The 57,671-nt window shown below is 36.6% G+C and carries 29 protein-coding genes (1 of these 29 running past the window's edge); 9 read left to right on the forward strand and 20 right to left on the reverse strand.

Translation table 11 applies throughout. The annotated features are described in order from the left end of the window. Positions 1–593: 593 nt before the first annotated feature. The 19 genes from K350_RS0112655 to K350_RS0112745 form a co-directional block, all read right to left on the reverse strand. Positions 594–1,031, reverse strand: a complete 438-nt coding sequence (locus K350_RS0112655; RefSeq protein WP_028980224.1) for a hypothetical protein — start codon at positions 1,029–1,031, stop codon at positions 594–596. Positions 1,032–1,045: 14 nt separating this feature from the next. Continuing rightward, entirely contained in the window at positions 1,046–13,639 is a 12,594-nt protein-coding gene (locus K350_RS0112660) for a DUF8202 domain-containing protein (RefSeq protein WP_081670990.1), read from the reverse strand. Positions 13,640–13,643: 4 nt separating this feature from the next. After that, positions 13,644–14,393 carry a hypothetical protein gene (locus K350_RS0112665; protein ID WP_156027026.1) on the reverse strand — a complete coding sequence of 250 codons (750 nt, stop codon included), beginning with the start codon at positions 14,391–14,393 and terminating at the stop codon, positions 13,644–13,646. Further along, positions 14,390–20,281, reverse strand: a complete 5,892-nt coding sequence (locus tag K350_RS0112670) for a hypothetical protein (protein WP_028980227.1) — start codon at positions 20,279–20,281, stop codon at positions 14,390–14,392. Before K350_RS0112670 ends, K350_RS0112665 begins: the two co-directional genes overlap by 4 nt. Positions 20,282–20,287: 6 nt before the next feature. Further along, positions 20,288–20,923: a hypothetical protein gene (locus tag K350_RS0112675; RefSeq protein WP_028980228.1), complete on the reverse strand. Its 636-nt coding sequence runs from the start codon at positions 20,921–20,923 to the stop codon at positions 20,288–20,290. Beyond that, positions 20,920–21,474: an OmpH/Skp family outer membrane protein gene (locus K350_RS0112680; RefSeq protein ID WP_028980229.1), complete on the reverse strand. Its 555-nt coding sequence runs from the start codon at positions 21,472–21,474 to the stop codon at positions 20,920–20,922. The genes K350_RS0112675 and K350_RS0112680 overlap by 4 nt, the downstream gene beginning before the upstream one ends. Next, positions 21,474–25,220 (reverse strand): flagellar hook assembly protein FlgD, encoded by a 3,747-nt coding sequence (locus tag K350_RS0112685; protein WP_028980230.1) that lies wholly within the window; start codon positions 25,218–25,220, stop codon positions 21,474–21,476. Before K350_RS0112685 ends, K350_RS0112680 begins: the two co-directional genes overlap by 1 nt. A 96-nt stretch (positions 25,221–25,316) precedes the next feature. After that, on the reverse strand, positions 25,317–29,648 hold the full coding sequence (locus K350_RS0112690) for a beta strand repeat-containing protein (protein ID WP_028980231.1): 4,332 nt from the start codon (positions 29,646–29,648) through the stop codon (positions 25,317–25,319). 97 nt (positions 29,649–29,745) lie between these two features. Next, positions 29,746–33,483 (reverse strand): T9SS type B sorting domain-containing protein, encoded by a 3,738-nt coding sequence (locus K350_RS0112695; RefSeq protein WP_028980232.1) that lies wholly within the window; start codon positions 33,481–33,483, stop codon positions 29,746–29,748. Between the two features lie 841 nt (positions 33,484–34,324). Next, positions 34,325–34,534: a hypothetical protein gene (locus tag K350_RS0112700; RefSeq protein ID WP_028980233.1), complete on the reverse strand. Its 210-nt coding sequence runs from the start codon at positions 34,532–34,534 to the stop codon at positions 34,325–34,327. Between the two features lie 2 nt (positions 34,535–34,536). Beyond that, positions 34,537–35,115, reverse strand: coding sequence for a hypothetical protein (locus K350_RS0112705; RefSeq protein ID WP_028980234.1), 579 nt, complete (start codon positions 35,113–35,115; stop codon positions 34,537–34,539). 503 nt (positions 35,116–35,618) lie between these two features. Further along, a complete protein-coding gene (locus K350_RS0112710; RefSeq protein WP_028980235.1) occupies positions 35,619–37,205 on the reverse strand; it encodes a DHA2 family efflux MFS transporter permease subunit in 1,587 nt (528 codons plus the stop codon). A gap of 46 nt (positions 37,206–37,251) precedes the next feature. Then, entirely contained in the window at positions 37,252–38,400 is a 1,149-nt protein-coding gene (locus K350_RS0112715; protein WP_245598636.1) for an HlyD family secretion protein, read from the reverse strand. A 27-nt stretch (positions 38,401–38,427) separates the two neighbouring features. Continuing rightward, complete coding sequence (locus K350_RS0112720) at positions 38,428–39,747, reverse strand: TolC family protein (protein WP_245598638.1); 1,320 nt, start codon at positions 39,745–39,747, stop codon at positions 38,428–38,430. Between the two features lie 15 nt (positions 39,748–39,762). After that, the gene (locus tag K350_RS0112725) at positions 39,763–40,389 is read right to left on the reverse strand and encodes a TetR/AcrR family transcriptional regulator (RefSeq protein WP_028980238.1); all 627 of its coding nucleotides are present in this window, start codon (positions 40,387–40,389) and stop codon (positions 39,763–39,765) included. A 250-nt stretch (positions 40,390–40,639) separates the two neighbouring features. After that, a complete protein-coding gene (locus tag K350_RS0112730) occupies positions 40,640–41,098 on the reverse strand; it encodes a hypothetical protein (protein ID WP_028980239.1) in 459 nt (152 codons plus the stop codon). A 12-nt stretch (positions 41,099–41,110) separates the two neighbouring features. Beyond that, a complete protein-coding gene (locus K350_RS0112735; protein ID WP_028980240.1) occupies positions 41,111–41,488 on the reverse strand; it encodes an iron chaperone in 378 nt (125 codons plus the stop codon). A gap of 12 nt (positions 41,489–41,500) precedes the next feature. Then, entirely contained in the window at positions 41,501–41,959 is a 459-nt protein-coding gene (locus K350_RS0112740; protein WP_028980241.1) for an SRPBCC family protein, read from the reverse strand. Positions 41,960–41,983: 24 nt separating this feature from the next. Then, entirely contained in the window at positions 41,984–42,187 is a 204-nt protein-coding gene (locus K350_RS0112745) for a 2-hydroxymuconate tautomerase family protein (protein WP_028980242.1), read from the reverse strand. Between the two features lie 391 nt (positions 42,188–42,578). Between K350_RS0112745 and K350_RS0112755 the strand changes: the two genes are divergently transcribed. The 9 genes from K350_RS0112755 (at position 42,579) to K350_RS28605 (ending at position 56,148) form a co-directional block, all read left to right on the forward strand. Further along, positions 42,579–44,996: a mechanosensitive ion channel family protein gene (locus tag K350_RS0112755; protein ID WP_028980243.1), complete on the forward strand. Its 2,418-nt coding sequence runs from the start codon at positions 42,579–42,581 to the stop codon at positions 44,994–44,996. A gap of 254 nt (positions 44,997–45,250) precedes the next feature. Next, positions 45,251–45,736: a YidH family protein gene (locus K350_RS28595; protein WP_081670991.1), complete on the forward strand. Its 486-nt coding sequence runs from the start codon at positions 45,251–45,253 to the stop codon at positions 45,734–45,736. Between the two features lie 222 nt (positions 45,737–45,958). Then, positions 45,959–46,855, forward strand: a complete 897-nt coding sequence (locus K350_RS0112765) for a helix-turn-helix domain-containing protein (RefSeq protein ID WP_037575522.1) — start codon at positions 45,959–45,961, stop codon at positions 46,853–46,855. Positions 46,856–46,935: 80 nt separating this feature from the next. Further along, positions 46,936–47,379, forward strand: a complete 444-nt coding sequence (cynS, locus tag K350_RS0112770; protein WP_028980245.1) for a cyanase — start codon at positions 46,936–46,938, stop codon at positions 47,377–47,379. Positions 47,380–47,555: 176 nt separating this feature from the next. Further along, positions 47,556–49,208 (forward strand): tetratricopeptide repeat protein, encoded by a 1,653-nt coding sequence (locus K350_RS0112775; RefSeq protein WP_028980246.1) that lies wholly within the window; start codon positions 47,556–47,558, stop codon positions 49,206–49,208. A gap of 230 nt (positions 49,209–49,438) precedes the next feature. Continuing rightward, positions 49,439–50,542 (forward strand): phytase, encoded by a 1,104-nt coding sequence (locus tag K350_RS28600; protein ID WP_425423912.1) that lies wholly within the window; start codon positions 49,439–49,441, stop codon positions 50,540–50,542. 41 nt (positions 50,543–50,583) lie between these two features. Further along, positions 50,584–53,379: a TonB-dependent receptor gene (locus tag K350_RS0112785; protein WP_028980247.1), complete on the forward strand. Its 2,796-nt coding sequence runs from the start codon at positions 50,584–50,586 to the stop codon at positions 53,377–53,379. Positions 53,380–53,420: 41 nt separating this feature from the next. Next, positions 53,421–55,004: a hypothetical protein gene (locus K350_RS0112790; protein WP_156027027.1), complete on the forward strand. Its 1,584-nt coding sequence runs from the start codon at positions 53,421–53,423 to the stop codon at positions 55,002–55,004. Between the two features lie 178 nt (positions 55,005–55,182). Next, positions 55,183–56,148, forward strand: a complete 966-nt coding sequence (locus tag K350_RS28605; protein ID WP_051313107.1) for a purple acid phosphatase family protein — start codon at positions 55,183–55,185, stop codon at positions 56,146–56,148. Positions 56,149–56,745: 597 nt separating this feature from the next. Here K350_RS28605 and K350_RS0112805 read toward each other — a convergent pair. Then, positions 56,746–57,671: the 3' portion of an LLM class flavin-dependent oxidoreductase gene (locus tag K350_RS0112805; protein WP_028980249.1), read on the reverse strand. It continues 67 nt past the right edge of the window; 926 of the gene's 993 nt are visible here — the last part of the coding sequence; its start codon lies beyond the right edge, outside the window; its stop codon occupies positions 56,746–56,748.

The raw sequence follows: 57,671 nt of genomic DNA on the forward strand, positions 1-57,671 counted from the left end.
TTGCTGGTGATTCTTAAATCCATAGTTGTCTGACATAGCTGGTTTTTTGCCTCAAAATAAACAAAATAGCCCGTTCATTACAAACTGGCTATTTAAAATCTTATCTCAAACACTCGCATTACAAATGCGAATGCGCTTTATTCAATAAGCATATTTACTTTCTGAACATACCCTCTATCACAAATTTCACGCGATACAATCGCGCGACAGCCCCCGAGGACTGCAAATGCGGGACAGCTGAGGGTAACAAAATAGATGCCTTGCTGGTGATTCTTAAATCCATAGTTGTCTGACATAGCTGGTTTTTACCTCAAAATAAATAAAATAGCCAGTTCATTACAAACTGGCTATTTAAAATCTTATCTCTGACTCGAGCATTACAAATGCGAATGTGCTATATGCAACATGTAGCCTAAACTATCTAAACAGGTCCTCTATCACAGATTTCACGCGATACAATCGCGCGATAGCCCACGAGGAGGACAAATGCGGGACAGCTGGGCCTACCTTCATCTTTTATATAGCATTGAAAAGCATTTATTTAATGCCGCTTTTCATTCTCGGCACACTGCGCGCTAGCTGGATCTATAGCGTTAGCTCCCCGTAAAACAATCCTTTACAAACATATAAAACATTTTAATCTTTTTTACCATTGGGATTGATGGCCTTTTCTTACATTTCTTCCACCATCTAAGTCCTTTCCAAGCCTCTTCCGTCCAAGATGGCAAAAACATTTTTTCAGTACCTTCCCCGTTAAATTTTCTTATCAAGATATTACTTATTATGCCTTCAAAATAACCTAAATCTAGATATTCACAAATAATGATAATCATATTTGATTCATAAACAACAATAACAGAATGACTATTAGGATCATTTAAAATTCTAAATCCTTTTGCGCCAGGAATTACACTTTTTGAATCTAACTCCTTCCATTCAACTTCTAGGCCTGAAACACATTCCATTTCTCTAACAATTAAAGAAATGGAGGGAATAGGATGTTTTGAAAAAAATATTTCTGTTTCGAACATATTTGAGATATCTTTTATTTAAATCTACCAGGGGCATATTGGGTTTGAATTAACCTTTCCATACCCTCTGGAGTAATTGAAAATATATTTGCATTTTTAAGTGGAGCCCCCGTTGTTCCTTCAATTACATTTTTCGCGCATGTAACACAACTCCTATTATAAATATTATAAGTATTAGGTCCCTTCATATCTCGCATTAAAGCCTCACCCACATCAGCTTGTTTCTGAGTAATCGGAATTTCGTAAATTATATGAGTCTCTTCGTTAGGAATATCCCTTGGGCCCGTTATTTTACCTGGTCCGTAAAGGGGTTTTTCTGTGATTGGCATTCTAGTTGTTTCTTTTGTTGGAATTTGATGAATCCATTTAGCTACTTCATCTTCTTGTTTTTGAACACCCACTAAAACATGCGATTTATCTCTTTTAATCGCAAATAACAATTTAGAATCAAAAACATCATCGACAGCTTGACTAACTTTGCCAGCAGCAGGAGCTGCTGGTCTCGCAGGAAATGGCATGTCTTCTCCCCCTAATAAATTATATATAAATGCTGCAATCTCAATTGGGATGGTGGGATCATGAATGATTTCAACCCAGTTATTTCTAAGGTAAGTTAAGCCAACTCCTCCTGAAAATATTATTCCTCCTGTAAATATTCCTAATTTAGCTCCTGTTGCTCTAGCCTGATTAGATTCCTGATGAAATTGTACACTCTCCTCTGTGGTCATTCCTGCAGCCTTTCCAGCCGCCATGTCTGCATTTCTTTCTACACTTGGCGAATCTTCTAATCCATCGACATCAACGCAAAAAATTGGCTTATTACCAGCAAACTGATATGGAGTATAATAAGGATATTTACCTGTCAATGGATCCACACTGAAAAACTTCGCTATCCTCGGATCATAGATTCTAAATCCATAGTCATACATTGCTCCACCGCTATTCCACTCACCATCTTTCTCCTTCCCGTTGAAGCCATACCTATACGTCTTAGCACAATGACTTCTACCAGGCATCTGCATACCAAATGCATAATAGTTGCTGTATGTTCTAATTCCTACACTATTAGTCAGTGTCGAACCACTGATTTCAGTTTCAAGCCTGTCGCTGAAGGTAACCGTCACGTTACCCAAATGATCACTTAGCTCATAAACTTTTCGATCTACATAACGACCAACTATGTTTGTTAAATCTGCCTTGGTATAGATCCTGTGGTTTTGCAAAGGAAAGATTCCACTTTGTTTTGAACCGGTTAGTCCTACGTTCAGTTGAGCATCAGCTGTGCTTTGTCCTGTCGAATTTTCAAAATATCTGGAAATGCCGTCTGCATTTCTGTTAGAGAGGAATAGCCTGTTGCCACTTCTTCTCAAATCTCCATAAACTCCATTTTGAACATCTGCGGTATTTCCGTTCCTGAATTCATACCTTGATAGGAAATCAGCGCTATTAGTACTGTTAAATGGATAGTTAACTGTCAGGTTTCTGGTGTAATACAGTAATCTATTGTCTTCAGAAAACTCTACACTTGCTCCTTTGAAAGATTCACCAACAGGTATAACAAGTGAATTAACAAGGTCATTTTCTGCCACTTTATAATCATATCCCAGGTTAAAGACCAGAATTTCTGAGTCCTGGTGGTCAAACCAACCTATGGTATTTTTATGATTATATAAAGCCAGTTTCTTACCATCAGAACTGATCTGCATTTCGCTGAATCCTCCTGCGCTTACTGCTGGTCTTACAGCTATAACGACAGGCTGCTGGCTTATGACATCCTTATCTGTGATTTCAAACTGTAAAAGCCTTAGGACACCAGTCGGAGCTCCCGGAACATATTCCGTGGCATAAATATACGTTTTTCCAGTGGAATAATCCTCAACTGCCTGAAATGCACCTGTATATTTATTGGATAAAACATCAGCATCCAGTAGATTGTTTTTGCTGACCACATCACCTTTCGGAGAAGAAACCCCATTGCCGTTTTGAGCAAGATCGATCACATGGTAGTATAACTTTCCACCATTGGCTGTTACCAGATAATATAGGTTGTCTTTTCCAGGCCTTTTCACAATCACAGACTGCGTTTTGGCATCTGAAAGGACATTGTCACTGTTAGGCATTAAAAGCCCATCAGCATCATAAACCAGGCAGGCTCCTGTATTTCCGAAATAGGTTTCAGGAGTTACTGACACTATCTGTAAAGTACCAGTCTGAGTTTCCACAGAGCTGATGTTATTTTTCACCTTTCCTGCAAAGTTGCCAGTACCTCCGAAATTTCCGAATGGAGCAACCGAAGTTCCGTTGCTGATTTTGTAAAGATTGCTGAGGGTAATATTTACCGGTGAACCTAAAGAATTCGTCAACGTTTCTTTTTGATGAGACACCGTCAACAGGTTCTTATTTTTGGATACACGCTCAAGAATACTATTCTCAAGTGTCACCTTGTCCATATCATCTTTATGGAACAATACAGTAGCTACAAGGGTATTAGGTTCAAATAATCCCAATCTCGAACTTCCATAAATTGACTGCTCTATTAGAGTAAATTTCGCATGGTAGTAATTGCCTTCGAATAATTCGTTTTCCCTTTTATAAACAGCCATTGTATTACCAGAAGCATCACGGACATAGTAAGTTGTGGTAATATTTACAGGATCTCTGGAAGGGTTGTTGCCATTATAAGGCGCTCTGTTTTGTTCCTTTTTAATCCTGTTGCCGGCAGCATCATAAGCAAAAGTGATGTAAGGCTTTGGCTTTACCGTATTGGCCTCAGATGGACTGATAGTAGCAATCTTTCCATAAACATTCCATGTAATGTTTATTTTTTCAAACTTATCATGAGTCAAGTTACCGATTGCATCATATTCGTAATTATCATCATCCTGAGACTCTATGTCTTCAGTATACGATCCGGTTAAAGCTTCGCTTGCTTCCTTAACATGTCTCAGCTGATTTTTGCCTTCCTTGTATGAATAAGTCAATCTGTCCATTGGCAGAGCAGCATCTGCCTTATCTCCATTACGATCAAGGGTTATTATATTACCATTCGGATCGTAGGTGTATTTGGTTTTGTAAGCTTCTGCTACACCAGTTATACCCTTATTCTCGAATTGTCCTGTCGTTGCATCATAAGAATAAAAATCAGACTGCTTAATTCTGTTAAGCTGATCATACTGAAACTTCTGCCCAGTGGTGAACTTTTCAGGTGCTATGCCTGAATTTCCTTCAGTTTTTGAATAATCTCTGTACTCCTGCTCTATCCTGCTTGTCCAGGAGGAAATATTTCCATTAAACAGATCCTTGTCTGAACTCGAAAGATCGTAAGTATTCCCAGCAACGCTGCTGAAAACAGACCCTGTCCTGTTGAAGTCCCCACCGTAATAACCAAGCATCATTCCATATTCGTCTTTCTGGAACTCACTTCCTGCCAGGCCATCTCCTCCCGGATCCTGAGTTGCATCCAGGTTAGGTGTATTTACGCCTTTCAACCAGCCTTGCAATGTATAAACATAGTCCACTCCCTGGATCTTGTCTTCACCGATTTCTGTACGCTTCAGAGGACCATGCAGGTAGTATTTATATGCAGCATCTTTGTCCCAGATTCTTCCGTCTTTGGATGTAAATACTTCTGTTATCCTGTTATCTGCATCATAGCTATATTTATGGAAGAACTGATCTGATAAGGTTTCATTATATTTTACTTTCAATACCTTATTGCTGATCAGGTCATATTCGTAGGCAATGGTATTTTTACCTATGCCCGGAATTTCCTGCACAATCCACTCCACATTTCCGTGCGGATCATAGCTGTAGTAGGTTACAGCTCTTTCTCCATTAGAGTTATAGGTATAAGTATAACTAACTCGGTTCCTCAGATATCTCTGACCTTCGCCAAGGTAATTGACATGAGCAGCCTCTGAAGTATAAACAGTGTGTGTGCTGTTAGATGTACCTGTTGAAGGCCAGGTCATATCTGATGCATTAAGCTGACCCAATGTTGTAGGAGCTGATAGATTCGCTTGTCCTACCTCGGTTACCCTGCCCAGGTTGTCATATTTTGTGTAGGAATATTTATTGTCAACAAGTTGCTGAGCATTCTGGCTGTATCTCAGTTGTCCAATGTCGTTATATACAAATTTAGTTATACCCCCATCAGGAGTTTCCTGTTCAGTAAGCTGCCCAAGGCTATTGTATTTGTACTTGGTTTTTAACTTATGATCAGTTTCCTGCTGACGTGTCACTGCTGTTGCCGTTCCTGATGGCACCACCGGAACAACACCGGCAGGGGGCACAGTTTTCACAAGATTACCTGCCCTGTCATAATAGTACAGCGTGTAATGTCCTTGTTTTATTTTATAGGATATCGTTAAATTGTCATTGATGACTGAGTTTAAACACTTGTTGTTATATTCATCAAGTCTTTCTGGCATATTGTTAAGCTTGCATTTGCCTAACTGTAACTCCAGTTTATTTTTGATCTCTTTAACAACAATCTCCTTCAGTTTAGGCTGCTTTACGACTTCCTCATCTTCAGGAGGAGTAACCTCCAGAACCGGAGGTATCCAGCGGATGCAGATTTTTTGAGGAGTGCATTGTTTGTTGGATGCAAGGCCAAATGGTAAAAAGAAATAGCTCGGAGCATTTGGAGCATTAGGACTACTTACATCTAGTTCAATAACCCCACTTGCTATAAAGTTATAATCGTCAATTACAACAAGACCATTCAAATCAAGCTGATCTCCTCTATCAATAACCTTGTCGAATTCGAAATTTCCCTGAAAGTCTAATTTAAGGATCCATCCATCGGAACGATAATTTAATTGATTCCACTCTGGCCATACAGCCGCATTTGGCATCTTAGCAGAAACTACTACATAACCATCATTTATCCTTTTAATTGAAGTATTTAGTTGCATGTTAAACCCAACATCCCTGCGGGAAGGGTTTCCAAATGTCTTTTCCCAGATAATATCACCATCAGATTGATCAATTTTCACAATCCAAAGATCAATAAGGTCAAACTCGGAAGAAGAGGCATCGCCTCTCATTGAAGAACCGCTTACTACCAGATTGTTATCTTCTGATATTGTTGCATTATAAAAAATATCCTCTTTATCTAGTCCATACCTCCTTTTCCAAACTAAAGACAAATCAGCATTTACTTTGATAACCCATCCATCTTTTCTTCCATGAGGAATGTCTAAAGGATCTGCAGAATTGGGCTCCTGAGAATCCGAAAATCCAACTAGAAAATATCCACCGTCATTAGATGGAATAATTTTATAGATAAAATCATCTCCAGCCCCACCAAAAGAAACATCACTAATTTTATTAAAATTCTGATCTAATTTAATAAGCCATCCATCCCAGCTACCATATGCTGGGGATGTTTTATTTCCCACTCCGGAAATATTGACAGGGGCAGAGCCTGATGCGCCAGCAAGGAAGAAACAATTATTTCCTTTTTGAATGTCGTAAATTCTATCACCTACAGAGCCCCCAAAAGACAATTCTTTCACATAGGAGCCATCTTCATAGTCTGCTACAACCACATAACCATCAAGGGCTCCGTAATTCGGCGCTTGTTTTATAAATGAAGGATCAATATTACCATTTGACTCCGGAACGGAAGATGAAGCACCGGCAATAACAGCATACTTCCTACCATTCAGATTAATTTCATCAACTGAATATCCCCAATCTGTATGACTTCCGCCAAAAGCCTTCTGCCAAATAATATTCAACTGAGGATCTAATCTTTGTAATTGAAAATCCCCATATGTTGCGCCATTGTCATTAAAAGCGACTCCTCCTGTTAATAAGCTTCCGTCAGAACCTTTTTCAAAGCTTTCAAATACATCCTGTTTAAGAGGTTTTTCAAATGACACTTCAGACTTAAAGTATTCAGGATATATTTTAAAATGATCCGGAATAAGACATTGATCAGGAGTTTTTCTCTTATCTTCAAAATAATATTCTGAATACAATTCGTTTATTCTCGTCTGATCGAAAGCGCATTCAAATATCTGCACCTGATCTATAGTTCCCTGGAAATTATAAGGAGTCCCGCTCATGTTTGCATTTCTGCCTATCACAAGAGACGATGTACAGTTAAAGTCACCATCAGTTCCCGGAAATCTTTTTTCCTCCTTAAGTTTCCCGTCAATCCAGATCTGATAAGCGCCTTTATTATATACTCCTGCAAGGAAATGCCAATTTCCGTCCATCAGGTTTCCACCAACAGATGGTTCCGAAGTTCTTAGTACCCCTGAACCGTCTCTTCCTTCAAAAGCGGCTTCTCCTCCAGGCAATATTTTAAGATGGAATCCTTTGTTTTCAACTGCATTTTCACGACTTATAATATATTGTTCATTCAGCCCTGTTGTTTTTATCCAGGATGCAACAGTGAATTCCTGATAAAAATTGAAATTCGTTCCCGCATCAATATAAGAGCTTCCTGATCCGGTAAACTCATATGCTGAAGATGCATTATTATTTTTATCGGCCCCTGTTGTTACATTGGAGAGTGTTCCATTGTGTCCGTTTCCGGATATATCCTCAGCGTTATTGGTAAATGAAAAAGCCGCAACCTGGCACAGATCATTTCTGTTAAAATCCTCCAGCCCCATACAGGTATTTGATGAAGCATCGGTAGGTTGCAGCTCAAATTTGCCAAACATAATAGCCTGAATTTTATCCATCTCCTCTTTTGTGCCAACCCTCATAACTTTGTCTTCACCAAGATCTTCATACAAAGGCTCGCAATCTGTCTTTACAATAGTAAGCTGGCACTGATCTTTGCAATACTCAACCAGGTTTCTTGCCGTGCAGCATAGATCCTCATAATTCAGCAGAGACTGATCCGGCTTCCTATAATGTCCGCTCCCATCTGACGGGTAAACAGATATCAGCGCAGCCATAAATTGCTCGTACTTATCTTCGCACGAAGACTGGCATTCAGTTTCAAGCTTTACTTTATTTTTTAAGAGCGACTCCTTTACTTTTTCAGGATCTAAATCCTCTCCACTCCCAAAGGCAGAGGATGACTTAATACACATTGCAAAAGCCATGTAGTTAGGATGTTCACCTTCCCAAAGGTCAAATTGACCAGGAGTGGCGTTCTCAACTTTTATCTGATAATAATTACCGTTAGGTACCTGATTAAAAAGACACATCTGCTGGTTACATGGAGATTTATAACCTGGAGCACCTTCTTCTAATAAGACAGGATTATTGATATCTGCATTTCTTACATTACAGAATATATTCTCACAAGCTGGGTTATCGTGGAGCGTATATTTGAAATACTTATAAGCATAAATTTTGTGCTGTTGAGCATTCTCGACAAAACCAATATAATGGCGACCTGCACAATCCAAAAACTGCTCGACAGAAGATGGTAACTGAGGTGAATTTACAGCTGTATTACCAGTTGCCCATTCCGGAATACCAGCACCGGTGTTGTTATCCGGCTCTGTTATTGCCAGATTCTCAGTACTCAACCCTTTTGATTTCCCCGTTGAACTATTTGTTTCCAACGTTTGCAAAATCCCCAGCCAGCAGTTTATCAGGTCCTCGCAGGTAAACATAGGAATCGGATCACCTGAAACCGGGTCAGTTTCTGTTCCGACCTCTGACCTCATATTTTCAATTAGCTGATTAAATTTAGCGGCGTCATACTCATTGTTACTCAGCCTGGCAATATTGTATGGAATGCCATTTTTATCCTTAATCTTGCCGAGTTCACTTAACATATAAGGGCCAAGATTATTGGGTCCGTTTATATCCGGATTTTCACAAGGCTCCAATGGAATAATGATGATAGGTATCCTTATTGAGCAGCAAGAAGTTGTCAATGCCACCTCATAACCATTATCAAAACTAGCAGTCTTAGCTATGGATTCGCCTAATTCATTATAGCCTTCAACAACAAGCCCTGGAGTAGTACCTGCCATAAGTCCTTGAAGATATGAATTAAGCGACTCTATATTTCCTGACTCCAAACGGTTTTTTATTTCGTCTACATACTGCTGCAGACCATTACCTGCAATTTCGGCCACTCTCTCTGCATAGGTATTTGCAGCATTTACATCCATTTCAATAACTTTATCAATCTGATAATGTCCTGGAGGAAATGTCAACGAAGTAAAGGTCAAAATATCATCTATAGCGGCAGCAGTACTGCATGATTCAAGAGATGGGATTAATTTGGTCACTTCCTGATTAATATCGGAATCCGGATCATCAAGATCTGTTATCTTTATTGTAAGCTTATAAGCACATGAAGTACAAATTGTGGTTCCTCCGCAAATAGCGCTGAATGCCTCAGGTGTAATCTCATAATCAAATTCCACCTCTGTTGCTTCTGTGAAAGTAAGTTCTTTGGAAGATATCAAACCATGCTCTCCATACTTTTTATTGTCTTTCAAAACTTCCTCAACCACTAACTCATCTATGGTCAAAGCATCAAGATTGGTGACTCCCCCTTTGCTTACTCCTGTTGCAATAATTTTTCCGCTTTTGTCTGTAAAAGTAACACTTACCACTTTATTCTCGTCTGTTATAGTGCTCTTCAAAACAGTACCTGCATTGGGTGCTTCATCACCAAACAGTCTGATAAGCTCCTGCTCACTGGCATTCCCGACAGACATTTTTACGGTATGGTCATTTTCTATTCTTATTCTGTGTTTATCGCCCACGCTGCCTTCTTCAATTACCTTACCGCTTCCTGTTTGAAATATTGATCTGCTATATGGATAGCCTTCTGCATTAGGAATAGTTTTATCTGCATTGCCATCACTATAAAAAGTATTAAGTGGTCCTCCAGTGACTGGATCAGGATTGGAAATTTTATCATCAGCATCAAAATTTGATGCACCATATAAATTGCCGGAATTTGTTAAAAATGATTCTTTGTAACCAAATTCATTTTTATTTAAAGCTGATTCGTCATCCATAACAGGGGCCGGCATAGAGTTTAATGCCGGTCTTCCAGAATAATCATAAACAGTCTGATTGACTATTATTTTCCCTGTTGAAGAAGCGTCTCCGTTAGATGGTACTTTTACCTGATTCTGTTTTACCTGTAATAAACCGTTTGCATAAGATATCGACTCATGAATACCTGTATTTTCAGTAAAGGTTCTACTATATATAAAGTTCAATTCGTCATCAAACTGCTTATAGTAAAAAACTGTGCCCTTATAATCTTCAAGACAGGAGGTCTGATCATCCTTATTGCAACTCAGGGAAATCGTAGAAGGGATATCTATATCTGCAGTACTCCAGGTACCCCAGTTACGGCTATTGGCCACTCCGCCTTCATAGGTATTTCCGATAGGTCTGACTCTCCATGCATAAAAGCCTGTACCTTCAACCATTGTAAGAGAAATATCATGTTGAGAAGTTTCAAGCGTGAGTGCCTTTGACCAATCTACGGAAGCGTTGACGACATACTCGCTTGTAGAAACACTGCTTTCATTAAACAGTTTTAACAACTGAAACTGATAAAGTGGTGCGGCACAATGTTCATCTACCCACTCAAATTTCTTTATACTTGTGCCTGTTACTTTAAGACCATGGACAATAGCTCCAATTGTAACCGGCACCTGCATTTCATTTTCGATGATTACTTTTGTCTCAACTTCCAGTTGACCATTTACCAATGTATTAGCAGAAGGATCAAAATCAGTCACCTTTATTTTATATAACTTAATACCTGTTACCTCCAGGTCTTTGGTAATTTCCTGGTAAAATAGTTTTTCAGGCTGATTTAAGTCTATAGTAATACTTGTCGTATAAGTAACCGAAGGAGTCGAAGAAGTAAAATCCTTAAAGCCTTCAATAGTGATGTCAACTTTAGCCGGATCGGTAAATTCACCTCCTAACTTGTAGAATTTACCAGTATTGAATGTAACCTGTAGTTCTGCTCTTTTAACCTTTTCTATACAAGGATGCGCAAATTCAAAATTTTCAACCTGCCTTGGCACAATTGTGCTATTAGCAAGCAAAACGTTAGATAGCTGGCTGGCGCTTTCTTTCAGGACACTGCTGGTAACTTTATCATGAGTCACCACATGACCAATAGCACCAACTGCAACAAGCTCTCCATCCGATAAAGGAATATAATATGCTTTATAGAAGTCACCTTCACGAACCATACCATAAACTTCGGCATCTGAGAAGTCTCCATCGGGAGCGTTTCCTTCCTTAACCTTGTCCACCAGAAGAACAAAGTCTTTATTAGCTACTTGTTCAAAAACAGATTTATGAAAATAAATAACACCTTTTCCAGTCTCGCCATATTCTTTTACTTTCCACACAAGCGAAGTTCTTTTTCCGGAAAGAGGTGCATTACTGTTGTTAAGTTCAATTGAACCTCCATTATTACCGACAAGCAAGTAACGTTGAGCTTCAACTTCAGAAAAATCTTCAAATCTCAAACCTGAGGATATCAGACTTTTTACATCATAATTGATGTCTGCTTTTCCAAGTGCTTTAATATCTCCTGAAAAATCAGTCGAATAGGTATATTGATTTAAAACAGCAAAAGTAACAAACTGATCAGGCGCAATGGAAACATTTGAGGCTGTATAATCAGCACCGACAAGATCCATTACATGCACAACAGCTCCTGAAGAAAAATTGCCATCACTGTCAATCAGCATAGCCAGCTTCTGATATGGTAACAGAGTAAACTTTTCTGCAGGGAGATAAAAATTCAAAAGCCCGCTACTTCCGTTTGATTTATATTGCCATACCCTGTCGACTCTTACTGTGTTAACTGCCGATGATAGCCCCGAGAAGACTGTCGTTCCGGGCAAATGATTGAAAAAAAGATAATCTGTATTGGTCTGAACTTTTGAGTATGCTAAAACATCTATCCCAATAGCAATTTTATTGCCCTGGTCAAGGTTTACATTATATGCTTTGAACACATTCCCCTCTTTAACCAAATCTATGATCTTATTAGGACTTGTCGTGTTTTCTCCATAATAAACCAAGATGTTAAAACTTCTGAAGTTTGAAGGCAAAGCAGGAAAATCCGCAGGATTAATCGTAATATCAACTCCCCCTACTTCCCCTACCTCTGAGACACACCAGGTTGTTGTAGTTCTCAGAAAATCCGTAGATGCTACTGCGACACTATAGTCTAATGCTATATTGTCTGCTGCAAGGCCCAAATACTCTTTATTCTCGAGGTTTCTAGGATTGCTTATCTCCAGACCACTTGAGTTCAATGCATTACCATCATAATTGTCAGTCTTTCCAAAAAATGATTTAGCTGCATTGAATGACGGGCAACTTCCCGGATCAAGCACACCAAAGCTTATATAATCATTATCATTCAAAGTCAATCCGTTAACCACATACCCACCATTTCCATTGTCTTCCATGACCATGATCTTTCCATTTCCATCAGAAAAATCACCATCTGAATCTATGAGCATTACAGGCCTTTGACCTGGCAGCACAGTAAGGTTACTTTTATTCCATATTGAAAAATCAAGAATTCCTGTAGTCCCGGTCAAATCAATCCTCCAGGTTTTAAGCATTCTTTTTACAAAGGGAGGATTGTCCTGATTGGGATCGTCATTCGCTAATAAATTGTTTGACTCAACATTGTTCCTTCCCACAAAAGCAAAACTTCCAAATTGAAGAAAGTTTCCTGTCATACTCATGATATCAGACTTTGAGGAAGTGTGTAAAGAACCATCTGCATCCTTACCTATACCTGCTACATCTTTGTTAAAACCTGTTTCAAGTCCGTAATAATCATTGGCTACTGCAATAGCGTATTTAGATGAAAGATAATTTTCAACGATTTTTTTCTGTGCACTATTTATATTTTCAAATGATACAACTTCAGCAACATACCCAAGATAATCGCCTCTACCAATAGTGAGTTTATCGTACTCTACATGATCATTGTAACAACTTAAACTTTGAAGATAATCAACGTTTTCTCCATCCGTACTATTACCGTTATAACCAGCTTCAATGCTTACATTATTTCCTACTTTAGGTAGGCGAGCCAAATAAAGAATATTAGGTGTAGAAGAATTATTTCCTGTTAAGGCCAGATTTTTTGCAGCATCACTTGCACAAACACTGTATTTGTCAGTTGCAAATATTATGTTAGCGGGTCCGTTTTGCCTATAGCATATAAATCTTCTATCCCCAATAGCAGATGACTCTGACGGAAAAGGACTTGAAATTCCAATAAGATTTTTATCAAATGCTGTCGACTTAAATGCTACGAATATAAAATGACTGTTCTGAAGATTATGTCCTAAATTTTCTTCCAGATAGTTGGTATTTTCAAAATATACAGAACCTATCCCAGAGGCAAAACCATTTGTAGAAAACTTAGGTGATGTCACTGATTGACCAGAAGGAGTAATCATCTGCCTATCTCCCTTGTGCGCTGCCCAGGAAGACACCGTTGCATTATCGCTTAGATTTAAATCATCAGCTTTATACCACGAAAGCGGATACCCTGAACCTCCAACACCACCTGGTCCATCCTGCCCTATCACGGGTATTGTGCATACTCCTGCAAGAACTACCAATGCCTTCTTTACTATTGAAAAAAATCTCGATGACATAAAATTATTTTTTATTCGCTCTAACGTCTACTAACTTATATCCTTTAAATGCCGGTTTTAAAGTACCATCTGCATTTAAAAACTTATTCTTGAACGGCTTCACCGAAGCCTGTCCTTTATGGTTAAAATCTATATTCCTGTAAGTAAGTAGTACAGATTGAAACTTATGGTTTGATGGATAGAATATATTTGTCTGATATACCTTTTCATTTTTTGAGTCCACCAGAAAATCCACTCTATTCATATTTAGCTCTTTGCTGATTCTAGGATCAAGTTCAAGATGTATTTCTTTGTCAAACCTATGCTCCTTGTCTTCAACATCTTTGCATTCCTTTACCTTTGCCTTCTCTAGTATTATTTTTTGTAATCCAGCAAAATTTTGCTGATCCTCAGCAGATGGTTTCTTATTCAATTGTGAATCACTTAAATAAATCACCTTTCTTGATGGAATCACAGAATAACACTGAACTTCATCCTGATACACTTCCATATCCTTAGAGATTACCTCTGTATAGTTAGTCCCTGCAACAAGTCTGATATCAGACGAAATCACACCGTTATGGTAGCTTTTATCTTTCAATACTGTTTTAACATTATATTCAAACAGATATACCTTCTTTGTTTCAGGGAGTGTTTTTGTATTCATTTTATCAAACACATGCTCAAGCAAAGCTATACATGGATCCGTTGCAATAGCAGACATTAATAGGATCATTGATCCTATACAAAGGCAGACGTATTTTATTGGTCTCATTTATCTTTTACAGGAGTGTTATACTGTGTCTCAGCTATGGTCTTTAAACCTCTTTCCGTTTCTACCAGCTTCCTGATTAGTTTACCTTCCGCATTGTATTGATAATAGAGACCAAAGTGTTGATCATCAAAGCTTGTTAGCAGACGTAAATTATTGCTATCATATACATAACAAACCATTTCTGCATCCAATGGCTGTATTCGCAGGTCATCTATCCAAACCTTAGCACTTGTATTGTTCTTTAGCTCAAATACTAAAGAGGAATTTAAAGCGATGGCATCTAAACCATTGTTAAATGTAAAATCTACAAGAGTCCATTCGCCTACTCTGGCCACTTTACTTACTTTACCAGTGATGTGCGCATTGTCAGTATTTAAAGTTGCAACCAGGGAATTTAAAAGGTCTGCCGATTCATCTGTTACTTTGATCCAGGTCTTCGCTGAAATTCCATTTGCTTTTACCTGACCTGTTGCCTTCAGTTGTGGTGTTTTACTCAGATTCTGATCCTTAGTAGCAACAAAGGATGCATTTGCATTTATTTCAACAGCCTTCTTGCCTGAATGAGCAGCGACACTTGAAGCTTTTGCTTCATCCTCAAATGAAAGGAATAACACTGAGTTATAATGTGCATTTTTTGCAACAAGAGCCGGTACATTTTCATTATGTGCAAATTTTGCAGTGCTCATAATTCCAAGTGCATTCTGTTCGAGTAGAGCATTTCCAGAAGGGCTGTATGCAAGTACTTCATTTGTTTTTATCCAGTTTGCATTTGTTGCTCCAGGACTATAATTAAACCCACGGAAAGAATTATAAGTACCGGCACCGTTATAAATTTTATTTCCTTGGCTTACAGCATCCTTAAGGTCAGTTTTATAAACATAATTCGATTGCATTCTCCACTTACCTATTCTGCCAGCTAAATAATCATTCGTAACATTGGTAAGATCAAATTCATCATTGAAATTCAAATCATATTTATCTTTCCAATCATCTGAAAATAATGTAGCAGAAGCCCCTACGACTTTTCCACTTACCTCAAAGGTCCCATCTGTCTTAAAGAATGATGTATTGGCTGCCCCTTCTCCATAAGTAGTTATTTTGCCGGCCACCTGATTCAGCTGATTAGTATAGCCACTGTTAATAATTTCTAATGTAGTAAAAGTACCTCCGGAGTTACCCGATACTACTGGTTGTACTTTAATTTTATTCTCGCTTGCGTTTATATCACTTATATAGAAAAGCCCAAGAGAACTGGTAGCATTAGACAATCTGATCAAATCACCCGACACTAAGTAGCCGTCTGAAATATAGGATGAATTCCCGGCAGTAATGGTTAATTGTCCGTTGTTAACTTCACCTGCTTTTTCAACTACCCTTCTCTCATTTTTATACATCGGTCCCATGTTCGGATATACATAGTGAGCTGGAATACTATAATTTGTATAGATGCCTTTATGGTTAGCAGAACTCACGGGACTTAAGTTATCAAATCCATCTCTGGCAATGGTTACTATAGGCGAACCGGAAGACTTGTCGAATACAAGGTTTTCCTGAATGTCAACAATATTATTCTGTTCTCTTATCGTTTTCTTTTCAAGGCATGTATAACTGATCACCTTATTCGTTACATGGCTTCTAAATTTCTTTTCAACATAACTATAGTATGGAAAAAGTGAAAAAGATGGAAAAGGAATAAACAGTGCAACAGATAATTCAAAATCGACCTGCACAGCTGCATCGTGGTGAACATCATCAACGGATCGCATCTCCATGGTCACCTCAGATTCTTTGCCCAGATAATCTTGTTTAATCGTTCCGTCTTCTTGAAGTACATCTACCTTTTCTCCTGGTGCAAAATACTCATGTCTTTCTTCAGAATATTTTTTGTAGTCTTTATCCGGAGTGCCGCTGATATAATTTCCACCATACGTAGCAATTCTGTTTAACTTGCCATGCATGTCATTCAAAATAAAGCTGTAGCCTTGAGAAACCCACCTGTTGTCAATGAGCACGTTTACCCAGATTGCAGGAATCGTTACATAGTCTTTAGCATGATCATCTACAGGAGTGTTATCAAACTTCATAGGATATTGCTTTGCTGTATAATACTCATGAACAGTGAAGCCTGGGGAAGATTTCCCTTTATGGATATTTTTCACCACCACTCTTGAATAACCTATAGATGCTCCAGGAAGTAACATTTCTCCGATAGGACCTTCAAACTGCTCAAGATCAATACCTGATATAGCTTTTTGATACAACTCCTGACGTGATCGCTTTAATAAAAAATTAACCAGCGTATTTTCTTCCCTGATCCCACCACTTTCATTGGTTGCTACGCCACTGCTCGTACCATCCTGACGTTCATACAAATATTCACTTCCATATAAACTTTCATCTCCTTCTTCGATACCTGAGTCATACATGAGCAATCTTTTTACTCTTACACCTCCGCCTATTTTCTTCTTAAGCACAGGAATACGGATATATGACTGAGAATAAGAAACCCTTTGACATCCACCTCCTGTCGAGACAAGCGTTTTTGCAGCCTGGAAAACACTTTTAACCATATCTACAGAACTGCCATTAAGAGGAATTTTTACCGGATCAATATTACAACTGCTGCTGATATTCATGCCGGATTTGTTTCTCTTAAGATGATTTAAACACACCTGATGTGGAAGAGAATACTCCCCGCTTTCAAATTGAATAGCCAGTTTATTATTAATCACTACCGCTTTACCATTAGCATACCCTGTTATATAATCTACATCACAATTATTTACCTCAGGTGTAGCAGATCCTGTTAAAGTGTATAAAAATTTAAAATACAATTTATTATTTTTTGAATTAGGACCTACGTATTGATTGATAGTATCCTTTAATGCATTCAGTTCAACAAGCTTATACTCGCCATTTTCCTTCTCAAGCCCAAGGTCTCCCGGGTTCAGATAATATAGATTACTGGTTTCATTGTCAGATTTAGAGCCGCTTACATTTCCTGAGGCATCGGTTAAACTAACCATAGCAAGCGCGCGTTGATCTTGCACAAAGAGATAATCTTTGTCTTCATACTGAACAAGTATTTCTCCACCTGAGGGTAATATTATACGTTTTAATTGCCAGGCAGCAGGATCATATTTTTGGGCAGCATCTCTTTTCCCCTGATAAACCCATGGTATCAGTTTATTTTTTCTATTGGCTCCATCGTAAGCATAGTTACCACAGCCATCTATTTCATAAGGAGAGTAGTCCGGGTTTTCATTCAAATTGTTGCCATAATTAACTATATCAGCAGAAGGATCATTTGCATCAGTGTATAATTCTGAAACAGGTCCATCGGATATGTAATCTTTCTTATATTCATAAATAAATTCGTAAGGAGAGATCCTTGCATTATTTATTCCCTCATACTCAAACCAAACTCGCTTAAGCGTTAATTTTCCTCCTCTCTTGGAATTTGAAAAAGTATGTTCAGAGTTTGGAAGGTTCTTAGCTAAAGATTTACTAGCATCATAGCTGTCGGTCTCACCATAGTATTCAAAATGAACTATTTTTAATGCCTTTCCAATGGTTTTTGTCGGATCAGAAGGATCTTTGGCGTATAATTCTATTCTGTCTAACTTCCTAAGTTTATTATTACCTTTAGCTTCAATATTATTAGAAGCAGCCTCATCTTCGTCTGAAGCACTAACTCCATCTTTCCTTTCGCTGGTTATATAAAGTGCTATATGAGTTTTAGTCTCTATCGATTTTAAATAATATATTTCTTTTTGCCCATAAGATATAGTTCCTCTGTCATCTCTAGGATCAGACAACGCTCCTCTTTCATAAAACAAACCGGAATATGGTCTTCTATGCTCATACCAATCATCATCCGTACTACCCGGCTTCTTTATTTTTTCGCCCCAAACTTTTTCATAATTAAATTTTGTCCATCCTCCGAAATCATCAGAACTTATGCCATTCAAAGTTCTGTCAATATAATCTGGTGTAGTGATCTGAGTAAGCAAATAAGAAGTTGCATAAGCATTATCTCCATTTGCCTTTTCACCTATAATCGTATTAAAATTGCCTGTATTCGTAACATCCCTGTATACCAAAGTATTATTTTTTATCTCTGGCATATTGCTATATGGTTCCTTTACACTATAAGACAGATTACTCTCTCCTTTGGCATAAACAGGTAAACCATAAACATATTTATTTCCATCTTCATTGATCGTAGCAAATTCACCAATACCATGATTATGATTCCCTCTTTCAAGAAAATTATCATAGTTTGACTTATCGTATGCCAGGTAATTAATATTCTGGTCCTTTTTAACAATGTCTTTGTTATAATTAAATCCTACATAAGTGGATCTTCGGGCTCTTTCATCTGTCAGAGTGCGCTTTACCTGAGTTTCATCAATCACCGGTTTAAATTTCTTAAGTCCAGGAACGTAAGCACCTTCTGACTGAATCGCTACTCTATAAGGAGCATCGTTATCTGAAAATTCCAGATTTGATCCAGGATCATTTGTAAATTTTGGAAAGTATCCCTCATCTCCTAAACCACTAAAAAGGTACATATTTCCTTTATCTTCCCAGTTTCTAACATTCATTTGATGATAACCTATCCCCACGTAAAATCCTCCACCGTTTGTCAATCCTGCGTCGATATCTCCTTTATAATTGGAGATGACCATATCACTTTGTTTGTTGACTGGCAAGTATGTTCCTGTTGATCTGGAAAAGAATCTGAATCCTCCACCTAAACCTTCTCCGGTAACAATAAAATCATCAGGTGCATTGTGTGGAATCGGCAAATACTGATCTCTTTTGGCATACATGCTTTCTTTCTCAACGGAATAATCCATCATATAGGATCCCTCTGTCTTAGTTCTAGTGGCTTCACCTTGATAAAGATATCCATAAACAGGGTTTGGATCCTCTGCTAAATAATTTTGCATGGTAAAACTTCCATTGATCCCCACTTTAGGTTCTAAGTCAAGCGGCAATGGAGTTGGCCCGAGATTTATTGCAACATTATGAGAATGTCCACTATAACTTGATACATTCATTGGTCTGAATTCATCTTCCATTGCTCTCATTCCATATGTGCTTGCCATTCCTTTTACAAAAGATGCCGAATTACTAGCGCCTCTTTCTGCCCTATCCGAATTTGTTTTTGCGGCATCTTTTGCTTCCTCATTATCAGTTTTATTTGCTTCATCTAATTTTCCCTTAGCATTTTTCGCATCCTTATTATTTCTCGCAACTATACCCGATGGATTAAGATCAAAAGAAAAACTTTTTCCATCCTGAGCAGACACACTGTAACCCACATTAACAAGCCCATCAAGAGAGGCAATATTTATTCCATAGGAGGTACCAAAACCTCTGTAATTATTATACTTAAGAGCAGCACTTACCGTCAACCCTACTACATCCAGATCTGTACTGTATATTTCGAAACTCCCACTAATACCCGTAGTGACTGTGTAGTTCGCTGGCATCTTATTCATGTACTTAACTTCCTCCCCGTTAAAATCATCCGGGAAACCTTTTTTGCCTCTGTTAATGGCACCAGGATTTAATGTCCATCCATATCCTACCCATGAAGCATCTTCTTCCATTGAAGAACCGCTGTGATATGAAAGTGACATTGCATAGCCGCCACCATTAGGACCAGGCACATTTACCAAAGGAAGATTATAGGTAAAATCACCGGTAAAGGGATTTACCATATTGGTAGTTGCCACCGGCTCGAAACTGGAAAACTCTGGTTGTCCAGGCCCCGAAGTAAGTGCCCACGCTACACTAGGAAATATAATCTGAGTTGTTATGTTGACAGTTAAAAAAATCGCAATCGATTTTAATACTTTTATTTTAAACCTGCTCATAAATGTCTAAAAAACAAATTGTGGTATACTTGCTAAATGTTCTTGTTTAAAAAGAAAATGTGTTCGACCTGAATTAAAAAACTCGTCATCAAAAACCAAATCCATCTCTTCACTTTGATCCAAACCTTGCTGACCTTGCTTTTCTGAAAATACTAGATAGAACTCTTTTTTATTTGTTAAATCATAACCATTGATCATTCCGGATAATACAGGCTCATATACTTCCTTGCCTGCAATAAGCTCGACATATTCCTCCAGATTAAAATTCAGATCAAAGACCCTTTCTTTATACTCCCTATAATTACTGACACCTGTCAGCATAAGATCTCCCTTCTTCTCTCCCTCTCGCTCATCCGGAGCTATAGTTATAAGAAATGTCTTACTTTTTGAATATAAATTAACAAGACTATCTTTTGTATTTTCTTCCCGCGACTCCATACGTTTCATCTCTTTATGTGCAAGAAAATCAGGCGGGAGATATTTTACGCTGATCTTAAGACCAGACACATATTTTTCTTTCACAAGCCCATGTTCAGGATTATTGATCCACTTCATGTATTCAGTAAAATTGCTGATCTTACTTTTGCTGCAAGAGATCAACAATGGTAATAAAAGAAAAGGTATATAAAATCTTACTTTCATTTTTGCTCTTCCTTATTTTTATACCAGTCATTAATCCCTTTAAGAAGATCTTCTGTAATATCTTTGGAGTCATTTCCATAGAGGACATTACCTTCCTGTGTCAATCCAAGAATCACATCGTAACCATGATTCTCACCATATTCTTTTATGTAAGAATTGATCTGATTCAAAACAGCCTGGGTCATTTTTTCATCTTCTTCTTTTGCCTTCTCCTCAAGTGATTTGACATAATCCCTTATGCCCTGCTCCTGCTTGCCAAGGTATAATTCCCTTTCTTCTTTTTCTTTTTTGCTTAGGCCGGGAAGATCGTTGGTATACTTACTTACTGCACTTCTGTAGTCTCCCTGAAGTGTATCTATATTGGCCTGCCATTTTTCCATTTTGGATTTATAGATATTCTTGGCTTCCTTCATTCCTTCGAAGTTCTTTACCAGTTCTCCGGAACGGACATAACCGATTTTAGGACTTGTAAATTTGGAGACTCCATAACTAATAATTCCTGAAAGAAAAATTACTAAAGAGAAAATGATGATGTAACTACGCTTATTCATTAATTTTTTAATATTACTTGTCCCTGGTAAATTACGCTGCCATTTATTTTAAGATTGAATCTATAGGTACCACTTGCACACGCACCTCCATTGGTATCCTTCCCATCCCATTGTAAAGAAGTATTTTCAGGATATACCGTAACTCCTGAGGCATTAATCACTTCAAGTTTTGTGTTACTAAAGTTTGGTACTGTTATCTTAAATACATTATTAGGTGCTGGATTAGAAGGCTTAAAGACAAGGCCTCCTTCAAGATTGGTTAAGACGATGAGTTCTGACTCATTTGATGGAGTGCCATCTTTATAAAAAGTAATTGTATTGTTATTTATTGTATAGAGCTTATCTGATAAACTATAGAATGTCCCATTCTTCTTACCTGAAACTTTTGTAAAATTAGATGAAGCATTTGTTTGAAGTTCGAGATTATAGGATGCATTTGTAGTTCCTTCATTTATATCTACCAGGACAGATGTTGAATTTAAATCTGGGTGAATTTTTACAACTCCGTTATTCGTTCCATTATAACCACTTGTAAAGTATGGCACTTTAAACTTCTCTGCCCCTGCCGTTACTTTGTAGGTTGTTGCATTAACATTGTAAGTATTGATAAAAGCTTTAGATCTATAACCTAAGGTAAAATTATAATTGCCTAAGAAATTTGCTGCATTGGAAGTAACTGTTCCGATATCATAGTTTGCTGTAACGTTGTTATTACCTTCGCTTTTCCAGGCGCCTGATACATAGCGGGCAACAGAGATCACATTCGGATTGATTGGTGTGCATGCATCTGCATCCCAGCCGAGGGAGATAGCGTAGGGTGTGTAATTTCCAATTGGTGTTATAGTGTTTACATTCCAATATTCACATTCACTTACATCCATTAGTGGAGAAGTAAAAGTAGAACCGACTGGAGACTCATTAAAATACTCCAGATAAATATCGGACACAATCGTTACCGGATCACTTATCGTTACAGGTCTGTATTTACCGTTTTTACCAACTGGAAAGGTAAAAATACCAGCTCCATACCTTCTAACTTTTCCATCAATATAGCTTTGATTGGAAGCGCCTGAAATACTTACTGGATTATTAATTCTGAAATAAAAATTGGGAGTAGTGATAAAATTCCCTTTAACAAAGGTTATAGGGCAGCCAACATTCAAAATGGTATTTAATGTCACATGGTTATTTTCCTTATCAATCTTAACTCCTCCCCAGAATGAAAGGGTACCAAAATTACTTGATATTACCTGCTGATTACTACCTTTAAAAACTGTAGTTCCTCCCTGATAGCCAAAATAATCCGGACTACCAGATAAAACATTGTACGTTACATTTCCATAATATTCAGAGATACCCTTATTTGACGGAAAAATCGTACCAGTGCTAACATTCTTATTAAACACTACATTCCCATAATAAATATCCCCCGAATTAGAGCCTAAATAAAAATTTCTTCCTCCGGCATTAGTTAATGTATAATCTTTATCGAAAACAGACCCGCCGTAACTTATATTGTCATTGCAACATATGTTATTAGTAACAGTAAATGTAGTGACATTATGAAATTGTGTAAGGCTGTAACTCATATTATTACAAACCACAGTCAGTTTACTTTTAATATCGGATGATCCAATAGAAAATCTGGCACTTGGAAGAGAAAGGTTTATATCAGGATACACTCCCTCTTCCATTTGTTTTAAACTGCTAAGAGAAAGATACCCTGATGGAAAAGATTCTATGTTAATATGAGAATCTGTAGAAAGGTTTACAACCGATGGGGTATAAGTACCAAAAGAGACAAACCCTGAAGATAGATTTGTAATCATTATATCAGCATCAACATTAACTGGACCATTTAATCCTAAATTAAGACTGCCAGACTGAGCATTATACAGTCTTATTAATTTATTAGATTCTCCATCCTTAGGTTTAAAAGTTGATGTGCCGTATTGAGATATATACAGTGAGCCTGCACCTAAATTATTGAAAGTACAATTGCCTTTGAATGTATAGTTACCAGTGTTTACAGATCCAATGCCTATAGTACCTTTATTATTTAGTAAAAAATCTGATTCAAAAACAACGGTACCATTGCTGTTATTAGATGATATTCCAGATTTAGTCAGCTCCACAATCCCATTAAAGGTTCCATTATTAATATATAAATCGGGACTTTCAACAACAATCTTCCCCTTATAAATACCATTTCCGTAAAATATAAATTTACTTGTTCCAGTTAATTTAATTTCCTGGTCTGTAGCATCCTTCTGTATGACGTTACCCAGATATAGTCCCCCCGAAATATAACTATCTTCCGGAACTAATAATTTTACATTATTTTCAAGGTTGATTGTCCCATTGTACCCGATGAAAATATTTCCTGGTGAAGAACTTCTTAATTCTACATCACCATTTAATTCAACAGTTCCAGCATTTCCTAACCTAATATCACCAGCAGTTCCCTTATTTTCAAATTTAGCCAAGCCTGAAAAAGTTGACATACTACCTGGGTAATTTGATACTTCAATGTAACCTTTATTGGAATTGATAAAAGTAGTAGTTCCACGATAAGTATAGTTATTTCCTGAATTTGTGCTTAGATAACATGTACCAGTTCCTTGATTGTCAAAGGTAAAACTTCCATTAAACCTTGCAGTACCTGTAGAGGTTGTATTACCTGAACTTTTACTAATAATGTTAACATCAGAGTTATAAACTCCCCCATCTATCCTTACTACAGATGCTGTGCATGCTAATATGCCATCATAGACAGAATTTACTCCCAGAATTATACCAGCTTCTTCCGACAGACTTAAGGTCTGAGAAGTTGACCCCTCCTGATTAAAATTGGCAAGCATTAAATATCCTTTTGAAAAATTTTGTATAGATATTACTTTACCTGATGCTAATTTTGATAATCCTTTTGCAATTGTAGCAGTCCCAAACCTTATACCAAAAGTACTTGCGGTGTTTTCAAGAATTAGATTACCATCAAAGTAACATATGTCTGTATACGTATCAAATCCTCCACCAGTTGAAGTAATCTTTATTGTTAAATCTTTGACGAATCTTTCTGTCAGGCCTGTTATATTAGTGTTGGCTATTCTAAAAAGACTCGATCCTGCAGATTCAAAAGTAGTTGCTTCTGAATATGTATTTCCTCCTGTATTAGTAGTACCTATTCCTCCATGATGTTTAATCTTTACTAAACCTTTAAAACTATTCCTATAAAGATTAAGTATATTTACATTCAAGTCCAAAAAAGATTCAATCGTAGTTTCAACGCTGGTATATCCTATGGAAACCAAAACTGGAACGGCCTGGCTGCCTGCAGTAATAGTTCCTCCTATACCTAAAACAGAAGTTCCTCCTGCTATGATCAAATTTCCAGAGACATTCAAATTAAACTCATTATTAATCCTTAAACCTCCAGAGTTAACTCTGAATACTCCAACTGTCTGATTTGAATTAAGAACTGGAATATTATTAGATAATACGATGATGACTTCGTCTGTAGGAATAAACGCTACCTTATTATTTACATCAACGGGTACAGTAGACCCGACACTTCCCGACCAGTTTAGCGGATTTTCCCATTCACTGCTAATAGAAGGATTTCTCCATGTAAAAGTACCAGCATTGCAATATCCAGTAAATGCCCAAAAAATACTCGCAAAAATAATTCTTAAAAAAAAGAATGATTGCTTTTTGCATGAATCAGATAGTACCAGAAAATTTAACATTGAACTATAAAAATATCCCTTTAATCAAATTTACTTCATTTTATCAGCAAGAGAAAAACTATACATATATTCTTTTCCACAATCTTACTTCAATTCTTACATCCTTTTAAGAATCAACTGTCCCTGATAAACAACAGTGCCATTTATATTAATATTGAACCTGTAAGTACCATTGACACAGGCATCTCCATTGGTATCCTTTCCATCCCATTGAAGAAGGGTACTTTCAGGATATACAGTAGTTCCTGAAGCATTAATCACTTCAAGTTTGGTATTACTGAAGTTTGGTACTGTTATCTTAAAGACATTATTAGGAGCTGGATTAGAAGGCTTAAAGACAAGGCCTCCTTCAAGATTGGTTAAGACGATGAGTTCAGACTCATTTGATGGGGTACCATCCTTATAAAAGGTAATTGTATTGTTATTTATGGTATAAAGTTTATCTGATAAACTATAGAACGTCCCATTCTTCTTACCTGAAACTTTAGTAAAATTAGATGTACCATTCGTTTCAAGTTTGAGATTATAAGAAGCATTCGTAGTTCCTTCATCTATATCTACCAGGACAGATGTTGAATTTAAATCAGGATGAATTTTTACAACTCCGTTATTGGTTCCGTTAAAACCACTAGTAAAGTATGGGATTTTAAACTTCTCTGCTCCCGCTGTTACTTTATAGATTGCTGAGTTAACGTTGTAAGTGTTTATGAAAGCTTTAGATCTATAGCCTAAGGTAAAATTATAATTGCCTAAGAAATTTGCTACATTGGAAGTAACTGTTCCGATATCATAATTAGCTGTAACGTTGTTATTGCCTTCGCTCTTCCAGGCACCTGATACATAGCGAGCAACAGAGATCACATTCGGATTAATTGGTGTGCATGCATCTGAGTCCCAGCCGAGGGAGATAGCGTAGGGTGTGTAATTTCCGATTGGTGTTATAGTATTTATATTCCAGTATTCACATTCGCTCACATCCATCAAAGGGGAAGTGAATGTTGAGCCAGATGGAGATTCATTGAAATATTCCAGATAAATATCGGAAACAACGGTAACAGGATCACTTATCGTTACAGGTCTGTATTTACCGTTTTTACCGACAGGAAAAGTAAAAACTCCTGCCCCATATCGTCTTATCTTTCCATCAATAAAACTTTGATAAGATGCTCCTGAAATTGTAACAGGATTATTAATTCTGAAGTAAAAATTGGGGGTTGTGACAAAATTTCCTTTAACAAAGGTGATAGGACAACTTGTCTGAAAAATGGTATTTAGAGTCACATGATTAGATTCTTTATCTATTTTAACACCATTCCAAAAAGCAAGGGTACCATAGTTACTTGATACAGTCTGAGAATTGTTTCCTTTAAATACAGTGATACCAGTACCTCCATAGCCAAATATATCCGGAACGCTGCCTGATACGCCAACATCATAAGTAATACTGCCATAATATTCATTCACTCCATTTTTTGATGGAACTATTCCTCCGCTACTATTTTTGTTTAGTATTACATCCCCTCCATATATGTCGCCATTGGTATTGGCTAAAGTGACAGATCCTGTAGAATTGTTTGTAAAAGTTAAACCCAGTTTGAAATTATTACCACCTGTCCATGTATCATTAAAATTACCAGTTTTAATTCCAGTAAACAGCATTTCAAATACTGATCCTGTTACGGATAACCTTGGAGTAAGACAGATAACCTCACCATTAAAAGTACTTTTGTTAAAGCTTACTACAGAAGAGCCCGTCAATTCAAGGTTTTGAAGGGTATTGCCCTTTTGAATGAAGTTATTGAACACTAGAGATCCTGAAGTAAAGGCTGATGCAGATATAATCTTACCTTCCTTCAAAAAAGAAGTTCCTGTACCTCCAAAGCTAACAGCGCCAGAACCGGAATTTTTACATTGAATATTTCCGTCAAAATAATTATTCCCTGACCACGAAACATAAAATCCACCAGAGGAAGTATTTTCATAAGTTACGTTCCCACTATAATAGTCAGCACTTGTATTTCCCATAAGAAAGTATCCTTGTCCTCTATTTATAAATGTTACATCCTTAAATAAATTAGATCCGCCAGAAGCTGTATTAGAATTTCCTGTCTTTTCAAAAGTTGAGACTCCATTGAAAGTACCACCATTCAGCTGAACATGGGATGCCTTCACATTCAAGATTCCATTAAATACAGTTCCTGAATTAAAAGCAGCTACTGTACTTTCACCCAGAATTAAATTTTGAGGAGACTCGCCCATCTGGACGATATTCCTAAAAAATAAGTTTCCATATGAAAATGTATTCTCAGTAGTTGTTATCGTTCCATTAATGGCACTGCCTGTAGCAGAACCTCCAAATGTAATTCCGGCAATGGCATTATTGTATAATTCTACATTTGAATTTATAGTTACAATCCCATTTGTACCTAACGTCAAACTACCTGCAGCCGCATGATTTACCGAAGATATATTGACTGACAATTTTTTATCTGCTGCAGCAAATAAGGTCGAGCTATTAGGGAGGTAACAAATATTAATACTCCCTGTACCTGAAATGAAGAAGCTTGTATTTGCACCAAATGTCATAAGAGGAGCACCGCATCCCAGATTCAAATGAGACTTACCTGTATTTCTGATATAAGAATCACCAACAAAATTAATAGGTTCTAGATTTGTACTGTTCAGATTTGAAGCCGGTTCATCATTTGAGCACATAGTAAAATCTGTAACTTTTTGAAATGTACCTCCCTGGAGGAATAATTTAGGGACTATAACAGTTAGATTGCCTGAAAAATCGCACCCTCTATTCAAATTCAAAATGGCTGAACCACTAGAATTAAAGCTTAAAACTTGTTCAGTACCTCCAAGTTGTTTAAAATTTCTTAAAAGCAATGTCCCATTTGTGAAACCAACATCTCCGACTTTTATTGTTGTTTCTGCTTTTAAATTAACTGTACCATTATTAGCTGAATAAATCGAGGAATTTGTTAGCGAATTCACTTCCACATCAGAGTAAAAATTAGTTATCCCATCATAACTCATAAATATGTAAGCTCCAGAAGCTCCATTAACAAACACTACTTTTGCTTCAGAGGAATTAAAATTTACAATGGAAGTTGCTGTATTAGCCAAGACAATAGAGCCCGTTAATATATTTTCAAATTTAACATCACTCTCAAAATTCACAGTCCCAATATTACCAATGCGGAGAGTACCTAATCCTGAATTTATAAAAGTTACTTTGCCATAATAATGATCTCCATCGAGAGAAAAATTTGAGTTTGATGACGCTCCTGTATAATTAAATTTGGTAACTCCATCATATCGATTACCTCCGGTTGATCCCGTGCCACCTGCAATATTAAATGTAGCCTCTTTTTTAAACCATCCCCCAGATAGAGTAATAGTGGGTGCACTAACAGTTATATCCGATTCAAATATGGTCTGTGGATTTGAATTCAATGGTGTAGATATAAATACTAAAGTTGAAGTTGTTCCGCCCAAAGTAATAATTTGTGGAGTTGTCGTACCTGACTGGATAAAGTTATTCAATGTAAGGGTACCAGCAGTAAAACCTTGAGCAGTAATAGTTTTAGAACTAACCAACTCAGAAGTTGGAGTCTTGGTTACATTATTACCAAAATATATTCCTGAACCAGACGACTTAACAACTATATTTCCATAATACTTGGTATTAAAGTTATAGGAAACATATATTAATCCGGTTGTAGATATTAAAGTTAAATCATTGTTAAACTTATCTTCCCCTAAATCGGATAGTCGCAATCCTGTAGGTCCTGCTGCTTCAAAGGTTGTAACTCCATTAAATTCATTTCCTCCAATTCCATAATTTGCTCCTCCTGTTGTTATTTTAAAATAGGTTGAAGTATTACTTCCAAAGGTACTTTTTTTCAAAATAAGTGCACCGACTATTGCATTAACCGAACAATTTATAGTTGCTCCTGATTCATCACTACCTATCGTTGTCCCTAAAGATGAAGCCTGGTTAATATTCAACTGCCCCTGACCATTAATTGTAGCTCCTCCGGATATACTAACTGTGCTTGTGACATTCAAGGAAAATCCTCCATTTATTGTCAGAATTCCCAAAGTAACTGTAAATGTTCCTATTGTCTGATTGGAATTTAATTCAGGAGCATTATTATTGGTAGAAGTAACAATTGTAATATTATCAGTAGATCTAAAAACAACCTTATTATTTGCATCTACAGGAACTTGTGCATTGATGGGATTTGTTGCATTCCAATTGGCAGGATTTTCCCAGTCCTTATTGACTGAATTAGCCTTCCATGTAAATGAATCAGCATAAGCGCCAGTCCATACAGTTAATAAAAATAAAAGTGTAACAATTCTGAAAGTTAATTTCTTACTATTACAAATAAAACTTAATCTATTTAAATTATACATTGATCTTTAAAAATAATCCTATTAATCAAATTTACTTCATTTCATCAGCACAAGAAAAACTCTTCAAATATTCTTTCCCACTATCTTATTTCTATTCTTACATCCTTTTAAGAATCAACTGTCCCTTATAAGTAACAGTACCGTTTACTTTTATAATAAATCTGTATGTACCATTGACACAGGCTTCTCCATTGGTATCTTTTCCATCCCATTGAAGAGAATTACTTTCTGGATATACCGTAACTCCTGAAGCATTGAGCACTTCAAGCTTTGTATTACTTAAATTTGGTACTGTTATCTTAAATACATTATTAGGTGCTGGATTAGAAGGCATAAAGACAAGGCCTCCTTCAAGATTTGTTAAGATATTGAGTTCAGACTCATTTGATGGAGTCCCATCTTTATAAAAGGTAATTGTATTGTTATTTATGGTATAGAGCTTATCTGATAAACCATAGAATGTCCCATTCTTCTTACCTAAAACTTTAGTAAAATTAGATGAAGCATCTGTTTGAAGTTCGAAATTATAGGAAGCATTCGTACTTCCTTCATTTATATCTACTAGGACAGATGTTGAATTTAAATCAGGATGAATTTTTGCAACTCCATTATTAGTCCCATTATAACCGCTGGTGAAATATGGAAATTTAAACTTCTCTGCTCCTGCCGTTACTTTGTAGGTTGTCGGATTGACATTGTAAGTATTGATAAAGGCTTTAGATCTATAGCCTAATGTAAAATTATAATTGCCTAAAAAATTTAACACATTAGAAGTAACTGAACCAACGTCATAGTTTGCTGTTACATTGTTATTGCCTTCACTCTTCCAGGCTCCTGATACATAACGAGCGACTGAGATTACATTAGGATTGATCGGAGTGCAAGCATCTGCATCCCAGCCGAGGGTTAGGGAGAAAGGATTTCCCACAGTTGTATTGATATTCCAAAATTCGCATTCGCTAATATCCATTAAGGGAGAAGTGAATAAATTACCAATAGGCCCTTGATTGAAATATTCTACATAAATTTCAGTATTTGAGGACCCGCCTGGAGCACTAATTTTAACTGGCCTGTATTTACCGGATTTGCCAACAGGAAATGTAAATGCACTTATACCAAGTCGCCTCACTTTGCCTTCCACAAAGCTTTGATTGGATGCTCCTTCACCAGTCTGATTTGTTCCACTAAAACCAAAGAATGTTGTTGGTACCGTTAAGAAATTCCCTTTTACAAATTCAACAGTTCCCATTACATTCAATGGAATATTTAATGTAACATGATTGGATTCCTTCTCTATCTTAATTCCACCATTAGAAGAGAATGCTAAATTTGTATAATTTCCATTTATAGCCTGAGCATTGCCCCCATTAAAGACTGTTTTGCCTCCTCCATTGCCAAAAAGATCTGGTATTTTTCCCAAAGCAGTATTATAAGTTATATCTCCATGATATTCAGAAATTCCTAAATTGGAGGGATAAATTGCGCCAGAATTAATTTTATTAAGAATGAAGTGACCTTTAAATATATCTCCTGAATTTTCAGCATTTAATCCAAAGGAAAAATTCCTTATAGAATTATTAGTTAGGTTAAAAGTTGATTCAAAAATATTTTTACCCAAGCTGAAGCTTTCATTGGTACTTAGATTTCCTAACATTGTAAAATCAGCTGTATTATGAAATACTGTACTGCTAAAAGTCAGGTGAGAACATGTAACATTAATATTACTATACAATTCACTGCCTCCAATCGCAAATCTAGATCCTGTAAGATTTAGATTAATTTCAGGATAAGATACACCTTGTTGAGTTTGCTTAACATTGGACATCGAAAGAAATCCTGAGTTAAAAGATTCTATGTTAATATGAGAATCGTTAGATAAATTTATAGTAGCTCCGCCTAAAGATATAGTACCAGTAGATAAATTTGCTAATAATAGATCTGCATCAACATTAACAATGCCACTCCATCCCAGATATAGACTCCCTGTTTGTGCATTATATAGTTTTATTAATTTATTTGATTCACCTTCTTTAGGTTTGAAAGTTGATGTACTACCGTATAGAGTTATATATATTGTACCAGTACCTAAATTATTGAATGTACAGTTTCCTTTAAAAGTATAGTTACCAGTATTCACAGATCCAATACCGATAGTCCCCTTGTTATTTAGTAAAAAGTCAGATTCAAAAACAACTGTCCCATTGCTGTTATTTGATGATGTTCCTGATTTTGTTAGTTCAACAACCCCATAAAATGTTCCATTATTAATATTTAAATTGGGACTTTCAACAACAATCTTCCCCCTATAAACTCCATTTCCGTAAAATACAAATGTACTAGTTCCTGTTAATTTAATTTCCTGGTCTGTAACATCCTTCTGTATGACTTTTCCCAGATATAGAACTCCGGAAATAAAACCATCTTCCGGGACTGATAATTTTACACTATTTCCCAAATTGATCGTCCCGAAGTTTCCGATGACAATATTCCCTGAAGATGAACTTCTTAATTCTATATTACCTTTGAAATCAACATCTCCAACATTTCCTAACCTAATACTACCCAAAGCCCCCTTATTTTCAAATTTAGCCAGGCCTGAAAAAGTTGACATGCTACCACTATTATATGAAATTTCAATAGTGCCATTATTTGAATTAATAAAAGTAGCAGTTCCTATAAAAGTATAAATATTGCCCGAATTTGTGCTTAAATTACATGTACCAGTTCCTTGATTATCAAATGTAAAACTTCCATTAAAATATGCAGTACCAATACAGATGGTACCGCTTGAACCTTTATTAATGATGTTAACATCAGAGTTATAATAGCCCCCATCAATTCTTACCACAGATGCTGTGCATGATAATATTCCATCATAAAGGGAATTAACTCCAAGGATTATACCGGCATCACCTGACAAATCTAAGGTCTGAGAAGTTGACCCTACCTGATGAAAATTAGAAAGCCCTAAAAATCCTTTTGAAAAATTTTGTACAGATATTATTTTACCTGATGCCAATTCTGATACACCCTTTGGGGTAGCTGCAGTTCCAAACCTTATGCCGGCGGTACTTACAACATTGTCCAATAATATATTACCGTTAAACTTACAAATGTCTGTATAAGTATCAAATCCTCCTGAACCTGTAACATTTATTATTACATCTTTTGAAAACGTTTCTATCAGACCTGTAATGTTAGAATTTCCTACTCTAAAAAGACTGGTCCCTCCAGATTCAAAAGTAGTTACTTCTGAATAGGTGTTTCCGCCTGTTATTGTACTACCTGTTCCTAAATATTTGACATAAACTGAACTCAGAAAGGTATTTCTATAAAGTGCAACTGAATTTACGTATAAATTCAACTTTGGCTCAATTGAGGAAGCAGTATTGCTTCCTCCAAGTGATACTATTACCGGAATACTCTGACTTCCCGCATTAATTATCCCACCTGTTCCCGTAATTGAAATACCAGCTGCGGCAATAAAATTACCATTGATATTCAGTGCAAAACCACTACTGATAGCTAAACTTCCGGAGTTAACTCTGAAAACTCCAACTGATTGATTTGAATTAAGATTCGGAATATTATTGGATGATACGATAATAACTTCATCAGTAGAAGTAAATACTACCTTGTTATTTCCATTAACAGGTACAGCAGCTCCACTGCTTCCTACCCAGTTTTGAGGGTTCTCCCATTCATAATTAGCTGAAGGATTTCTCCAAGTAAAAGTACCGGCATTACAAAATCCTGTAAAAATCAAGAATATACTCGCGAAAACAATTCTCAAAAAAAAGAATGATCCCTTTTTAAATGGATCAAATTGTACCATAAAATTTAACCTTAAATTAAAACAACATCCCTTTAATCAAATTTAATTCATTTTATCAGCATGAGAAAAACTATCCAAACATTCTTTTCCACAATCTTATTTCAATTCTTACATTCCTTTAAGAATAAAGGTCCCTTGATAAACTGCAATGTCATTTGCTTCTATACTTAAGCTGTCCCCACTCTAACACAACGTCTCCATTAGCACCTATCACATTCAAGGAGAAGACTTTCAAGAAGCGTTAAACGTCAAGCTTAATTTTACCTAAGTTTGTTACTGTCAATTTAATTACATAATTAGAAGAATGAAAGCTAGACACCTCTCTGGGTTTGTTATGATATAAAATTCAGACTCTTTGGGAATGCTTGAAATCAATATACAAGTGATTGTATTATTGTTTATGACATAAAGCTTATTTGATAAATCATAAAAAGTACCATCCTTCTTACCTATGACTTTGAAAAATTAGATGAAGTATCTGTTATAATTTTGAGACTAAAGGCAATGCATCCAGCTCTTCATTTATCCTTAAGCAGTTGTTATTTATTTAAATCCGAATTGATTTTACAACTAGGTGATTGGTTCAAATAAACTACTGGTAAAGATTGAAACCTTAGAGTTCCCTGCTGTTACTTATCAAAAATAATGAAATAAAATAAATTAAGAGTCGGGGATGGTTTTAGCACTCATCCTCTCTAAAACATACCAAATGTAATTTCCTATTCTAAAAGATATCCATCCAATTATTCAATTGTTATTTGCGTTTAGTTAATAGTTGGATCTACGCATATCCACTCAGCCATTCAAAGGCTTAGTCCCTTGAATGGGTCGCTAATATATTTTAAAACACGTCTTCAATCTTCATACAACTCATTTTCGGAACTAAATAATACTTTCCGGCTACTAATTCATAAAACTCAATGCCGATGCAAGTAACCAATCCTATTGTCTCAGGTAATGAAGCCTTCATTTGAAACCTTGCAGTTATAGATATAGCCTCTGTTTCATCTTCAATAGAAATAAGTTCTGAAAATTCTGTATTGCACAACATGTTTAATGATAATTCATCAAATATTTATTCTCCATTTGATCAAACGAATAGTTGGATAATGCTACAACTGTCAATATCAATTTAAAATGAGTCACTCCGGATATTTTTGGTATTCCATTGGAAGCATTAAAAGAAGGAACATTGAACAAAATTTCCTTTCTATCAACTGACGCTTCAATTGAATAATGTACTTTAAATACTTGATTAAAATTTACTCCACTCTTAAACTGAAAGTCTTCAAACAATTGTTTATTGGTTCGTATTTTAACATCACACATTCCAGGCTTTCCTTCACCCGAATGTATTACATCTGCAAACAATTTAGATATACGTGTATAAACCTTCTTATCGGAAACATTGTCCAATACAGAACCAAAAGACTTTCGAAAACAACTCCCCACGTAGGAAGCCACTCCAAACTCTTTGGAATTATTCCTGAAAGCCTTGTAAGCTGAATCTTTTTTTACTCTCTTTTTTGATGGAGCAGATGAATTTCTGACATAGAATTCACCTTTCATTTTGTAATAAATTTTCCCGTCAATGAACCCTGTCATTTTATTCGGGCCTTCTTGTTTAGGCATAGCTGTGAAAAATTAGCGGTTGATAAAAACTTAATCTATAATGAATAGATATATTTGCAATTATAAACAATTAAAAATTAGGTTTCACATTCAGCAATTAAAATTCCACATTAAAAATTTAACGAAATTGAGTCATCTAATTTAAAGAGTTACAACAAATCTTATAAACTATCCATTTGATTACTCGTTTTTTAAACTAAGGTCTAATTCTTCCCGAAAAAGAGTCCCTTTTTCACATTCCTCGCCCAGTAATATCAAGGGTTTCAAACCAGTTCACGTATAGTTCTCGTATAGCTCACATATAATTCACCGTAGTTCTCGCATACATTAACCATATATTAGCTATATATCATCCATATTTTAGCCACCTGTTATTTATTATTAGCTAAATGCTAAGGTAACTGATGCACCTTACTGAAATAACTATATAAAGAAATAGCAAAAAAAGGGCCTGTTCATTTCTGAACAGACCCGATGAAACATAGCACAAACAAACCTAAAAATTAGTGGGCGCTGGACAAGTCCACATTGGCGCCTTTATTTTTTCTTAACAATATCAATACAAAGGGAACACATACAAGGAAAAGAATTCCAAGATAAAGGAAGGCATCCATATAAGATAAAACCATAGCCTGCTTGGTTATTCCGAGGTCCATCAGTTTGTAACCTTTAGCAAGTGCTTCTTCTGTTGAAAAGCCTTTTACTGCAAAACTCTGCTGCATCTGATGAACTCTATCCATCGCACTTCCACCATCTACACTTAAATGAGATACAACATCAGAACGGTGCTGAACACTTTTTCTTACGATAAAAGTATTAATAATTGCAATCCCGAATGATCCACCTAACTGTCTCATCAATCCTGTAAATGCCGCTCCCTGCCCTATCTCCTGACCTTTTAATCCGGATAAAGATAAATTTGTAATTGGCATAAATAACAATGCCAGACCAACTCCTCTCGTTACAAGTGGCCAAAAGAAATCATCACCCGATGTATGCGGAGACAATATCGAAAATGCCCAAAAGCTATAAGTAAAGAACAGGAACATACCTATAGCAACGAGATATTGAGCAGGAAATCCTTTTTTCAGCGTGGCTCCCATAATCGGCATCATGAATGCAGTCGCAAGAGATGCAGGCACCATCAGAAGTCCAGCCTGCGTGGCCGTCCAGCCCAATATTGACTGTGTATATAAAGGAACAATAAATGTTGATCCGAATAAGCCAAAGCCGAGCACAAATGATAGTATGGTTCCTATCCTCAGATTGAAGTTTTTCAATACTTTAAATGAAACGATCGGATTTTTATATACACTTTCTCTCCAGATAAAGAAAAAGAATCCAAATACAGCCAACACACTGCAGATAACGATACTTTCGCTACTAAACCAATCTTCTTCCTGCCCTTTCTCCAACACAAATTGAAGAGAGCCGATTCCGATAGCAAGAAGTATAATTCCCCACCAGTCGATATCCTTTGCTGCTGTCTTCTCCGCATATTTAGGACTCTTTACAAACTGAATGGTCAGTATTGTAGCAATAATTCCAATTGGTATATTGATATAGAAAATATATGGCCATGAATAATGATCCACTATATATCCACCAAGCGGAGGACCTAAAGTAGGACCGACAATTACACCAAGACCGTAAATAGCCTGGGCCATTCCTCTTTCCGCTAATGGAAAGCTTTCTGTAATGATCGTCTGTGAAGTAACAAGCAAAGCACCTCCACCAATACCCTGTAATAAGCGGAATAAAATAAGCTCATTAATAGAAGTTGCATTTCCACAAAGAAAAGAACAAATAGTAAAGAGAATAATTGAAGCTGCAAAGTAGTTTCTTCTTCCAAACTGCTGGGACAGCCAGCTGGTCATAGGCATTACGATTACGTTACCTATAGCATAGGCAGTGATTACCCAGCTGACCTCAGCGGTAGTACAACCAAGGTTTCCTCCCATTTCATTGAGGGCAACATTTACAATGGTTGTATCTATCACTTCCAGAAGAGCGCAAAATATTACGGTAATAGTTATGATAACCCGTCGGGCCCCATACTCCACCAGTGAGTCTGACTCTAATAAGGACATTTAATTAAACTTGAATTTAGTAAACAAAGACTAATGCCTTAAAATATTATTCTTTAAAATGTACTTCGGCAATCACGTTCATACCCGGACGAAGATCTTTCACCATCGGATCATTATTAGAAAGCTCTATTCTTACAGGCACACGCTGCACGACTTTCACAAAGTTACCACTGGCATTATCCGGAGGAAGCAAAGCAAAACGTGAACCTGTAGCCGGAGAGAATGAAGCTACCTTTGCTTCAAACTTGTGATGGGGGAAAGCATCTACCTCTACAGTTACACTTTGTCCGATCTTCATTTTCTCAAGCTGAGTTTCTTTGAAGTTTGCTGTTACCCAGACTTTATCACTTACAACAATATTGCACAATTGCTGTCCTGCCTGCACCAGCTGGCCTGGCTCAAGGTTTATAGCAGATACTTGTCCGTCAGCCTGAGCTACAATTACTGTATAAGAAAGATTCAACAACGCATTATCAAGATCAGCTTCTCTTTGTTTGATTACAGAAGAAGCAACTTTAATCTGTTGCACAGTAGCATTAGATTGAGAAGCTACAGCCTTAGACTGACTTTCTGTTGATCTTTTCTGATCTTCCAATATTTTCAGCTGACGCTCCGCTGTCTGCTTTTCCGCAAGAGCCTGCTCATATTGTACCTCAGTGATAGAATGATCTTTGATCAAATCTGAATAACGGGCAAAGTCTTTCTCAGCTCTCCATAGACGAACCTTTGCAGCTTCTATATTAGCCTCAGCAGTACTGATATTGGATTGAGATGAAACTGTGTTAGCAGCCGCAGCACTTGTATTAGCATGAGCTACAGATAAACTGCTTTTCGCATTATCAAGAGCAGCCTGAGCTTGCATAACCTTAATTTTCATTTCACGATCATCAAGAATAACCAGGGTATCTCCTTTTTTTACAAGCTGGTTATCTTTTATCCTTACAGAAGAGATGTAACCTGCAATACGGGGAATAACCGGACTTATATTTCCGTTTACCTGAGCATCTTCCGTCTCTTCATTGTTTTGACCATGAACATATTTACTAACTCCATAATAGCCTCCAAGAGCGACAAGGACTACAAGGATTATAGCAAAAGTTTTATTTTTCTTTTTAACAGCCACCTGGTCATTGGTGGCATTCTCAACTTTCATTTTTTTCGAAGATTTATTTTCGACAATTTCAGTAGTTTCCATAATGGAATCGGGAGCTATGTTTAAGATTTATTTTTTAGGTTCGTTATTAGCAACACCTGAAGTTTGTAAAAGCCTGCGATATGCCACCGCTGCATCTGCTTTGGAATTAGCATAGTCCAGGTTGGCCAGCAATTGTTGTACAAAAGCATCCAGCAGATCTGTTGTAGTGACCAGGTTATTGCGATATTTATTTTTTGTTATTCTATTGTTTTCAGTTGCCTGTTCTAGCGCCTGAGCATATACTTCAATCTTCTTTTTGCTTAGAACATATCCTTCAAAAGCCTGAGCAACTTCTATTTTCACTCTATCACTCATCAAGTCCTGACTGGCTTTAACCTCAGCCAGACGGATTTTAGCAGACTTCACTTTTGCTCCCGTTTTCCATAGTGAAGCCACATTATAACTTACTCCAAGTCCTGCATTCCATGCATTCGAAATGGTAAACAGATTTGGGATATTAGCTGCGAAATACCCGCCTGTTATTTTTAAAGAAGGGAAATAATCTGCCTTTGCAATTTTAATTCCTGATGATGCTGACTGTTCTCTATATCTAAGAGCTGCAAGATCGTGTCTGTTAGTTAGCGCAACCTGTTCAAAATCAGAAAATGTTCTTGCATCAGTAACTTCCACGAAAGATGTGCTGTCCAGTTGAAGCTGCGTATTTTCATCAAGCCCCAGCATAATGTTCATATTAAGATTTGCAAGTCTCTGATTGCTTTCAGCATCCAGCAGTGCTAGCTGAACATTAGACTGTTGAAGCTGTACTCTCAGGAGATCGTTTCTGGCTATAACACCATTCTTTTCAAGATTTTCAAAATCAGCAGATCTCAGTTCAGCCTGTTTCAGATTTTCTTTTACTATTGAAACAGTTGACTGAGCTTTATATAGATTACTATAGGCTGCAACAGTATTTTGAATAACAGCATCCTTATCATTCTCCGCATCTAGTTTTGTTGCTTCTTCAAGGTACTTGGCTGACTCTATACCATTTTTAGTTCTGAAGCCTGTAAATAAAGGTATTGAGCCATTTACCATTGCATAAGCTGCCTCATTGATATCAGGAGATGCCGTATTGCCCAGAGGACCACCAATGGTGGGTTTTGTCAATCGTAAATAGTTTGCGCTCCCACTCAGATCAGGTAGTCGCCTCTCTCTCGCTTCCACAGTTGAAGCAGTAGCAGCTTCCACCTTTACTTTATTAAGTTTAAGCTGTTTATTATTCTGCAAACACAATTCTACAGCCTCACTTAGAGTAAGAAATTTTGTACTCTGAGCGAAAGATAACTCTGAACTTAGCCCTGCGATAATTAATGCAGCGGCGATCATTCGTTTTTTAAATGGCAGCATTGCTTTCTAAAGTCTTTATTTGTTTTTAAGTATTCCTGTAATAAAAATTTCATTCAGGCTTTTGATGCGTTTTTCAATCAAATCAAAATCGCTTTGTTCAAGCTGATAAGAGTCTTTGTTTTTGATTGTAATGCTTCTCAACCCATTCATCGTTGCGATAAACAAATCAGCATATTCAGAGACATCAATATCCCCAAACTCATTATTGTTTACCCCTTCTCTCAAAATTTCAGAAACCAATGCTACTTCTGATTGGAAAAAATCATTCAGGAGGTTCCCTAACAGAGGTTTTACATTCTCCATGGACATTTTAATTTTACCAAGATTCACATACACATTCAAAAAATATTCATGTCTTTTATCTACATATTGAACAAGCTTATTTTTTGCTGAGTCTTTATTGTCAACAACTTCCTTTTTAATACTGCTAATGAATCCGTCCTGCTCCCTTTTCACAACTGCCTGAAACAAAGCATCCTTATCTGCAAAATAATAGTAAATGGATGCCTTGGACATTCCGACATCCGATGCAATTTCCGCCATGGTCGTCTTCGCAAGTCCATAATAACCAAAGCGTTTCATTGCTGCATCCAGAATTAAATTCACTTTGACATTATCCGTATTTGAAGAAGTTTCGACCATTTGACTTTTTGACTTTTTGACTTTCTGACCTAATAAGTCAAATATACAACTAAATTATTTAGAAAAATACTCCCGACACGGGAATTATTTTTTGGATAATTATAAGAATAGAATGGTAAAATTCTGAAGGAATTCTGAAGTTGTACTAATATTTTAGCAAACTGACATTAATTAAAAGTGACTACTCTGATCTTTTTGTGGGGAAATGAAAAACTCCTTCGGATTAAGTTAAAAGTGAAGTTAAAATGTATTAATTCCTTCTTAGCTGAATATTTACATCCTGCCCCCTAAATAGTAAAAATGAATCATTCTCAATCGAATAAAATTGCGCTCTTTCCAGATACAAGTAAAGCCTATTATCCAAAAGGCTATCAACTTTAAAAATCAAAAAAATATTTCTTTTCAAACTTAATAAAATAGAATCGTTCGAACATCGGAAAATGCCGGCAAAGTTATTTTGGCCAACTCCATCACTTAATATAAATGTATTATCTTTATTAAGAATTAAAGTAAATTTTTCATGCAAGCTACCTTCGGGTACTTTTCCAATAGGAACATCCCCACATCCTGAACTAAGAAATTTTATCCATAGTTTTTCAACTTTCCATTTCCCGATTAACAAATCATTTTCAGATTGACATTCTTCAAAAGGTCTGGAGCAGGATACACAAGCAACAAATATTGCTAAAAACTGAAAAACCTTATCCATCACTTACTGATATTACTTTTTCTTCTTCGCAAGTGCTTTTTCATTATTCTCCGCAACTCTGAATTTAACAATCCTTGTTATCAACCCAATTGGCAATGGCTTATCAATGGGGAATTGTATCGCTCCTTTTGAGGTTTTATAATCTGTCAGTTCATCTGCAAACTCTGCAATCCCAGAGGCTGTAGGATAAAACCCTATATGCTTTTTATAACCTGCATAATAGACCAACATTCCGTTTAATTTAAAAGCAGGCATATTATAACTGATAACCTCTTCTGCTTTGGGAGCAGCTTTGCTAATAGTATGTCTCATTTTCTCAAGTATAGGTCTTATTTCCTGAGGAAATGTACTTATATATTCATCAACTGTTGTGAACTTGTGAGCTTCCATATATTGAAAATTTTATTTCCCATGATTCATAACTTCTGCGGGAAATTTATCTGCAATCAGATTAAGTTTGATATTATGTTCCAGATAAGCCTTAAGTCCGTCCAGTACTGTCGTAAAGCCCCCTGTTGAGTCTTTGATAGCCTCGAGTAATTCATCTCCGGTTTTATCAAAACCAAAGTGTTTAATGGTGACATAAGTAGAACTGTCACTTAGGGTTTTAAAATCAAAATCTACAGTTGTTGCCGGCTCATCCCATTCTATTATGATCTTTTTGGCGGGCACAATCTCTTTAGCTACCACTTTAGTAGACACTCCATACATCTCCCATTTCCATGTTACAGTCTTGCCCACTTCCAGCTTACCACTTCCATGAGTGAACCAGAAATTCTTTGTAATATCCGGATCAATAAAAGCTTCAAATACTTTATCAGCGGGCTTTCTTATGAGCATTTGACATTCGGAACCTTTCATATTCATCTTATCTTAAATCAAATATTATTTCCCTTGCTTTCGTCTCTCTGTGACCTGCTGCCCACCTATTCCCCAGTTATCTGTCGATACTTCATCAATGACAACAACTGTTGTCTCAGGGTTTTTATTAAGAACAATCTTAAGTAACTCTGTGACACCTTCGATTAACTCCGCTTTCTGTTGTGATGTCACATTTTCATTTGTAATTTTTATATTGACGTATGGCATAATGTTTTAATCTAGTAACAATGAATCTATAAAAAGAATATTAATTATTCAAACCTTTTGTTCAGAATAGATATCAGCCTGATAATATTATTATAACTTTCTTATTGCTGTTATCCAGAATAAAATTTTTCAAATACAAATGATCTCGTAATAGAATTGTTTATCAAAGCCATATCAATTCATTTATCAACTTCAAAGAGCTAAATTTTTTCTTTTAAAAAAAGAAGCAAAAACAATAAGTTTCCTAAATTTCTGAATCAAATTAATTTCATTAAAAAACTGAATATAAAAAGCTTTATCCTGTAAATTCACTTTATATCCGATACCTACGTCCGCATCCTTTTGAAATCCCTGCATACTTGTTTACTTTTACTATACAACAAATATGATCATGCAAAGAATTATTTCTTACTCTTTAATTTTAAGTTTCTGTATTTTAATAATAAATCTGTCCATTGGTCAGGATACCTTTAGAACCCATTCGGACACTTTAAAAACTCATCAAGACTCACTCTCTAAAAAGCGGGAAAGAGGATTCCGAAGGAATCGTGATCTGGCTGCTATATTCTCCGACACTGCAAAACTTACAAGTAGTGACTATCAGATGCGCATAGAGAAAAATTATGCTATCCTCTCTATGATTAAAAACAAAAGCGATCTGGGACCTCGTATCAGCAACATTCAGGTAAAACTTGCAGATAGTGATTCTGCACTACTTGTATTGAAAGAAAACATCCTGAATAACAGTCAGGCCCTTGGCCTCAGAAACCTTCAGATGTTTAGGAGCCTGTTAAACGATATACATAAAGATATTGAAAAACAGAGGCATGTCCTTGACAGTGCTGAAGCGACTCTTAGCGGTCTGAAAAATGAGTTGAAGGTGATGATGAAAGATACAGTCATCAGAAGCCTGATGAAAGACTCCGTTAACAGACAGCTTTTTGCTCCACAACTTAAGGACATGCGAGAGGCTTGGCGCTCCGGAACTTCCAAATTAAAGGAAAGTATTACGCTCATCAATTTACTCCAGACACATAATTCTGCCAATGCTGTAACTACAGCTGCATTGCTCGAAAAAGTTAACAACCTGCTGCTTAATTCATTCTCAAGAGTATTCAGCAAGGAATATAATTATCTGTGGGAACCAATACCTCATCGATCACTGGATACATTGAGAAAATCTCATGAGAAGGCACGTAATGGTGAACACAAAGCGCTGAATTATTATTTCAAGGATAGTCTTAATAACAGGCTATTTCTGCTTGTTATCGGATTAATTTTTGGAATATGGCTTTACAGAAATGTATACAGGCTAAAAAAATCAGATGCATTGGATAAGATTCAATATCTTCAGATTGAATATCTATATCCTCACTTCATAGCATCATCCTTTGTAGTCATATTTACGCTTGCTCCTTTTTTTGATCTTGATGCTCCATCTGTGTATATAGAATCCATGCAATTTCTATTGATCCTGACACTTACTTTTATATGCTTTAAAAAATGGCCAAGAAATCTCTTTATTTATTGGCTTGCAATGGTAGTCCTTTACATTTGTTTTTCATTTACACATCATATCCTTCTCCCTGGACTTTTCCAGAGGTTCGGACTTATTTTACTCAATATACTTTCTGTTGTATTCGGATCTTTATTTCTGAGAGGTTTAAAAAATCATTTGCAGCTGCAAGGATTCCTCAGATTTGTGATCATCCTTCACAATGTAATGAATATCCTGGCAATACTATGCAATGTATTCGGTAGATTCTCTCTGGCTCAAATTCTTGGCAACACTGCAATATTCTCCTTTACTCAAGCTATCGGACTCGCTGTATTCAGCAAGATATGTATAGAAGCTATTCTGCTTCAGATCGAAACCAGCAGAATCAAGCAAGGCTTTAAAACTACTTTTGATTTTCAGGCAGTGATAAAAGACTTCCAGGGACTTGTAATGTTCACTGTTATTTTGTTATGGGTAATTGTCTTTACAACTAACCTGAATATTTATAACACTTCCAAAGATGCCGTTGCTATTCTGATGACCAAACAACGTGCTATCGGAAGCGCTAACTTCACTCTCGGAGGAATAGTATTATTTTTCATCATTATCTGGATAGCTCATCTCCTACAGAAATATGTTGGATATTTCTTCGGTGATACAGGCAATGACGATGTTCAGAATAAAAACCAACGTTCAAGAATGCTTATTGCAAGACTTGTTGTGCTTTGTGCAGGATATTTGCTTGCTGTAACAGCTTCAGGACTTCCCGTCGACAAGATAACCATTGTATTAGGAGCTCTTGGTGTTGGTATAGGGCTCGGCTTACAAAATATTGTCACAAATTTTGTATCAGGTATAATACTTATTTTTGACAGGCCACTTCAGGTAGGCGATTCTATAGAAATCGGGGATAAAACCGGTAAAGTCAGAGAAATCGGCATTCGCTCAAGCACACTATTAACGAGTGATGGAGCTGAAGTAATTATACCCAATGGTGACATTTTATCTCAGCACATCACCAACTGGACTTTAAGTAATACTCAACAAAGACTATCTATTTCAGTCTCTGTTAACGGCAATCAGGATATTGAAAATATCTCCAATAACATCAGAACAAGTATATCTTCTTCTTCATATGTAATGGCGAATACTATTCCAGGAATTGAATTTATTGGGCTAAAAAAAGATGTATGTGATTTAAAAATACACTTCTGGTGTAAAGATGTATACAAGGCAGAGGAAGCAAAAAGCAGTATCATATATCATTTATATAAAGAATTTGGAGAAAGTAATATTTCAATAAAGGGATAATAATAGCCCCCTATTCTATCCTATAAATATGCCTTCCCAAAGGTTCGATTATAAAATATGAACTTAGGGAAGGTATTTTTTTATGTGGAAATATTAAAAAAGAATTTATCAGATCAATGGTCATCTTATTACAATAAATCCTTTCTCCAACTGCATCTTTCTTTGAATATCATCATTTCTCTATATTAAAAACATTCATCAAAATGAACAGTTTACATGATAACAAATGAAGTCAATGAGACTATAGGGAACATATGCAAGATGACGATAAAAACCAACTTTCCTTTAATAAGCTTCTTACCAAAAACCCTGTACATGCTTCATTTCTTTTTGCATCTCAGCGGACAGGATTAGCTTTTCAGAGAACACGTCTGAGTGCTGACAGGACATTAATGTCTGTGATAAGGACTTCCCTGTCTCTGATAAGTTTCGGGTTCACAATTTTTCAGATTTTTTTGCACTTAAGGGAGGAATTCCATAAACACTGGCGATCATTGATGCCTAGAACATTAGGGTTTATTCTTGTTATACTAGGCATCTTAATGCTGATCATCGGGATTGCTTATCATGTCAGGTTTATGAAACAAATTCGCATTGAAAGAGAAGAGATGATGAACAAAGGCCTCCTTCCAGATGAGGATAAATTTCCAGTTTCTTTTACCTTAATTGTTGCTACGCTCTTGCTTTTTGCTGGGATTTCTGCTGCAATTTATATGGTAATCCAGGCAATGAAAGTTTAACCACCCCTACACATCAAAATAGACACCATTCCCCCAAAAACACAATAAACATAAAAAATTCAATAGAAATTTTAACTTAAAAAATTTCTTATACATTCATTTTCACAAACATCCCTCAAAATTTTGACCTAAAATCAAAAAGGTTATTTTTATCCTATACAAGGGAATTTTTGTCCTGCAATTCCCTATGATTAATCTTTACCTTTAAATCAAATAAGCAACATGAAAGATCTGCCTGTCTTGACTATCAGTAATTTTGAAGACTACAATCATTGTCAGCATTGCGGCAATAGTTTCTACATCAGAACTTTTGACAAGCACTTAAAGGACAACCTGTTTCTGGATAAGCCCCACGGTCACGACTTCTTTATATTGCTTTTCATAACCAATGGATCTGGAACGCATAGTATTGATTTTAAAAACTATGAAGTAAAAGCTGGGAGTTTATTCTTACTATCACCAGGACAAGTCCATCACTGGAATTTATCTTCAGACATCAATGGATATATTCTTTTCTTTACAAAAGAATACTTTCTATTGGACTTTAATTATAATAAGCTCTTAACTCTGCCATTCTTTTATACTCATATCAACTCGCCTTGCATGGAGATTAAAGAAGAGGAAATTGAACAAATATCAAACATTTTTAAAAAAATTGACAATGAATATCTGACTAAGAGGAAATTTTTCCATGATGTTATTAGGCTCAATCTTAAAATGCTGCTTATTGAGCTTGAAAGAAAGTATACAGCAACTCAACAAACTCCTGGCCTTATGCAATATCAGACCCATCAGTTACATAAGCTGGAGGCTTTGATTGATAGGCATTACAAAGAACACAAGCAGATTTCTGAATACGCAGACGTCATGAATATTTCTCTAAAACAATTGAATACGTTATGTAAAAAGGCACTGAATAAAACACCAGGAGATTTGTTACAGGATCGATTAATCCTTGAAGCCAAGAGACTGCTTGTTTATTCAGACAACTCAGTCAGTTCTATTGCAGGTATACTAAACTATTCTGACAATTCTTATTTCATAAGATTATTCAGAAAGCTGACTAACATGACACCAGAGCAATTCAGAACGATTCAACTATCAGAATACATTAATTAATATTCCTGTGGCTGGCAATGTGCTTTTGACGCAGACTTGAGATTCGGAATAAATTATACATAACCTTTATTAAATTAATTATGATCAGCAAAATTGAAATGACCGAAGCCATCATTGCAGCAAAAGCAAAAAAGAACACGACATGGACAGAAATCTCCAAGTGCATTGGTTTGTCTGAAATATTTACTACTTCTGCATGTCTTGGCCAGAACACACTTTCTAAAACTGAAGCGGAACAACTAGGGGCATATCTGAACTTAAGTTCGGATGTTATAAAAACCTTGCAGGTTTTCTCTAGCAAAGGACCTGGCCAGGAAATATCTACTGATCCACTTATATATAGATTTTTTGAAATCTGTTTTGTATATGGACCAACTCTAAAAGAAGTTATCCAGGAAAAAATGGGAGACGGCATTATGAGTGCAATTGATTTCACCATGAATGTCGATAAAGTAGAAGATCCGAAAGGAGACCGGGTTGTCGTGACTATGAATGGAAAATTTTTACCCTATAAAAAATGGTAAATCAATAATCTACAGATTAATTATACCATCCCTGCAATAGATTCTCTTCTTGCAGGGATTTTTTCAATGAAATAACTTAAAATCACTCTTTGCACCACGCTTAACACCATCTTAACATTAAGGTAATAATTAGGAAATAATATTGTATCTGACAATGAATAACTTGTTCAGCATACATGAAAAGATTTACTATATTCTTTTTTTACATACTTTTTCAAATATCAAATAATCATTTACAAGCTTCTTCATCGCACGACATTCATGACGAGAAGATAGAAGAATTACTAAAACAAGCCCAGGAATTATTACCTGCCAAACCTGATTCTTCGGTCTTAATTGCCGATTTGATCCTTGAATTATCAAAACAGGAGAACTATAAAAAAGGACAAGCAAAGGCTCATCAGCTTATAGGATCTGTCTTTTACCATCAAAGCGTATACCATGAAGCGCTCATACATCTCCAGCAGGCTGAAGTTTTATTAAAAGATATTGGCAATGAATCCGGAATAGCTGAGAATCATGGGCAGCTTGGATTGCTATACGCAACTATCAAACAACCAGAGCTTGCACATAAATATCAGGAAGAAGCTTTAAAAATATATGAAAAGCTTGGAGATAAAAAGGGACTTGCTTATGCATATGGAAACCTTGGTAGATTATATGAAAAGAAACAGCAATACGTACAGGCAATCAATTATCAGGAGAAAGCACTTAATTTTTATACTGAAATAAATGATTCTTCAGGTCTAGCCACGATAATGGAAAACATAGGTAGTATTTATGAAGACAAGGAGATGTTTAAAATTGCCCATTCATTCTTCATGAAGTCACTCCATTTGTCAGCTAAAAACAAAGACAGCTTGTTAATGGCTATCAACCTTAACAACATAGCTGACATTTATCGTAAAACCGGTATTTATGATTCTGCCATACATTACACCAATCGATCACTACAAATTTCAATCAATATTAAAGACAAATACCAGATTAGCAGCGCATATAAAGATCTAAGTAAAATATATTCTGGACTTAAAGACTACCACAATGCCTATAAGAATCTTGAGCTCGGAAGAACTATCTATGAAGACATCTATAAATCCGAAACTGCCCGTCAGGTGTCGCTTATGCAGAGCCTGTTCCAGATGGAGCGCAAAAACAGTGAAATACAAAAGTTAGAGCATGACAAGAAGTTCAATTATCTAATCAAATCAATACTGACGGCCGGTCTATTCATAGTAGTTCTTATAGGAGCCCTAATAATAAGCAGACAGAAAAACAGATTACTAAACAAAGAAAAACAATTAAAGTCTGACAAAGAACAGTTTGAAGCTCATACAAGCAGGATGAACAATGCGCTTGAAACAATCAACATAAAACGGCAACAATTGCAAACTGAGCTTGACACAAAGGCTAAATCACTGACAGCACACACATTACATATTATAGGAAAAAACAAAATGCTGGAAGAAATCAGAGAGATGCTGAATTTAACGATTAAAGAAGAGCCTAAAGTTCAAAAAAGGAATTTGAAAAAGCTCATTAAACAGATAGATCAGAGCTTCATTCAAGATAAAGACTGGACAGATTTCAGAACAATATTTGAACAAGTTCATCAGGATTTTTTTATTAAACTTCAACAAATAAACTCTGACCTCACTCCTGCTGATTTAAGATTAGCAGCTTTGATTAAACTCAACTTACCTTCAAAAGATATTGCAACTACACTTGGTATTTCACAGGATAGTCTAAGAATTGCTCGATACAGACTCAGAAAAAAAATGAATTTATCAGAAGGTGAAAACCTCATTAATTTTATTCTTAATCTTTAAAGAACATAGATATAACAATTCGGTAACACTTTACATCTCACTGAACTATAACTATTTAACCATTAAAACTACAGCTTTGTTGCCCTTCTGTTAACGCCGTCACACAGCAATGTTGCCCAAATGTATACATCAAAATATTGCAGCCCCTGCCCTGTTAAATTAACCTTGCAGTGAAATTTTTAAAAACACAAAAGGATTCTATGCAAAAGCTTTTGAACTGGAGTTTAATAATGATTCTCCTTTCATCTTGTAATACTTCACAAACCCTTAATGAAAAAACTCCTGAACAAGCTATTGTTAGCGATTCAGTTTTAAAACCACTTTATATCACTGAAGCTGTTCAATTTGATTCGGATGATCCTGCCATCTGGATTAATAAAGATAATCCTGCCCAAAGCTTTATTATAGGAACAGATAAAGATGAAGATGGTGCTCTTTATACATTTGATCTTAAAGGAAGAATCCTGAGCAATAAAGTCATTAAAGGCTTAAAGCGCCCTAACAATGTGGACATTGAATATGGCCTCCCAATTAAGGGAATAGCAACAGATATTGCAGTAGTCACTGAAAGATTTACTCATAACTTAAGAATCTATGCACTTCCTTCAATGACACCAGTCGATGGTGGTGGCATATCTGTATTCGAAGGAGAAACTGCTCCTGAAAGCAGGGATTTGATGGGGACCTCCTTATATAAAGATCCTGTTACCTCTAAAATATTTGCAATTGTTGGCAGAAAGACCGGAACAGATGGAAACTATCTGTGGCAGTATGAGCTTTGGTCTGACGATCATGGAATAGTTAAAGCATCACTTGTTAGAAAATTCGGATCCTACAGCGGCAATAAAGAGATTGAAGCAATTGCTGTAGATGATGAGCTTGGATATGTATATTATTCTGATGAAGGCGTAGGCGTTCGGAAATATTATGCAAACCCTGCAAAAGGCAATAAAGAGCTCTCACTGTTTGCTACAAATGGTTTTGCAGCTGACCATGAAGGTATCTCTATTTATAAAACCAGTGATAAAGAAGGTTATATACTGGTTTCTGACCAAGGAGCAAATAAATTTCAGATCTACTCAAGAGAAGGTAGTCCCTCCAATCCCAATGAACACAAGCATTTAAAAACCATCTCGGTAACTGCTATGGAAAGTGATGGCTCTGAAATCACTAGTGTGCCATTAAATCATGAGTTTAAATCCGGTCTGTTTGTGGTGATGTCAACTGACAAAACTTTTCATTATTACCGTTGGGAAGACATCGCAGGAAATGATCTTAAATCATCTCCTGATAAGACTTATATGAAGGAATCCATATCACTCAAAAGAAAATAATTAACTATTAAAACCTCTTCAGAAGATTCAAATATTAACTGATGAAACAGATTATATACTTCAGAAATATCTTATCAATGACGATAGTCTGCTTGTTGGGTACTGGTTATTCTGAAGCAGCTACACTTAAAGGTAAAATCAACGGACCAGCCAAGGAACCACTTACTGGTGCTCAGATTTCAATACCAGGTCTTCAGGCTGGAACCATTGCCGGTCTGGATGGCTCATTCCATCTTAATGATATTCCTGTTGGCATACATGAAGTTCGTATCTCATTCATTGGCTTTAAAGAAATCGTTGAGACCATTGAAATTAAAGAGGAAAACGAAACAATGATCAAATCGTTTCTTATGGAGGCTCATCTTCAGGAACTCAAAGAAGTAGTCGTTACTGCATATACGGACAAAGGCACTGACACAGAAGCCAGAAGCATTGAAAAGAAGGCTGCGCAAACGATGAATGTTGTTTCTGCTAAAACTATTGCCCTCTCTCCTGATATCACTGTCGCCAATGTGATCCAGCGTGTTTCAGGTTTATCATCTGAAAGAAGTAGCAACGGAGATCCTCAGTATGCTATAGTAAGAGGTATGGACAAAAGGTATAGTTATACTCTTGTAAACGGGTTAAAAATTCCCAGTCCTGAAAATAAAAACAGATATGTCCCTTTAGACATCTTTCCTGCCAATCTCCTTGAAAGACTTGAAGTATATAAGAGTCTTACAGCTGACCAGGAAGGTGATGCCATCGCCGGAGGTATCAACATGGTTATGAAGAGCGCTCCTGAAACCTTTGAAGTAAAAGGAGATTTTCAAACAGGTTATAACTACATTAATAAGATACAGGGCTTTCAGACATATAATGCTTCAGTTATCCAGAAGCTTTCTCCAAGAGAATTATATGGATCAGACTATCAGGCACAGCCATTGGACTTTACAATTAAAAATCTGGAAACTCAAAAGATAAATCCGCTACCTGACTTTAATGGTTCTTTGTCTGCAGGGAGTCGCTTATTCAATAAACGCCTGGGGTTAATGATAGGACTTAGTGGGCTAAACTCCTATCGTGGTACTAAAAGTACCTGGTTTGATGTTGCCACAGATCGCTTTGGCTCCAACAAGCCAGCCCTTCAGAGCATGCAGGAAAGGAATTACAGCACCCGACAATTCCGAACCGGGATACATGGACGAATAGATTTCAGAATTAATGAGAATCATAAAATAGAGAACTACACTGGGTTCTATAACCTTAATCTTTTCGAAGTAAGAGATATCAGGCAAACGATGCTTGATGGAAGAAACTATGATGACAAAGCAGGAAATGCAATTCTTGCATACAAGACCAGAGTAAAAACTACTTATCAGAAAATTTTCATTACCAATTTCCAGGGAAATCATAAGCTCTCAAAATCATTCAAAGTTCATTGGTCAATAGCGCTTTCCCAGGCCAATATGGAGCGTCCGGACAACGCTACATTTCTGAGAAACGGAGAACTAAAAAACTTTGTTGAACAACCGCAAAATATAGAAAGAGGGAATTCAAGAAGGTGGGAACACAATCAGGATAAAGATATAACAGGTTACCTTAATCTTATTTATCAGTCTGAGAAATGGGAGAAAACATTACTTAAAACAGGTATGATGTTCCGCAATAAAAACAGAGATAACTATTTTAACAAATACACATTCGATCCAAGTCCAAGTTTACAATTGCAAGGAAAGGATTGGAATAGCTATTCCGATGTTCAATGGGATCTTATAAATCCTGCAGGAAGCACATCAGATGAACTTAATTACAAAGCAAGAGAAAACATTACTGCCTGTTATTTCCTTGTTAAAACTGAAGTATTAAATACTGAAGTGAATGTTGGTATCAGAGTTGAAAACACCTATCAGGGCTATACATTAAAGAATCCTAAAGAAAATCAGACCGCCGATAGTTCGCAGCAATATATAGATGTATCACCAAGCCTAAGTTTAAAATATAAAATCTCTCCAATTCAGAACCTGAGGTTCACTTATTACAAAGCTATATCAAGGCCAAGTTTCTTTGAGATCGTCCCTTATCAGCTTGAAGATGACGATTATAAAGAGGCTGGAAATCCAGGACTACAGAGAGTAAAAGCAGATAATATAGATCTTCGTTGGGAATTCTTCCCTTCTCCTTCAGAACAGATACTTATAGGTGGTTTTTATAAAAAGATTAAAGACCCGATAGAATATGCTCTGATAAGAAGCGGGATCAACAATGCTCCTATGATTGTCCCGGGTAACTATGGTACTGCTTTTAATACAGGTATAGAAGTAGATTTCACAAAGTATTTTAATAAAATAGGTATCAGAGGTAATTATACTTTTACTCATTCACAGATCAATACTCTCAAAGCTTTAAGAACAAGGGAGAACCCTGCAGCCCCTGCGAGTAATCTTATACTGACGAATGTTATGCAGAAAAGAACATTGCAAGGACAAGCCAAACATATTGCAAACATCTCCCTGCTTTTCAAAGATCTGAAGCACGGTATCGAAGCGCAACTTGCAGGAATATATACTGGAGAAAGACTTGAAGTCATCTCTCCTTTTCTTGACAATGATATGTATGCTAAGCCAGTCTTTCAGCTAGATTTTTCATTAGAGAAAAAATTATGGAAGAAGCTGGAAGTCCTTTTGAAAATTAACAACCTTCTTAATTCGCCTTATGAAGTATATATCAAGAAGCCAGTGTACAAAGATGAAGGAAGCACACTTAATTATCCAATGCAGATTTCATCCACAAAGACTCTTGTAAGAAAAGATCAGTTCTACCAATCATTCCGATTAGGTTTAAGATTCGAATTTTAACAAAAAAAATAACATAAACCATTCACTCAAAAGTTAACAAAATGAAAAGAGTAACACATTATCTTTTAATGCTTACGGCAGCGCTATTTATTTTTGTTGCATGTAAGAAGGAGGAAAAAGTAAACCCTACACCTCCTCAGATTTCATCAGATGTTTCCATGCTTGCGGCAAAGTTCGGAGAAACTAAAACGATCACCATCTCCCTATCAGCAGCAGGAAAGATAAAAGACGTTTCGGCAACAACAACAATTGGAACATTAAAAACTTCCAATCTTACAGGCATAGGCGCACCTACTGGTACTGTTACTATTACCTTCAATGCTCCATATGAAGAAGGAACTGGCAAAATAACAGTTATCGCTTCTGACCAAAATGGACTTACAAAGACTTCAGAAATAGATGTAACTGTTTCAGCAGCAGCACCGGTAGAATTGACAGCCGGAGATGTTGAAGGTGTATGGGGACCAAACATGACTTATATCATTCGTGGAAATATTAAAATCCCTAAAGGAAAATCTCTGACAATTAAAGAAGGAGTAACTGTAATCGTTGAAGGTGATGGTACGCAAGCCAACAGTCCTGAAATTGCTGTATACGGTAAACTATACAGTTATGGAACAGGGCAAAAACCAGTTCTAATAACTGTAGCTGAAAGCAAAAGAACAGAAGCAAATATTTTTGCAGGTTTATGGGGTGGAATATGCGGAGTCGAAGATGTAGAAGAAATAGCTATCATCTACACCAGAATAGAGTATGCAGGTGCTCCGGCTCCCGCTAACAGTCCAATGGTAACAACAGGGGAAGTTGAAGAAGGAGATCCCAGATATAGCATATACTTTAATAACCCTAACGGGAAGTTTGTAATGATGCATTCTACCATCGCCAATTCCAAAGATGATGGAATGAGAATTAATCAGGGACAATTGCTTGTGGCTTACAATACTTATATCAACACAGGTAAAACAGGTGGAGAAGCTTTAAATGTAAAGAGTGGATGTATTGGAGATGTTGCATTTAATACTATGATTAGTGCAGCTACCAATGGGTTAAAATGCTCTAACTCTGACGACAGATCACCTCAGACTGATGTAAACATTTACAATAATACTATAGTAAATTCAGGATGGAGACAAACTAAATCAGGTCGTGGTGGATCTGTAAATCTTGAAAAAGGCGGCAGAGGAAAAGTATATAACAACATGATTGTGAACTGTCGTTATGGAGTTCGTTTCCCTAAGTCTCCGGACAATCCTGATATTGTAAACTCTTATGCAGGATACAACTATTATTTCGGAAACAGTGTAGATATCGCAGGTCAGTTTTATCCATCAACGGGTTCATTGATTAAGGGTGACTTAGAAACTGCTAATGATGTATCAGGAAATGCGAATGAAAACGATCCTAAATTTGTTAATTTCAACATATCAGGGTTTGATTCAGAAGCCGCTAAAAATTCTGATAACATTAAAGACCCAGGAACATTCAACCTTAAGCTGCAAGCTGGTTCTCCGGCTTTAGGAAAAGGTAAAACAGGATTTTCTTCAAGGCTATCATCTTTGACAATAGATGGAGAAACATATTCGGCACCTGCACCTTCTTCATTTATAGGATCGTCAGGAAATTAATCTTTAACTATTGCAAACAGCTCTGCACTGATAGTGACAGAACTGTTTTTATATTAAAGACCTTGCCTTAACTCCTTCTTCTGAAGGTGGTATCCTATCCGCATTCACTGATCTTTTCATATCTTTGATAGATTTCAAATTCATATTTAACCAACTTATAATAAACCAGTAATTTTCAATGCACTTTAAAATCAATTCAAATTCCTTACTTAAAAAAGTTCTACTAATCCATTTCGTTTTATTATCAATATTTCCCTCAACATGCTTTGCACAAGTAAAAAAATCCGATAAGATTCCTCTTGAATCCAATTCTATTCGCTTCTTCTTTATAGGTGACTGGGGAAGGAATGGAGAACACAATCAGCAGGAAGTGGCGGATCAAATGGGAAAGACAGGAGAAACATTTGATCCCAAATTTATTATTTCTGCGGGAGATAATTTCTACTGCTGTGGGGTGGCAAGCACCGAAGATCCACAGTGGAAATATTCTTATGAAGATGTATACAGAGCTCATTCTCTTAATATTCCCTGGTTTCCTATTCTTGGCAACCATGACTACCTCGGTAATCCACAGGCTCAGATAGACTATTCTCAAATCAGCAGGAGATGGAGAATGCCAGCCAGATATTACACGGTGAATACGAAAGACGTTTTATTTATTTTTCTTGACACCAATCCTTTTATCAAAAAGCATTATAAAAAACAAGGAGAATATGCTGATGTGGCTCTTCAGGATACATTAAGACAACTTCAATGGCTGGATAGCACATTAGTCAATAGTAAAGAAAAATGGAAGATCGTTGTGGGCCATCATCCCATATATTCCACAGGAAGCAAGCATGGCAGTACTCCTGAACTTATTCAAACATTGAAACCTATTCTAGAAAAATATCATGTTCAATTATATCTTGCCGGACATGACCATGATTTGCAATTTCAAAAACCAGCTAACAGCAGTGTAAATTATCTGATCAGCGGAGCAGGGTCAGAAGTAAGACCTAATACTCCTGATCCGGCTATGACTAAATATGCTGCTGCAGTGGCAGGATTTATGGCATTCTCTATACTTGACAATAAACTCACTGTATATTTCATTGATAAAAAAGGAAATGTGATTTATCAAACAGAAATATTGCAGGATTAAAAAATTAGGGAATTAGTGCTTTACTCCCTTATCTTAACTTCCAATTGTCCTCGTATTTTCATTTCTGTAGAGTCTATTCGCCTTATGTTCATTCCCACGGGAACTCCGTGGGGGCCCACCAAAGATTCGTGGAACAATCAAAATCCTCCGGAATCTCCCACGACTGTTCCGTGGAAACATACTACTCGTTGTAAACTCCCACAGAGATTCCGTGGGCCCCCACCAAAGCTTCGTGGGGCAATCCAAATGTTCCAGAAGCTCCCACGACTCTTCTGTGGGAACATACTATTCGTTGTAAACGCCCACAGAGATTCCGTGGGGTCCCACCAAAGCTCCGTTGGGCAATCCAAATGTTCCGGAAGCTCGCACGACTGTTTTGTGTGGGCATATACCTTTATGAAACTAGAAATTTTAATACGGGAGGTAGAGTACTAATCCTAAAAAATTAGTATGAAAGAGTAGAAACCATTATAGTTTCAGCTCTTTCATAACTTCATTTAATCATCCAGAAAGGTTCACTCAATAAACATCCTGAAAATTCAACCTTATAAAAAAACTCTGTAACAGATACTTTATAATCTTTTACAAAAACTAATTTTAAAGAAAAACACTTGCAAATAACTCGTAAGATTTCAACCTGTCTTCAAAATCAAATGCTGCATTTACCGCCATTATTTCATTCACATCATACTCATCTGCAAGTAAAGTAAGCTGCTTTCTGAGCTCTTCTGGCGTGCCTATTGCAAAGCGTTGCCTGTTAAAAGCGATCCTTTGTTCCTCAGCCGGACTGTATCTTACATCTTTTATTTCTTCGAAGGTAACTGGATCAAACCGGCCTTTGGTTTCAAGTTGGAGGAACCTGTAATTCAACACGGCTATTACTTGTTCATTTCTTTCTTTTGAATCAGAGCAAAACATAAAAAGAGCAACCAATACCCTCGGTGTCCTGAGTTGTTCAGAAGGCTTAAAATAGTTCCTGTAAACTTCTACAGCCCTTGCTCCTCCATTAGGATTAATAAAATGAGCAAAAGCGAATGCCATTCCCAAATGAGCCGCAAATAGACCGCTTTGACCACTGGAACTTAATACCCACTGCTCTGGAATACCTTTAACAATGGGAGTTGCAAGTACCTTCCCCTTATCGGATTCAGACTTGAGAGAATCATCGAGATACCCTTGAAGATCCTGAAGCTGTTCTATAAAATCCTGTTCACTGAAATGATTATGAGGATTAAGCAATGAAGCTGTAAGTCTGTCCCCACCGGGTGCCCGGCCTACACCAAGATCTATGCGGCCAGGAGCAAGAGCCTCCAATATCCTGAAATTTTCAGCCACTTTTAAGGCACTGTAATGCGGCAACATAACACCACCTGAACCTATTCTGATCTTTTTCGTCTGAGCTGCCAGATAGCCCAATAATACTTCTGGCGATGAGCCCGCAACAGAATACATATTATGATGTTCTGAAACCCAGAATCTGTGATACCCTAGATTATCTGCAAGCTTCGCAAGCTCAATGGTCG

It is taken from the genome of Sporocytophaga myxococcoides DSM 11118 (assembly GCF_000426725.1).
Lineage (GTDB): Bacteria > Bacteroidota > Bacteroidia > Cytophagales > Cytophagaceae > Sporocytophaga > Sporocytophaga myxococcoides.

Excerpts from the sequence above, each read along its gene's own strand:
- K350_RS0112745 (WP_028980242.1), bottom strand. The coding sequence starts at position 42,187 with ATGCCATACGTCAATATAAAAATTACAAATGAAAATGTGACATCACAA.
- K350_RS0112735 (WP_028980240.1), bottom strand. The coding sequence starts at position 41,488 with ATGGAAGCTCACAAGTTCACAACAGTTGATGAATATATAAGTACATTT.
- K350_RS0112680 (WP_028980229.1), bottom strand. The coding sequence starts at position 21,474 with ATGAATAAGCGTAGTTACATCATCATTTTCTCTTTAGTAATTTTTCTT.
- K350_RS28605 (WP_051313107.1), top strand. The coding sequence starts at position 55,183 with ATGCACTTTAAAATCAATTCAAATTCCTTACTTAAAAAAGTTCTACTA.
- K350_RS0112775 (WP_028980246.1), top strand. The coding sequence starts at position 47,556 with ATGAAAAGATTTACTATATTCTTTTTTTACATACTTTTTCAAATATCA.
- K350_RS0112765 (WP_037575522.1), top strand. The coding sequence starts at position 45,959 with ATGAAAGATCTGCCTGTCTTGACTATCAGTAATTTTGAAGACTACAAT.
- K350_RS0112660 (WP_081670990.1), bottom strand. The coding sequence starts at position 13,639 with ATGTCATCGAGATTTTTTTCAATAGTAAAGAAGGCATTGGTAGTTCTT.
- K350_RS0112665 (WP_156027026.1), bottom strand. The coding sequence starts at position 14,393 with ATGAGACCAATAAAATACGTCTGCCTTTGTATAGGATCAATGATCCTA.
- K350_RS0112720 (WP_245598638.1), bottom strand. The coding sequence starts at position 39,747 with ATGCTGCCATTTAAAAAACGAATGATCGCCGCTGCATTAATTATCGCA.
- K350_RS0112675 (WP_028980228.1), bottom strand. The coding sequence starts at position 20,923 with ATGAAAGTAAGATTTTATATACCTTTTCTTTTATTACCATTGTTGATC.
- K350_RS0112725 (WP_028980238.1), bottom strand. The coding sequence starts at position 40,389 with ATGGTCGAAACTTCTTCAAATACGGATAATGTCAAAGTGAATTTAATT.
- K350_RS0112710 (WP_028980235.1), bottom strand. The coding sequence starts at position 37,205 with ATGTCCTTATTAGAGTCAGACTCACTGGTGGAGTATGGGGCCCGACGG.
- K350_RS0112715 (WP_245598636.1), bottom strand. The coding sequence starts at position 38,400 with ATGGAAACTACTGAAATTGTCGAAAATAAATCTTCGAAAAAAATGAAA.
- K350_RS0112705 (WP_028980234.1), bottom strand. The coding sequence starts at position 35,115 with ATGCCTAAACAAGAAGGCCCGAATAAAATGACAGGGTTCATTGACGGG.
- K350_RS0112655 (WP_028980224.1), bottom strand. The coding sequence starts at position 1,031 with ATGTTCGAAACAGAAATATTTTTTTCAAAACATCCTATTCCCTCCATT.
- K350_RS0112695 (WP_028980232.1), bottom strand. The coding sequence starts at position 33,483 with ATGGTACAATTTGATCCATTTAAAAAGGGATCATTCTTTTTTTTGAGA.
- K350_RS28600 (WP_425423912.1), top strand. The coding sequence starts at position 49,439 with ATGATTCTCCTTTCATCTTGTAATACTTCACAAACCCTTAATGAAAAA.
- K350_RS28595 (WP_081670991.1), top strand. The coding sequence starts at position 45,251 with ATGCAAGATGACGATAAAAACCAACTTTCCTTTAATAAGCTTCTTACC.
- K350_RS0112785 (WP_028980247.1), top strand. The coding sequence starts at position 50,584 with ATGAAACAGATTATATACTTCAGAAATATCTTATCAATGACGATAGTC.
- K350_RS0112700 (WP_028980233.1), bottom strand. The coding sequence starts at position 34,534 with ATGTTGTGCAATACAGAATTTTCAGAACTTATTTCTATTGAAGATGAA.
- K350_RS0112730 (WP_028980239.1), bottom strand. The coding sequence starts at position 41,098 with ATGGATAAGGTTTTTCAGTTTTTAGCAATATTTGTTGCTTGTGTATCC.
- K350_RS0112755 (WP_028980243.1), top strand. The coding sequence starts at position 42,579 with ATGCAAAGAATTATTTCTTACTCTTTAATTTTAAGTTTCTGTATTTTA.
- cynS (WP_028980245.1), top strand. The coding sequence starts at position 46,936 with ATGATCAGCAAAATTGAAATGACCGAAGCCATCATTGCAGCAAAAGCA.
- K350_RS0112790 (WP_156027027.1), top strand. The coding sequence starts at position 53,421 with ATGAAAAGAGTAACACATTATCTTTTAATGCTTACGGCAGCGCTATTT.
- K350_RS0112690 (WP_028980231.1), bottom strand. The coding sequence starts at position 29,648 with ATGTATAATTTAAATAGATTAAGTTTTATTTGTAATAGTAAGAAATTA.
- K350_RS0112670 (WP_028980227.1), bottom strand. The coding sequence starts at position 20,281 with ATGAGCAGGTTTAAAATAAAAGTATTAAAATCGATTGCGATTTTTTTA.
- K350_RS0112740 (WP_028980241.1), bottom strand. The coding sequence starts at position 41,959 with ATGAAAGGTTCCGAATGTCAAATGCTCATAAGAAAGCCCGCTGATAAA.
- K350_RS0112685 (WP_028980230.1), bottom strand. The coding sequence starts at position 25,220 with ATGTTAAATTTTCTGGTACTATCTGATTCATGCAAAAAGCAATCATTC.